Below are 57,671 nucleotides of genomic sequence, written 5' to 3'. Positions count from 1 at the left end.
AGTTTAAGCCAAGCAGAAAGTACGGAAATTCAAGAGTACATAGGTATCTTTAAGGCAAATGGGTTCTCAAAACACACACAAGCAAATGATTACATAACCAACAATAGTTTGTGGGGACACTTTCCGACAATTCGCTCACTTAACGATCATGGTGAGTACAAAGAAATCGAAGGAATAGAACCTAAATATTTTGAAGTTGTTTGCCATATTTTGAACATCTCAGGTGAAGGTGGTAGAAGCTTAGATAACTTCAAAAAGTACTAATGTAGACCACACCTAACAAAACGTTTAAGGCAGATTCCCACGCTTGGCATTTTCAGTGTTAATCGCTGGGTTTTGTGTTTAAGGTGGTAATGTTTTAGTTCAGTGGTGCGTTGCTAACTACTTAACGTGGCGTTAATAGTGGTATGCCCAGCTTAGGTTTACCCAAACCATCACAACTGAGATTGCTTTCCTAACACGTTTATGCCTAAAAACAGCGGGCTCAGCTGTTAACTCTAACGCTTGGCTATTCGCTGTATATCACTAATGACTCTTCCGGTAGGCACTCACTAGCCGCTTGATTGAAAGCATCGATAAAACCTGGGTTTTCACTTAAGTAGGTGTTGCCAAAATAAACTGCGATGGGCTTGCTTACTACCACTTGGCGGTCGATATAGGCGCTGCGATTAGTTTTCTCGGTAAGCTTTAGCATCGCCGCCTCGTTAGCCAAAATGATGTCGGCTCGATCGCGTATTAACCCTTCTAGCAACATTTCTGGTTCAACGGGTCGATAGGCTACTTTTACGCCTTTTGCTTTTAGCCATTGCGCCATGTTTGACCCTAGGTAAGCCCCGACGCGTGCGTTCTTTAAGTATTCGTCATCAATCGGTTGGTTAATAACATCTGCTAAATAAAAATACGCCCAGTTTTGTTTGCCAATAAAGCGGCTGGCTGTAGCGTAACTGTCACGCTCAGCATTTTGGGAACCCGCATAAAAACCATCTAATTGGCCTCGCTGGGTCATTGATTGGGCTCTCGCCCAAGGCAAAAAGTCGATGCTATATTCAACGCCCATGCTCTCTAATGCGCAGACCACCACTTTATCGAAGGGGCCTGCGGGCTTTCCATCTTGTGGCCAGGTATAAGGGGGACGATCTTGAGTGCCCAAGTGAATGGCTTGAAAAGCTAAACTGGGCAGGGATATAAAAAGTAGGCCAAAGAGAATGTTGCGTATCATGAGGAACCATTTGTATTAACTATTACCTCAAAAGCATAGTGCAGCTCGGTGAGCTTTTCATAAATTTTAAGCGGGTAGGTAAGCGATTTAAATGTAAGTTATCCAGACTGCTTGGCTATGTATTTTGACCACCAAGTTTCCCCAGGGGTTAAAAAGTAAAACGCCACTGTGTTAGTGGCATTTTAAAGGCGCTTAAGTTGCTTTAATTCTTAGATGAGTGTTTCAATTAACTCAACAATTTGGCCAGATTTTTGGGCGTTTAGCGCATCGGGGTGGGGTGAGGCAAATTGGCCGATGTCGTTGTCAAAATATAGGCCGGCAGCATCATTAAATTCTTCCGACAAGCTGGCTCTTACTAGTATATCTGCACCAATGCTTAAATCGCCGCCAGCAATACCATAAGCGTCTTTCACCATTTTGCTGCCAAGTAGCGATTTAGGGTTAACCGATACGACGATTGGGCCACTGTCTTTTAGCGCTAAGCCCAATTCGCGAGACCACATGGTAAGTGCGAGCTTGCTTTGCGCATAAGCAGAGTTGTCACTAAGTTGGCGATTGCCTTTTAGCGCGTCTAAATCTACTGTGGCTTGGGCAGCAGATGATAGGTTCACAACACGACCACTTTTACCCATTAAAGGAAGTAATGCTTTGGTGAGCTTGTATGGGGCGAGGGTGTTTACTATAAAGCGTAAATCTTGCCCTTGAGCATTGCGTGGCTCGGGGATGTTAAATACCCCGGCATTGTTAATCACTACATCTAAACTGTTGTATTTGCTCGCTACTTGTTTGGCTAGCTCATCAACTTGCTCAAGCTTGGATAGGTCGGCTACAAAGGTATCTACTTGTGCACCATTCACGCTTAATTGATTTTTAACAGACTCGAGTTTGGCTGGGTTACGGCCATGAAGCAGCACCTTATGACCCTGCTCTAGCAATTGCTTGGCGGTAACTAAACCAATGCCGTCGGTTGCACCAGTAATTAAAATGGTTTTGCTCATGTGCTTGATACCTATCTTAAAATTGAAAGCCTAAAAGCGAATGCCTTAAGTTGATTTAAATAGTAGATGTTGAACCTAGCAACTACAACGGCTGTTAATGAGAAACAGTTTTTAGATTTTGTTAATAATTACTGAGTTAAATAAACCACTAACAAGCGCTGGTGGTGGTTATCTAGCAAACTATATTCAAGTGCATGTAAATGAATTTAGCTTACTTGCATAACCGAGAGCGTTACACTTACTTGCTGAATAAATAGTGGTGTTGGTTCAGTTTAAAGTTTGGGGAGAGTAATGGCTAAATTTGAGTTTTCGACAGGGGCATTGGCACCAAATCTTAACTCCGCCTTGGCTGCGGGGTTTGAAGAGCATAGTCAATCACAAGACGCGCCGGCGTATCACAAGCAGCGTTTAAATTGGACGCTGCAAAATGCAGAGGGAAAGCTTATTGCTGCGCTTACCGCTGATTTACTTTGGGATTGGTTATACATAGACGAGCTGTGGGTCGACGATAGCTGCCGCGGCCAAGGCATGGGCCAGCAGCTAATGCAGCAAGCCGAAGACTATGCCAGAGACAAAGGCCTTAGTGGTTTATGGTTGTGGACCCAAAGCTGGCAAGCCCCCGCGTTTTATGAGCGCTTAGGGTTTAGCGAATTTACCCTTTTCGACAACTTTCCTACTGGGCACAGCAGAATAGGTTTAAGAAAGGCAATTGCTAAAGATTAAGTGGCTATAAAGCCCTGCAGCACTTAAGCAAGCAGATTGTGGGGGCCTCAATCCAGATTTAATCACTTAATTGTTTGTGCATGATTAAGCTGTCTACATAACCTAACTTAGGGTGTAAGTAGGCCTTTGGAATGGTGCCAATAGTAGCAAAACCAAGCTTGTGCCAAAGCGCAATAGCAACGGTATTAGTGGCAACTACAGAGTTAAACTGCATAGCTTTGAAACCCAGTTCTAAAGCTATCTCTTGCGAGTGTTCACACAGCTTACGCGCAATGCCTTTTCCACGAGCTGCTTCGCTTACCATGTAGCCACAGTTGCAAATATGTTTGCTGGGGCCCATGGCGTTGGGTTTGATGTAATAAGTCCCGAGAATTTGCTGGTTGTGTTCAAGCACAAAGCTTTTCAGCGGCAACTCGCACCAAAGCTGAAAGGCTTGTTGTTCGCTCATGTCTGGATCAAAAGCGTAGCTTTGCTGTGCCTGAATTACCGCCTTAAAGCTTGGCCAAAATGCACTAAAGTCGGCTTGGGTCATGGCTCTAATCACTGGCGTTTTCCTTTTCACTTCGTCAATTTAGTACGATTGGTATTAAACCAAATATTGTTTGCTACTGGCAAAGGCAACAAAGCTGTCGCTCATGCTGAGCTCTAAATCGTGATGATCCCAGCTATTTAATAATGCGTCGTAGCCTTCTTTTCCTGCCAAGGTGTAGGCGGAAGAAACGCCGCGATAAACCCGCTGTGGCTGCAACGCTTGCCAGCCTTGCTCTTCTTCAAGTTGTATTTGGCTAACGCGCTGCCCAAGAGGTTTGTGGGCTTGGTAGCTATAACGCAGTTTGTAAAAGTAGGGAAAGCTGCCATCTCCAGTACCCATTAAACCATTGTTAGTGGCATTATTAATGGCCCCTTCAATGGCCATAGCTAAATCTTCGCCCTTAATTAAATAACTCATTAAGGTTATTTCGAAGGGCAACAAACGACCACAAATGTCGGCCTTACTCAACGGGCCTGCTTTTAGCGATACGCGAACTCCGCCAGCATTGTGCAAGGCAAAATCGGTAGGGTGCTTGGCAGCTGAGGCTTGGTAAAATCCTTGGCAAATCAGCGGCGCAATTTCACTGCCATTGGGTAGATCTTTATTAGGCATTCTACTATGGCGTAAAGGCTGGCTGAGTTTGGTCACTATTTGGCTTTTCATTTGTTCAACCGCTGGACGATATTGTTGATTGATGATCTCGCTGATTTGCTGATCATCAGAGCACTTTAATAGCCCCGGTGCAGTAGCCAAGTAGTCGCTAATGAGACGGCGAGTTTCATTGCAAACTATCTGCCCGTTTTGTTTGGCTTGCCAGTTATCATCGATAAGAAACTCGGTCCCGCCTTCAAGCTTAATAACCTTGCCATTCTTATCAAAGTGTAAGCAGCTTAAACCTATGGATTCTGCATGTTTGCCAGCTTGTAGTACCAAGCAGCCATTCTGCCATTGTCCGTTATTGCCGGTACTTGCTAGCCCCAAATGACCAAATTCACCGGTTAATGTGTGTGAGTGGCCACCAACAATCACACTTATGCCAGTTACGGCTTTGGCTAAGGCAATGTCGCCGTCATAGCCCAAATGGCTAAGTATGACGATGTGATTTATACCCTGTTGCTTTAAGTGCTTAACCGTGGCTTGGGTGGTTTTTATGGCGTTCAAAAAATGGCAGTCGGCATCGGGGCAACCAATGTTGTGCATCTGGTCGTGAGTGATGCCTACAATGGCTAATTGCTGGTCGCCTAAGGGCTTAAGCAAGTAGTTAGCAATGGCCAGCTCGTTGTTGTAGTAATACAGATTGTTATGGGGAGCTAAAGGTAAATGCTTTTGCTGATCTTCTTGGCTTAAATCCATGTTGCCGGCAAGGCAGGGGAAGTTCACCTGATCAACAAATTTAGACACCGGAGCATTGCCAAGATCAAACTCATGATTGCCGATGGTCATGGCATCTACCGACATCAAATTGAGTAAATGAGCGTTAGCTTCACCTTTAAACTGGCTAAAATACAAACTGCCTTGAAAGCTATCGCCAGCGTGTAAAAACAGGCTTGAGCTATTATTTTGTGTTGCCAAGGCGTGGTGTTGTTTTACCGCTGTAGCTAACCTTGCATACCCGCCGCAGTATGCGTCTAGTTGGTAAACCTCCTGGTTTATTGTCACTTCAAAATGAACCAAAGTAGGCTCAAAATGAGAGTGGGTATCGTTGATGTGAGCAAGGTACAGCGAATAAGTCATGACTACTCCAAACTAGTGGGCAAGCATAATACGTTAGTTTGCTGGCTAGCTTGAAGTATTTGCTTCAATAATTTGGCCTGCTTGTTAATGGCGGCGAGCGTCAAAAGGTTTAGCTAGGCTCATTGGGGCCGCCAATTTCTGGCGAATAGGGTTGGCACTAATCATAACCATTACCACAATAGTTGCCACGTAAGGCATCATCGCTAGTAAGTTAGGCGATATGGTAAAGCCTATGCCTTGCATCACTAAGTGCAAAATTGAGGCCGCGCCAAATAGGTATGCCCCGACCATTAAATAACCTACACGCCAAGATGCAAACACCACTAACGATAGCGCAATCCAGCCGCGGCCAGCGGTCATGTTTTCCATCCACATTGGGGTATAAGAAAGCGACATATAAGCGCCCGCTAAGCCTGCCATTGCGCCGCCAAAAAGCACCGCAATATAACGAACTTTTATTACCTTAATGCCAAGAGCATTAGCCGAATAGGGGTTTTCGCCAACAGCGCGCAAGGTTAAACCTGCGCGTGTTTTATTCACAACCCACCAAGTTATTGCCACTAAAGCAAAACTGCCATATACCAAAATGTCATGCTGAAATAGCAAGGCCCCAAGCATTGGAATATCACTTAATAAAGGAATTGAAATCGCCTTAAAACCGTTAATGGTAGAGCCAACCAAGCTTGCACCCAAGAAAGCACTTAAACCGGTGCCAAAAATAGTAAGCGCTAGGCCAGTTGCCACTTGGTTGGTATTAAGGTTTAACGAGAGTAGCCCAAATATGCCCGCCATTAACATGCCTGCAATCACCGCTAGCAATAAACCCAAGGCTAAGTTGCCAGTAAAGTAGGCGCCGGCAAAGCCTGCCATAGCACCCATTAACATCATGCCTTCTTGGCCTAAGTTAAGTACGCCTGATTTTTCACAAATTAGCTCGCCTAGCGCTACTAATAACAAGGGGGTTCCGGTTTTAATTGCTGCTACCAATATTTGTTGCAGTAGTTCCATGTCCATTATGCAGCTCCTTGTTTAGCACTAGATGAAGAGGGTTGCGCTACGCCCGCGCTGGGCTGCCAGACTATTTTGTAATGAATGAGAAAGTCACAAGCGAGTAAGAAAAACAGCAGTACACCCTGGAATAAACCAGTGATAGCGGTGGGCATACCTAGTTCTATTTGGGCTAAATCGCTGCCCATATATAAAGTACCCATGAAGAATGCCGCGAAAATAATGCCAAAGGGATTGAGCCTGCCAAGGTAGGCCACAATAATGGCGGCGTAACCATAGCCTGGAGAGACTTGTGGGATGAGCTGACCAATTGGGCCAGTTACTTCTGCCACACCAGCAAAACCTGCCAGTGCGCCGGCGCTTAGCATTACGCTCCACACAATAAACTTGCTGCTGTAACCTGCGTAACGTGCAGCAGGTTGGTCGGAGCCAAATACTCGCAGCTGAAAACCAGGTAAGGTGCGATACAAAATGATCCCAGAGCCAACAGCAAATACCACTGCCATGAGAATACTAATGGAAGCGCGTCCATCTTCCATTATGGTAGGCAGCAATACACTGTCGGCGAAAATGGCTGACTCTGGGAAACCAAATCCGTCTGGGTCAATTAAGGGACCATGCACGCCCCACAGCAGCAAATACAAGCCAATGTAGTTGAGCATGATGGTGGTAAGAATAAGGTTGGTATGAAATAGCTGATGCAGCAAAGTGGGGATGGCGGCCCAAAGCATGCCAGCTAATGCCCCAGCAGCGAGGGTAACCAATAACCAACCATAGCCACTTTGCTCATTGGCTTGCAGTGCAAAATAGCTGCCGACTAACGCGCCAACCAGCAACTGGCCCTCAGCGCCAATGTTCCAAATATTGGCTTTGTAACACAAGGCTAAACCCGTAGCACAAAGCAGTAAGGGAGTGGTTTTTACCATTAACTCGCCTAGGTTGTAGCTATCACTAAGCGGGTCGATGATAAACACTTTAAAGGCGGTGGCTGGGTTTATGTCTAGTGCCCAAAACATCACACTAGACACCAACATGGTGAGAACAATAGCGATGAGTGGCGAGAGCCAAGACATTAACTTTGATGACTCTAAGCGGGCTTGAGTTTTAAGCATACGCTTGGCCTCCTTGCTCGCTATCGTTATGGACAAACCCACCGGCAATCCATTTGCCAATTTCTTCGATATTGGTTTGCTCGGTATGCACCGCCGCAGAAAGTTGCCCCTCGTATAAGGCGGCAATGCGATCGGAGATCATAAACAGCTCATCGATATCCTCAGACACCACCAAAATAGCAGCACCTTTATCGCGAAGTTCAATCAGTTGGCGATGAATTGCGCTGGCTGCGCCAATGTCTACGCCCCAGGTCGGGTGAGCACAAATCAAAATTTCTGGATTTTGGTCTACTTCTCTACCAATAATAAACTTTTGTAGGTTACCGCCCGATAAGCTCTTAGCTTGGGCGTGGGCGTTATGACATTTAACGTCATTTCGATGAATAATGGTTTTGGCGAGCTCCACCACTTTGTGCGGTAAAATTAGCCCTTTGCTTACCAAACCTTTGCGCGCGCTGGTAAGCAAGGTATTATCGGCCAAACTCATCTCTGGCACCGCCCCTTGGCCTAGGCGGTCGGTGGGTACATAGCTCATACCTAGCAAGCGGCGCTCGCCAGCATGTAGTTTACCCACTTTGCGTTTACCAATTAAAATGCTGTCGGCTGCCGCGCGAGTATCTTCGCCACTAAGTGCTTCGAGTAAATCTTCTTGGCCATTACCAGCAACCCCTGCAATACCCAGAATTTCACCGCGATGCAGACTTAAGTTCACCTTATTTAGGCCTGTGCCGAAGGGATTGGTGGGTGGCACGCTTAAATTACTCACAACCATTAACTCGTCTGAGCCAATGCGTTTTTGGTAGCGTTCCGATAGTTGGGTATCGCTACCAACCATCATGCCAGCAATTGATTCTGGCGTTTCTTGTGAAGGAATACATTCTCCACTCACTTTACCGCCACGTAATATAACTGCGCGATCACACAGCTCGGTGACTTCTTTTAGCTTGTGGCTAATAAACAAAATACTGCAGCCCTGGCTTGCCAAGGTGCGTAATACCTTAAATAAACCGGCTACTTCTTGGGGAGTGAGTACCGAGGTGGGCTCATCTAAAATCAGCAGTTTTACGTCTTGTATTAAGCAGCGTAAAATTTCAAGCCGCTGGCGTTCGCCAATGCTTAGATTATGCACGTAGCGGTCGGGTTCAACCTTTAACTCGTAGGCATTGCTTAGCTCAACGATCTTTGCTCGCAGCGCTGCGGCATCTTTAACTACACCAGCATCTAAGCTTAACGCTATGTTCTCTTGCACGGTGAGAGTTTCAAATACCGAGAAGTGCTGAAATACCATGCCAATGCCCATGGCTCTGGCCATGTTAGGCGAGCGTATTAATTGCTCTTTCCCTTTCCATAGTAGGCCGCCTTCGTCGGGCTGAATCACTCCGTAGATCATTTTGACCAGGGTGGATTTCCCTGCGCCATTTTCACCTAGTAGCGCCAAGATTTCTCCTTCGGCTAAGTCTAGGCTTACTTTGTCGTTGGCTATTACGCCGGGGTAACGTTTTGTCACTCGCCATAACGACAACAAGCTTTGCTCTGGTTTCATTTTGCGTCCATTCGTTTATGCATTCTATCCGCTTGGCTGGTCTTACTGCATAAATCTGACCAACTGTTCAAGTTAAGCGCTGTAGCTAATAAGTTGCAATTGTTGGTTTTTTGTTGTGCTTTGATGGTGCGAAGTATGGCAAGTTTTGGCGCGTTATGGTGCGTTTATCGCTATTTTTAGTAAAGCAAACTTAGTGCTAGTGATTTATAAATTAATCATTAATAATACTTTGGTATAAAGTTTCAGCATTAAAGTTCAACAGGGAGAGTGGGTTAGCATGGCTAAAGCTACGGCAGGTCAAAGTGGCGCAATTAGAAAAAAGAATGAACGGCTTATTCTTAAAGCGGCAACCAATGAATTTGTAAAACACGGTTACCAAGGCACCTCCTTACAAGCCATTGCCGACAGAGCCGAGTTGCCCAAGGCTAACATCCTGTATTACTTCAAATCTAAACAAGGCTTATACAAAACCTTGCTCGAAGATATTGTAGATATGTGGAACGATGCCTTTGAAAACACCACCGCTAACGACGACCCTGAGCAAGCAATTAGTGCTTATATTCGCTCTAAAATGCGTTACAGCCGTAGCCACCCTAAAAGCTCTCGGATCTTTGCTATGGAAATTATCCAAGGCGCTCCTAACTTAAAGGGCAACTTACAATTTCCTGTTGTAGATTGGACTAAAAACAAGTGTAGCTTGATTCAAGCTTGGGTCGACCAAGGCAAAATTGCAGCAATAGAGCCTTTATATCTGTTGTTTTTGATTTGGGGAGCTACCCAATTTTACGCCGATTTTGATACCGAAATTAGAATGATTAACGGTAAAACCTTAAGCGCAGAAGAGTTTGCCAAAGCCGAACAAAACCTGATTGATATAGTTATTCGCGGGATTGGCTTAAAAAGCTAAAGCAAAAAGCTGAGTGCTTGGTCAGATTTTTGCTTATGCTTTAGCTACTATGCTAACAGGACAAGCACTAAGTAATGTCGCCACTCTCTAATCAAGCTCAAACTAGTTTAGCTCTACCAGTAAACCAAACACTTTGGATTAAAAATCCTTTAGCCGTATTTAGCGGAGCTATCAGCGGCCCTGATGCTGAGCGCGATTTGGGTGGTGGCATTGTGATTCAAGGAAGCCAAATAATTGAATGTATTGCAGCAGGGCAGCAGCCGGTTGCGGCAGTAGACCAACAGCTCGACGCCAGTGATATGGTGTTGCTGCCCGGCTTAATTAATACTCATCACCACTTTTATCAAACTCTTACGCGCTGCTTACCGGCTGCAATTAATCAGCCGCTATTTCCTTGGTTACAAACGCTTTACCCAGTATGGGCTGGCCTTACTGCTAAGCACATCGAGGTTGCTACAGAGATTGCTTGTTGGGAGCTAATGTTGAGCGGTGCGACAACGGTGGCCGATCATCACTATGTATTTAATCATGCCTTAAGCGAGGCGATAGATATTCAAGCCGAGGTAGTAGGGCGCTTGGGGGTGCGGGCAACCTTAACCCGCGGCAGTATGAGTTTGTCACAAAAAGACGGCGGCTTGCCGCCAGACTCTGTGGTGCAAACCGAGCAGCAAATTCTTGATGATAGCCTGCGTTTAATTAAGCGCTATCACAGTGTTGAACAAGGCAGCATGCTTAACTTGGCGCTTGCGCCATGCTCACCTTTTTCGGTGACCGAATCGCTAATGTGCGACACCGCCACGTTAGCCAAAGAGCAAGGTGTACGACTGCATACTCACCTTGGTGAAACCATTGATGAAAACGACTTTTGCCTGAGAACCTTAGGCATGCGACCGGTAGACTATTTGGAGCATTGCGGGTGGCTAGGGCCACAAACGTGGTTAGCGCATGGCATTCACTTTGACCAAGCTGAAATTCAACGTTTAGGTGCTGCACAAGTTGGAGTAGCACATTGCCCAACCTCTAACATGGTGCTGGCATCGGGCATTTGCCCCACCTTAGACTTAGCCAAAGCCGGTTGTAAGCTAGGCATGGCGGTAGATGGTTCAGCTTCTAACGACAGCTCTAATATGATTCAAGAGTTACGCCATTCATTAATGCAGCAGCGCTTGCGTTATCGCGCCGATCAAATCACTCACCACCATGTGCTTAATTGGGCAACACAAGGCAGCGCAGCGGTATTGGGGCGCGATGATATTGGCGTTTTGGCGCCAGGTAAGCAGGCAGACATTGGTTTGTATAAGTTAGATGGCCTTAATTTTTCGGGTGCTCACGACCCATTAGCCGCTTTGATTTTGTGTGGTGCAAGCCAAGTGAGCAAACTGATGGTAGCGGGTAAGTGGATTATTGAAGACGCTGATGAAACCCGCGCCCAGCTAGAACAACTAAAATTACAGCATCACCAATTAGCCATTCAATTGGTGAACTAAGGAAAACTATGAGCAACAAAAACTACCCTCGAGATTTAGTCGGTTACGGCCAAAACCCGCCCAAAGCAAACTGGCCAAACAAAGCCAAAGTTGCCCTGCAATTTGTGGTTAATTATGAAGAGGGGGGCGAAAATTGCGTATTACATGGTGATAGTCATTCCGAGAAGTTTTTATCGGAAATTGTTGGGGCAGAGGCGTACCCCGATCGTCATATGAGTATGGAATCCATATACGAGTATGGTAGCCGAGCGGGTTTTTGGCGCTTGCATCGTTTGTTTGTGAGCCAAGGGATCCCAGTAACCGTGTTTGCCGTTGCTATGGCCCTGCAGCGCAATCCAGAAGCGGTAAAAGCTATGTTAGATGCCAACTGGGAAATTGCCAGCCATGGTTTAAGGTGGATTCATTATCAAGACTTTAGCGAGCAGCAAGAGCGAGAACATATAGAGCAAGCCATCGAGATTCATCAACAAACCACTGGCAGCAAACCTAAAGGCTGGTATACCGGCCGCACCAGCCCGCATACCCTAAAGTTAATTGCCGAACGTGACGATATTCTCTATTGCGCTGATAGCTACGCCGACGACTTACCTTATTGGGACAACAACTACAGCAAACCCTTGTTAATGGTGCCCTATACCCTAGACACCAACGACATGCGCTTTGCTACCCCACAGGGTTTTAACAGCGGCGAGCAGTTTTACCAATATTTAAAAGATGCCTTTGATGTGTTGTATTTTGAAGGAGAAACCACGCCTAAAATGCTTAGCATTGGCTTGCACTGCCGCATAATAGGCCGCCCAGCAAGGTTTGCTGCGTTACAACGTTTTATTCAATATACCCAGCAGTTTGAAGGTGTTTGGTATGCCACCAGAGAGCAAATTGCAGAGCATTGGGTGAAAGAACAGGGGTGATAGTAGAGTGAAGGTAATAGCTGATAACTACTAGGAAGAGCTATTAGATTAGGCTAGTTGCTTGTGTGAGATATTGGTTAGCTTTATGCTAAATTTTTGCTGCTGAAGCCGCTTTGACGCATGTTTGAACCGTCCCGTTTTTATTCTTCATTTCTATAGTTGTGTCATTCAAGAAGATAACCTCTTGTTCTGAGTGTTTCATTGATGAGTTATTGAGTGATTTTTTGACATTGTTAAGGTGTTTATCAGACGCGGCATTTTTGGGTAAAACATCAACATAGCCAATATCAGTCAACAAACTATGGCCATCTAATATCCAAGAACCGCTGACATATAGGTCGAACTCAAGGCTGCTTGCATCCACAGCTGAAATGGTAACCGAGTTAGCAAACCCAGTGAAACTGCCGTCTGGTCCATATATCGTTACTGAATCTAACTTCGACACTGGTAACACTGACTCACATTGCCAAGCCCCTTGAAACTGTTCTTTAGTTAGTTTCAGATCTTCGGTGGCAAAACCTTTACTACAGGCTGCTAGAACGATAACAATACCAAACTTTCTAATGTTCATTTTTCTTCCTTGATGAAACGATAATGACCAAAAAATCTTACGTCTTAGCCTAATTTGTAGCGCGATCTTTAGTTTTGGTAAGTAAGTGCTTGGTCAACGATGTCCTCGTTCTCTTGCCACCATTGGACTAAAAAATTCGAAGCTTATGATGCAAGTACAATACGAAAATACCACCAAAACGCCAGCCCAGTAATTTAAATGTTCGAAGAAGCTAAAGACTCCAATTACATATAACGGAGTAATGATTAGGTAGAACAGAAAACTTAAGAATTGGTTAATTGCTAGTTTAGTTCCACATGACTTACAGCGAGTAGCCCAAAGCATCAGCGGTAAAACAGAGACTGACTTTTCATTGCAGCTAGGACACTTTCTTTTCATAAGACTTCTTAGGTACTTAACCTTATATATCTAAATCGATGATTATAAGATAAAAATGTAATAGCGATGGGGCGCTAAATGTGGATGTTTTAAGCAAGGGATAGTTAACAGTGGATAATTAAAAAGCAGCACTAAGTGCTGCTTTTTGTAAATAATCTTATAGCTAACCGTCTAGTAGTTCGTGGTCTTTAGGCAATTGGTTGGCTAACCACAGTACCAGTTTGTGGCGCATTTCCGGGCCAGTAGTTTTGTCTTTAGGCAGTGGTGTTAGTCGTTTGTCTTCGGCTAACAACATGTATAAGGCTTCTACTTTGTCTTTCTCTGATATGCCGGGTGGAAACTTGGCAAAACCGCGTTGCAGTGCGTATACCTCACCAATTTGTAAGGCTTTTTTTAGTAACTGAGCTTCATGTTTATATTTTTTCACTAATCATCTCGCTGCGTAGCCGTTTTTCTTCAACATACGGTAAAGCGCTGGCTATTAACAGTGTTTAGCTCACTAATTGTTAGTCATACCAAAAACAATAGTCCAGTAGCTTTAAAAATGGTCATTTAAGCGAGAAAGAAAGTAATTGTTGCGACCATTAATCAGCGCTTCTTCATTAATTCTTCTTCATCAGCTCAGCAAATCGAGTTGACGCAAAGTTGAGTCCGGCGCTACCACCTCCCAAAAGACCTCCGGTAATGAGTACGTCGGCAATTCGTATTAGGTGGCCGTGTATGCCGGATATTTCAGTTAGGTTCATCATTACATCACTAAGAATGCTAAGCCCTAGTGAAGCCAGCACAATACCCGAGATAAACACAAAAAAGGTCACGTCTCGGTTGCATGTTGATTGATGCCTAGCCAGCGAAAACTCATAGCTGTGTTTAATGCAAAGTAGCGCGGCTCGGTATTCATCGGCGGTATCTTCTGGTGGGATAAGCAAATCAACCATTTGCTTATCTAACACTTTTTGCGCGACCTGGATCTCTCGTTCAAACACCATTTTTAGCACGTTTAAGTGTTGGCTTTCATCGGATAGGGTTTCTTTAATTCTGGATATTCTTAAGGTCCAATCGGCTACTTTTCGATTTCGGTAGTTACTTACAAATACTGCAGCGGCTCGCTCTACCGCAACCACAATAAATAGGTACTTTAAGAAAATGTCACTGCCTTTATCTGACAACTCGGGATTCACTACCAAAAAGTGAATGTCTTTGTAGCCCCAGTAGAACACAGCTATCAGGCTGGTAACAAAGATGATAACCGCCACCACTACTTGCCAGGTGCCCGTGGATTTTTTGCTAAGGTGTGAGTTGGTATTAGCCATAAGCTGTAGTCCTGATTGTTCGAGCAATCGGTCATTTGCTATTTTGCGCCCACAGCTATGCTGTGGGGTCTATTTATAGTTTAGGTTGTTATTACAAATTTGTCGGGTGAAACAGCAAAGTGGCAGTTGCTGTTTCTAGCAGTTGTTTAGCTGCCACTTGCCAAGTTGGCTAAATTGAGCGAGTACTGCTAGATGAGGTTAGTTAACTGTAGCAATAGTGTTCTGTTGCCGTTAAAATCCCGCGCAATTCAAGATTAGGCTGTTAGCCCAAGTAAAGTGAGTTTGAAACATGAGTAGAAAGATTGAATTACTTGCCCCCGGTGGTGATGTAGAAGCCATAAAGGCGGCGGTAATTGCTGGTGCCAATGCGGTGTATTGTGGTTTAGATACCTTTAATGCCCGTAACCGTGCCTCAAACCTTTCTTTTGATGATTTGAATGGTATTTTACGCTTGGCGCATAAGTATGATTGTGAGGTGTTTCTAACCCTAAACGTGGTCATTCTTGAACAAGAAATTCCTGCCATGGTTAAGTTGCTTAACAAACTGGTAAATACCAGCCTTAATGGGATTATTGTGCAAGACTTGGGCATGTTTAACTTAGTTAAGAAGCATTTCCCAAGCTTAGATATTCATGCTTCTACCCAGCTCACTACCCACAACGAAGGGCAGGTAGAGTTTTTGGCAAAGCTTGGCGCTTCTAGGCTTAACCTGTCACGCGAGCTAAATTTAGCTGAGATAAAAACACTAACGGCTTTAGCGCATAAACATGATGTATTAACCGAGGTGTTTGTACATGGCTCGTTGTGTATCGCCTTTTCTGGTCAGTGTTACTCGAGTTCGGTAAGTGTGGGTAACTCAGGTAACCGCGGCCGTTGTAGCCAAGCGTGCAGAGACGAATACGAAATCACCAATGCTGGTAATCGTTTCCCACTTAACCTTAAAGACAATTCTGCTTATTTTGATTTGCCAGAGCTGGTGGATGCACAAGTAGACTCACTTAAAATTGAGGGCCGTATTAAAGGTGCTCACTATGTTTACACCGTGGTGGATAGCTGGCGTAAACATATCGATAAGTTTGTTGAGACCGGAAAAATTCTAGCCGACGATTCAAACCTATACCGAGTATTTAACCGAGATTTCACCAACTCCTTCTTAAAGGGTAACCTTACCAAGGATATGTTTATCGATAACCCGCGTGATAACAGCGTGCAGCATGCGGTGCAAAAATATAACGCTATATCAGTGGTAGAAATTAAAGAAGCAAGAAAAGGGCTGCACGCAGAGCGCAACGAAATTGGTGATGAGCTAGCCGAAAAAGTTAAGTACTTGAGCATTGCCAAGCAGCCTTTAAAGGTTCAGTTTTCTGGTGAGTTAAATCAACCCTTGCGTTTAATTCTCACTGTTGCTGATAACGATAAAGTGTATCAATTGGCGACTGAAGAGTTGCTTAGCCAAGCCGGTAAACAATCTTTAGACCAAGCCCTGCTTGAGAAGCGTTTTAAAAACTTCGCTAACCGAGATTACGATTACGCTGAGTTTGATTGCTCAGATTTAGCAGCCAACTTAAGTTTGCCGCTTAAGCAAATTAGTGAGCTGAAAAACCAAGCCATATTGGCCTTAAACAATTCTGTGCCTCATGTGCCAGCGGTAGAGGTGCCAGCCTTGCCTAAGCACCCTCGTACAGAAGGTAAACCGAGCATGTCGCTGCTTATTGCAGATGAAAAAGACTTACACCTATGTGATTTAACCGAATCAGATGTTTATTTTAAGCTGCCAGAGAGCTTTAAAACTGGCAATAATAAGTACATTGATATTTTCTTGCGTAATCCGCGATTAATCCCGTGGTTCCCAGCAGTGTTAATTGGTAAAGATTACCTAGAAGCGGTGCGTTTACTGGAAGAAGTTCGCCCAACACGCATTGTAAGTAACAATACCGGTGTGGCTTTTAAGGCTTACCAAATGGGCATTGAGTGGATAGCCGGACCATTCTTAAATACCACCAATTCGCATGCTTTGGTGACTTTAAAAGAAGAGCTTAATTGTGCTGGTGCGTTTATTTCTAACGAAATTAATCGCATGCAAATTAGAAATATTACCAAGCCCGATAACTTCAAATTGCTCTACAGCATTTATCACCCTATTTTGATGATGACTAGCCGCCAGTGTTTCTTCCAACAAACTGTAGGCTGTAATAAGCCTGCGATTGAAGATGGCTGCATGCTTAAGTGTACTAAGGCTACCACTATTACTAATGTGAAAGGTGTGTCATTTGCGGTCGACAAACAAAAGGGCGGTTACCCAAGCATTTACAACCACGAGCAATTCTTGAACTTCGATATTGTGAATGATCTAGCAGGCCAGTTTGACGAGTTTTTTATCGACCTAACCAACATAGGCGCAGGCTCGAAAGCTGAGTTAGATAAAACGGTATTGGTCACTCAGTTTGAGGCATTTCTGCAAGGTGATGAACAAGCGCAACAACAACTTAGCAATATGGTTACAGTGGCAACGAACGCCCAATACAGCCAAGGCTTGTAATCCTCTAACAAGCACTGCTGGTATTTTTCTAGCAGTGTTTTGACGACTATTTGATCTGCGTTGCTTGGTAGAGGGGTACCTTGTTAAAAAGCACTTCTCCCGTGGTTTTTAAGCATTTGGTTCGCTTAGCGTCACGATCATATACGTGCGTTGTTTGATGATTAATTACGCGCTAAGTATGCTGTACGCCCTCTCAATATTGACTCATCCCTCATTAGCCTGATAGCATCGCCACTTTATTGATTTTAAAGTTAATACCTAGCAACTAAAACAGGCAAGGAACCGCATGTTTAAGGCAGCAAATCAAGGTGGCGTAGAGCGAGGCAAGTATGCAAGCAAACGCTAATCCTATCGAGCAATCTAAGTTCAACCAAACACTGCTAGTAGACCCATTTGGCCAGTCTTACTTCTTCTTGCCTGCTCAAGCTAATACTCATGACGTACCTGCAGAGCAAGTTCAAAATAGTATTGAGAAGTACAACATTGATGCCTTGTTACAAAACCATAGCGTCTCATGGGGCCAGCAATTTGATATTGATAGGCTCTATCAGCAAGTTTCTAATGACTACTTAGCACACAATAAATCTCGCCAAGATAAACTCAGCTGGTTAAGCCGCAGCATTATGAGCGGAGAGGTAAGTGTATTTAAGGGTGAAAATTTTGCGCCGTTGCCACCAACCGATGCAGAAGGTGGTATTCCAGTAGCAAGTGTGCCGGAAAAAGTCATTTCGCGTGTTGTCGCTGCAAAAGAATCTTTAGGGCATGGCGGCAGGGTTTCAGCTAGTGCTCAACCAGAGACATTAGAAGAAACTAGAAGTGCAAAACCTAAGACCTCACGCGATGGAAAGATAAAATCTTTTGCGCAAGCGGAAAAACGTTTGGCGAAGTCTCGAGAAGAGATCAAAGAACGTAAGGATGCGGGTGAGCCAGCTTACAAACCAAAATACAGTGATGATGAGCTAGTAAAAATGGCGAATTCTGGAGCAACGGCCAATGATAGGTTCTTAGTTAGCATTCAACCGAAGAATAGCGCTGATGACGCGAAACTTGCCTTTCAAAGAGATAGCGGGCTAGCTCCTACTTGGACGACTTCGTTTGATCAAATTGAAGCTGCCGATTCAGATCCCGAGTTAATCTATAAAGTACTTGGCAACGGTTCATGGTATGACCCCAAAAAAGATTATGTTATGCACATCATCGATCGAGGTGAGAACTTAGATCGGTTTGGTGGAAATACTGTTGTACCTACATGGGAGAATATGGGCGATGTTGTCACCAAGAATGTGGAAGGGCATGATAAAGATGTACTTATAAGTACTATGAATTCGGGCTATCAAGCTGAATATGCAGATAAAATGACAAGTTTTTGGGGTGTCGGAGGCAAAGAGTTCAATCCTAAACAAATAAATGAGTATGCTTCTAGTATGCCTCCTAACGAAGCAGATAAATTTTTAGCTAGGCATGAAGTTAGAACGGAAATAGGAGCTAACGCCGAGTTCACAGGAAATGGTTTAACTGCTAACACCGCTGATGGAGGGGGGCAATACGGTGTTGTAGAAACCTTAAGTATAGAAAAAGACTTACCTCCTCTGACTGAGCTACAGACTTCCAAATCAGGTGGTTCTCCTATAGTGAGAACAGTCAATCTAATTCCAATTAAGTAAGTTTATGATGAAAAAAATACCAATATTAGACCCTCTGGATCTGCCTCTAAGCTCTAGGGTGTTATTTGAACTAGATTACCCTATGTTTGAAAATGAAAAGCACAAACTTATACAGTTTGAGGATTACATAGTTTACTGGTCAAAATATAAAAGTCTTTTCACCAAAGAAGATAAAATATCTCAATCAGAGTTTCCTTTAGAGTCAATAGCCTGGTTCACGAGAACAATAGAGAGTAATTATTGGGGAAATAAAGGAGATCAAAGCACCAATTCGGAAAGTAGAATGTTTAGTGGTGAAAGTATAGGAATTAGCTCAATGATGCACTGCTGTTCAGAAAATCTATCTGGTTATAACTTTTGGAACAAGTCAAGGGTTGATCATGTATCAAATAGACCACCACAAAGTTGGTTAATACCTCGATATATGCTTAAAGAAGGGCTTTTAGAGAAACTCAAGAGTATTACTTAAACATTTTGCTAAACGCTTTAAAATATAGGGACTTTATAAGTCTCATGCCGTCAGGGAATCAATGAGTAATTATTAATGAAAGTATTTCCTATTCTAAAGACTGATGAACTACCTAAACAAGCAAAAATATTATTTAGCGTTGATTACCCGATGTTTGAAGGTGATATTAATAATATTATTCTTCTTGATGAATACGTCATAATCTGGACAGAATACACAAGTAAACTTACAGGCAAAAGAAAGGTATCACAGTTAGAGTTCCCTAAAGACGCCATACAATGGTTTGTAAATACGATTGAAAACAATTATTGGGGTAATGGCGGAGACAAATCAAGCACCTCAGAAGAAGTAGTCATTAATAATGAGTCTATTGGTGTTAGTTCAATGGCACACTGTTGCGCTGAAAACCTCCCAGGATATAATTTTTGGAACCGGTCACGGAAAGATCATGTTTCAAATCTCCCGCCTCAAGAATGGGATATACCTCGATATATGCTTGAGGAAGGGCTTTTAGAAAAGTTAAAGCGCATTACTTAAACATTTCGCTAAACGCCATAAAACGGGGACCTTATAAGTTTCATTCAGTCAGGGAGTTAATCCGCTAGCGTGTCTACATTACCTATATTGTACTCTCTGCAAAACTGTCCTTATGCGATGAGGGCTCGAATGGCTATTTTGCTGGCTGGGCAAGCTGTGCGTTTGCGGCCAATAGTGATGAAAAACAAGCCTGAAGAAATGTTAGCCTTGTCGCCAAAAGGAACAGTACCGGTATTGGTTTTAGCTGATACCCCCAACGCTGAAGCAACTCAATATCAGGTTATTGATGAGAGCCTAGATATTATGCTGTGGGCGCTAAGGCGTAACGACCCTAATGATTTATTGTATTCAGCGCGAGGCGATGCGCTAGATGAAATGCTGCAAATTATTGAGCATAACGATCAGCAATTTAAGCCGGATTTAGAGCGCTATAAAGACGCAAAACGCTACCATCATCAAGACCTAGAAGCATGCAGGCTAAAGTGTGAGCCTTTTGTGCAAGACTTGGAGCAACGTTTAACTAAACACAGGTTTCTAATGGGCGATAAAGCCAGCCTGCTCGATTACGCTTTACTGCCGTTTATTCGACAGTTTTCTAAGGTTAACCGACAGCTTTACTTAAACGGCCCGTATACTCACTTACAAGCTTGGTTAAATCTGCATTTGCAAAGTCGCCTTTTTTCTAAAGCGATGTTTAAACATCCTCTATGGTTGGACACTCAGCAAGACATTGTATTTGGTGAAAATAATTAGCTGCCATTTTTTGGCGATAGCTTTGGTTTTAGCCAATTAGAAACGGTGCTTAGCACTAAGCTGATTAACCAAGCTTAAGGTTGTTTTAAGTAAGTGTGCCAGCTTTGGTTAGTTTGCTGGTACTGGTGAATGCAAAACTCTTGGCGCTCTGCCAAGTAGCTGGTGTCAATCTCGTTTAGCAACTTTGGGTAGCGTTTAGGGTTAGATCCATACACTAAACACAGGGTTGAAAAATAGCGTTGTAAATCAAAACTGTGTTCATTTATATATTCACTTAACTCGTAATAATTGGGTTTATCTTCAGATTCAAACGCAAACATGTCGGCTGCACTAATTGCTACTTCGTCACCCAGTTCAACGTAGTTGAGTAATACAATGGTGGCTAAATTGTCTGCTGCATCTTCCTCTTTACCAAGGATTGGTATTTGCTGGTCGGTAATGTAAGCGTGTCCTAACTCATGTAAAAGAGTGTGCAATAGGGTGTCTATGGCTGCATCTTCTGCGCTTATGCCATAACGTTTTTGGTAATTGTTATTGGCGAAAAACTCTAAGGTCTCTGCAACAAAGGCATAAGGAATGTAAATACCGTGAGCGTCTGGGTAGTACAGTGGGCCATCATTAATGCCATATTCTAAGGTAACAGCTCGTCTAAAGTTGAACAGCTGTGCAACTAACTGGCTAAAGTGTTGGTTTACATTACTGCGTTTTATAAGCGCACGGCTTTCTTTATCGGCTTGGCTTACCGCTGGTTGCATTATTATTTGAATGTTTGTTGCGGGTTGGTTTGCTAATGTCGGATTAGCAATAAGCCCCAATAAAATGGCAAGTATCTTAATAAGCTTCAATGGCAGGCCTCTAGGTATTTAGCGACTGGTGCTTTTAGCTTAGCTGTTATTTGGCTTGCTAGCCTTAGCTTGCAATGCCTTAAGTGAAGTTAAGTAAACCCAGAAATGAGCCAGCAAATCTGGGTTTAAAATTAAAGCTTGGGCAAGGCTGAAGCTTACTCTGGTACTGCGTAAGTACTAATGTTCATAAACACCGCTTGTTCCCTAAGTGGCAAAAGCGCTTGGTAATTAGGGCTGTCGTACCAGCTTTGCAAATTGCTCATACTGGGAAACTTAATTACTCCCACGGCATCATGCTCATTTGCACCACTAAGGTTGCCAGAAAATTTCCCTTTTATTACCAGCTCACCGCCAAACTCGCCCAGTGTAGCGGCTGCTTGTTGGCCATATTGAGCAAATTTTTCTGGGTCTTTTACTTGGCTTGTTGCAACAAAAAATGCAGTCATGTCTCGGTCTTCCTTTTAGTTAGCTTGCATAAAATCAAGATGTAACAGGGCATATTAACTGCGCCCAACAAGGTACAATATTCATTGTACACATGTGTACAATTTAGTTTCACAAACTGTTTTTGTCCATAGGTGTACAGAATAAATCACAATTAATCATTTTTATCTGAAGATCAAAGCTTAGATGGCCAACATATGTGGAGCAGGGAATTAGGCAGCTAAGTACAATTATGCTAATTTGTACACATGTGAACATATTGAGCGGTATCAGAAGAACATGGGCAGAGCAGCGAAGTTTGATCGTTCAGCAGCAATAGAAGATTGCATGAATGAGTTTTGGTTACATGGCTACGAGCCCTGTTCGGTTAAAGCCTTATCCGAAAAACTTGGTATAACACGTTCTAGTTTTTATAACGCATTTGGTAGCCGCCAAGCGCTGTTTTTAGAAACCCTAGATCTATACGCCACCATTACCCCGGATCAAGTTTTAAACCAGCCAGAACAACATACCAGCGTACTAGGGCTAATTAACGCATTTTTCGCAGATGTATGCCGTTTTAGAGCAAGCGATCCCGAAGCGCGTGGATGTTTGGTGATTAACTCGATCTCTGAGTTAGTGGCTGTAGACGAAGAGTTGGGCGAAAACCTAAGCAACATGGTGCACGCCAACATTGCCCGCTTCGAGCAGCTACTGCAACTTGCAGTAGCTAAAGGGGAGCTAGAAGATCAGCAAACCAGAGATAAAGCTCTAGCACTACAAAGTTTGCTAATGGGGATTAGCGTGTTGTCAAAAGTTGTTACCAGTGAGGCGGAATTATTGGTGATAGTTAAGCAAACGTTAACTGGGCTTGGATTAGCTAAATAATCAAATTGGCTTAATTAAGAGGCGTAAAGTTATGAACAACTTGTTTGCTAAGTTGCCTAGGGATAAGAGCCAAGAGCATTTTAGTGACTTATTGCAAGCCGATGGATTGAGGGTTGAGCGGATTGTTTCTTATGGACAAGCCTCACCTGAACAGGGTTGGTATGACCAAGAAGAAAATGAATGAGTAAGTGTTTTAGAAGGCTCGGCAGTTATAGAGTTTGATAATGGCCAGCGTGTTGTTTTGGGGAAGGGCGGTTACTTAAACATCCCCGCTCATCAAAAGCATCGAGTGGCAGAAACCGCAGAAAATGTAGCGACTATTTGGTTGGTGATTTTCTACAAATAAACAACGAGCCTATGCGCAATTTAGGCGTTTTAAAACACGATCTAGCGCAATATCAGTTTATTGGGTTTGGCATACAGTGAGGTAAATTATCTGAAGTTACCTTATGGAGCACCAACATGTTTAACGTAACAAAAGTGGCTGACAACCGTTTAGATATTGAATTTGGCGGGAAACTTGATGCGGACGAAATGAAACTAGCCTTAGATGAACTTAGCAGCAAAGCACAAGGTATAGAGCAGGGGTTAATGCTTTACCGAATCGAAGACTTTGCATTACCCACCTTAAGTGCCTTAGCAGTAGAGTTTGCGCGTATTCCCGAGATGTTTAAAGTGATCCGTCAGTTTAAACGCGCCGCAGTGTTGTGCGACAAGCAATGGGTGCAAACCATTAGCGAGCTTGAAGGCAAGCTTATTCCAGGCTTAAGCATTAAAGCATTTGATATGGCTCAGGCTGACCAAGCCGAGCAGTGGCTAAACAGCTAATAGAACTCTTACAAAACAAAGCTACGCAATAGTTGGCTTTGCTGCTAGGGTGTAAATACATTCCTAGCAGCCAATAGGGTACTGGTATGCCACTTTCCTTACCTAACATTTCGCGAAGTTTTCTAGCCAGTTGCTTAGCTCTTAGCTTTTACTCCATTTCGGCCTTAGCTAACGATGTCACAATAGTGGCCGCAGAGTTTACTCAAGATGGCCAACGAACCTGGAAGGTAGATGTGTCACTTATGCATAGTGATACAGGTTGGGATCACTATGCCAATATGTGGCGAGTAGTGGATGTAAATGGCACGGTTTTGGGAGAGCGCGAATTATTACACCCCCATGTTAATGAGCAGCCCTTTACTCGCAGCTTAGGCAAGGTGCCACATCCAGCTGTTGGTTCCATTGTTTATATCGAAGCGCGCGATAAAGCACATGGTTGGTCACCACAGCGTTTTGAAGTTGATTTAAGCCAAGCGCAACAAGGGCATTTGTTGGTGGAAATGCCCAAATAAGTGCGTTAATTCGCAAACTCAAACGCTTTGCGTTAACTCGGTAATTAGTGCTTCAAGTTGGCCAAAGCTTTTTAAAGATTGCAAAGATATTTGTTTGTTTCCATTTACTACAATGGTGGGCGTTGCTCTAATATTGTAGTCCTGAGCTAATTGGTCAAAGCTTTCGGGTATTTGATGATTTGCGCGGCAACTTTTTGAATATTCATCTAGGTTTATCCCACATGACTCAAGCAATGTGTTCAACTCTTGAATTGAGTTTGGTGCACCTTGGGCAGTAAAGTGAATTTGCTTAATTAATGCGTGATTAAAACGTTCTAACTCGCCCATGTCTTTAGTAGCTGCAACTGCTAATTGAAACTCCTTAGCCATAGGGCCGCCTACTGATAAAGGCACTTCAATCATCTTAATCTTAAGCTTGTTGGCCATTTGAGTGATGGGGTCATGCACCATTGCGCAAGGTGCACAGTAGTGGCTGTAGAATAACGTGATACTGGGCGATGGGCTCGCTGGTTGGTCTAGGGTTATGTAATGTTGGTTTTTACTAAACTCCCCGGCTATGGCTTTACCCATAACCGCTAGACCCAGCAATATGCATAGTGCACCAATGATGATTGAGCCAAATTGTTTGTACATAAATTTTCTCCTAAGTTACCTGCCAGCTTGAGCGAATAAGCCAAGCGGAAGATTGAACCGTATTTGAATGGAACTGCGGGTTTACCTGTTTTTACTGTCAATTTTTTCGCCATTTACTCACAGTGGTTGCTTAATGCTCATGCCCTATTTCCTACAACGTAAGCAGTAAAAAACAGCAAGGTGAAATAACCTTACTGATTTGGATTACAGTTCAAGTAATTGGCTAGCGGTTGGAAATAGAAACCACTGGGTGATTGTTATCTGTTTTAATGTGCATAACTGTTTCGCTTGGACTAATCGTAAAGTAAGTGCTGGTCACTGTTCCCATTAGCTTTCCGCGCCCCTTCCACAAAGGTTTACTTTCAAGTTGTTGACGTACAGCAGCTTGGCTGGTGCTGGCATTTGCGCTCTTAATAAAGCGTTCCGCTGAATCTTGGCGAGCTAGTGAATGGGCCGCAAAATCGGAGTTTACAAAAGGTTTTTCAATAAATACTGAATGGTTTGCGTGAGCTAACTTAGAGGCGTAACGGTAGTTAATAGCTCCGCCAAAGTTGTTTTCAATGTTCATCACCTTGGCTTTAGAGTCCACCACGGTGTATGAGAAGAAAGCTGTGTATTTATCGTGTGCTTGAAAACTAGATATTAAATCAGCTGCGTTGCTCGCATTGTAGGCTTCCCAAGATAGGTAAAAGCTAGGAACTGCATCTACTTGGATAATGTCTTGACCTGCTTGTTCTCTGGCGGTGCCTTCATCAGCCATAGTGTTCATTAATATGGCTTGGCCGCCTTTTGATATTCCACCGTAGGGAATTAAGCCAGCCCAGGTTTGAATGACTCGAGTATCGCCATTTAAATCAGTGTGATTGAGAACAATTAGGCCCTCATAGTTTATGCCCATGTAATCAAAGTTTGCACCTGCCCAAGCGTGACCTGCTTCGTTGGAATAGCCAAAAGTGGTGCATTTACTTGGAGCTGCTGGGTTGTGCCCAGTGGCTTCGGTTTGCAAAAATCCCAAGCCACCATTTCTTTGGCTTTCAAGAATAGCCTCATCACTCATTGCTACAGCTAGTAAAAGGTTGGGGCTTTGGTTTAACGCATCGGCCATGCCAGAGATATAAGCGGCTGCATCTGGAGAGGTTTTACTTAAATGAAGAAACACCTGATTGCCATCAAAACTCTTTGCAAGCGAAATAACATTTAAGCCAGGTAGCATAATACCTAGGGTGTCGTTAAAGCGGTCTATGGCATCAAGGATTTGCTCTTTCCCTTCCGTACCTACGTGATATCCAAGCTCGTAACTAGAACCAGTAAATCTTACTTCGGCAATTTGGTCAGTGTGTTGAATTAGCTCTGCATTAGCCACTAGTGGCAGTGCAACAGCCAAGCTTAAAAGAAACTTTTTCATGGTTTTCCCCTTTAACAAATTAGCTTAAACTCTAGGCTTAAAGCCCCATCCTTGGGGAAGTGTCCTGAATTAGTTATTTAGAATTGGTAAGAGGCCCCCAGCTTGAACTGATTATCACGAGAGTCGTGCAACTCAACGTTGGTTACTCGGGCGTAAGGAGCGAATGAACCTAAGCCTTTGTAAGTTAGCTGTAGTTCGTAGTCCATGGTGTTACGATCACCGTGGTCTTTATTAAGTTGACGCTTATTGATGGCTTTGGTTCGTAACTCAACCAATTCATGGGCCCAACCTAGCGTTAAGTCAGTGCGGCCAATAGCGCCCTTGCTGGCAGAAAATAGTTCGTTAAACTGAACATCAGGTTGAATATCCATTGTTGGGCCATCATTGTTGTAGTGGCCTTTTACTCCTAAGTTGTAAGCACTTACGTCACCTTCGTAGCGATAACGCAATGCTGTGAAAACACCATTGTTAAACTTTGCGCCAAGCTCTAAACCTAGTTTGTAAACATCTGAGTTTAAGCCATCTTCATAAACGTTAAATATACCTGGGTTTTCTTTAGAGAAGTGTCTTGAGTCTATATTGCCCGTTATAGAGTGTTCACTATCACCATTAGTAAAAACATAGGCTGCAGAAGGCTTAACATAAAATGTGTCGTTTATTTCGAACTTGTGAGCCGCTGTTAGCTCTAGATCTTTATCACTGTCGTATTCGGCTTCGATAGAAGTGCCAAAATTAAAGCTGTAGCCAACAATGCCTCCGTAAACTACGTCGCCTGTTTTAGCATCAATTTTATCTGCGTACGCTTCAACATAAGGGCCTGCTAGTGCCGCAGTTGAAAGAAGACTCGTGATACTTGCAATAAGAATAGTTTTTTTCACTGGTAATAACTCCAATTGTTTTAGTGTTAATAACCCTCCTTGGATTGAGTTCCTTTGATTAACTTCTGTTGTTAAATATCTCGCAGAGCTGTTTTTGCGCTGCTGGGCTTAAAGGGCGCCAAATCTTTTGTTTATTGACCTGGTAATGCCCCCACCCATCAATAAAGGCAATTTTTCTCATCGTTTACCTTATCTGAGGTTTGCTTAATGCTTAATAACCGAAATCGAGGTTAATTATACATACAATAATCAAAGATGAAACAAAATTAATATATTTTTTCGTTTGTGGTTTTTTGTTAAGGGTTGGGTTTGTCATTAATTGTTATCGAAACCAGTGTTGGTGCGGGCTCTTGCCTTATTGTTTTTTCGTAAAATTTTTTGCAATTAGTCAGAATTATCAATATTGTTTATCCAGTTTCATATTTGATAACGATATATCGGAAATAACCTATGAATGATTACAAGGTTCGCATTGCAGGCTTAATGAAGGAGCAAGGGTTAAATTTGACCGATTTAGCCGAAGCGATTGGCCGTGGCAAAGCCACTCTCAGCCGCTATTTGAGCAGCGGAGCCAATCAAACTGCACCGGGTTTAGATGAGTTTGAACGAATGGCCAAGGTATTTGGCGTTCAAGCGCATTGGTTGGCTTATGGGGTGGGTGATCGTAATACTCCAGCCGACACATTGGCAAAGTTGGTAGAGGGCGGAGCGTGTTTAGTGAACGTGTATACCCGCAGTAACGTGTTGGATTATTTGGCGGGTGAATTCGTTGAAACTTCTTTGCAAATGCCTGTACCTGTAGAGTTATCAAATTGCTTTGGCGTTGTTTATCCGGTGGTGGGTAACCTCTCTAAAGTGTGGGATTGTGTGGCATTAATCGACACTGCGAGAACTTGGGTGAACAACGACCTTGTGCTTGCTCAGCTAGGGCAAGATAGTGTTCCTGAGTTCTTCACCTTAGTCCGAATTCTAGATGAAGTGCACGTATGGTATGGCGATGATACGTCGAAAGAGCCTGCGATAAAAACCAAGGAAGGCAATATAAAGACTATTGGGGTAGTTAGCTGGGGAACCTGGCAGCAGCGTTAGCCGTTAGCATTTTTGTCACTTAACGCTGCAAATGTATTCGCCTTTGCTTTAACTTGCTGTTAATTAAAAAATAATGAATTTTACTGACTTTTAGCTCTATTATTGCCGACGTTTGCAACTAAAGCTTAATGTTAGAAAATGCGAATTTGAAACAATTTGTTACTAGTTTGTATGTTAGTCTGTACTTGGAAAGGGAAGTCTCAGATAACAATATGCAAATTAAAAAACTAATAAACTTAGGGGCTGAAGGGCACTCTTTTGCTGCCGTTAGCCGCATAAAGCTAACCAATATCATCGCCTTAATAACCACCGTTATATCTGGCTTATACTCACTCAACTATTGGCTACTGCTTGATAATAGCGGTGTTGCTTCAATTAATCTTGGCTTTACAGTGGCTTACTTTGCCACCTTAGCATTTATGCACCGGGGTCATGTATCTGGAGCTAAAACCTGGTTTTTCTCGGTGTTAATGGTGCATTTACTGGTTTGTACCAATGTGTATGTGACCAATCAAAGTGGTTTTCACTTGTACTATTTCTTGGTGCCTACTGGCGCATTTTTGCTGTTTGAGCTTCATCAGCGACGAGAGATGCTGGCATTAAGCGCAGCCTCGGTAGGTTTGTTCCTTTACTGCGAAAACACCCTTAATTTAAATCCGCTTATAGAGCTAGATGCTGCCACCAATCACTTGCTTTATCAGTCGGTGGTATTGGTGAATATGATTGAAGTGGTTTTTGTGCTGACCATTTTTGCGCGACAAATTGAAGCCAATGAAAAACAACTTACCTTACAAGCGTCGACCGATTCGCTAACCGGTTTGGCTAATCGCCATTGTTTCTTTGCTGAGGGTAACGAAATGCTCGAGCATGCCAACAAGTTGCACCAAACAATGAGCTTGGTCTTGCTCGATTTTGATTATTTTAAAAGCATTAATGATCGTTATGGTCATGTGGTTGGTGACTTGTGCTTAGTTGAAATAAGCAAAGAAATTAATTCGATTTGTCGCGAGCAAGACTTATTCGCTCGTATTGGTGGCGAGGAATTTGTTATCGCGATGCCTAAAACCAACTTAGAGCAAGCGCAGCAGGTAGCCGAGCGAATGCGCGAGCGAGTGTCTAAACACATTATTCCTATCGTGGGTGAAGCTAATTTTACCTGCACCGCTAGCTTTGGAGTGGCAAGTAGTAACGATGTGAAGTCATTAAAAACCCTGCTGCAACAAGCAGACAAAGCCTTGTATATGGCTAAAGAACAGGGGCGAAATTGCGTTCAGTTGTATAGTGCTTAAGCATATCCTTATTGTTTGACTCGTCGTTTTAGACAAGCTAAATCCGCTTGTTTATAACGATGATTTAGCTTGCTTAGTCTCTGGGCATGTTTACCTGCTGCTCTTTGTCTTATACCTCAATCATAAGCTGTTAGTTGACCTTAAAGGTGCTGATTAATTAGTTTAGTTTCTTCATGTTTTAATTGTCATCACTCGAACCGGAAAGCACTTTTATTTGTGCTTTTTTGTTCACTATTCGCCAAGGAGTGGGCAATTAATAACGAGAGAATGACTATGAAAAAATCGATGATTGCTTTAACCATTGCTGCGGTAACGTTTGGCGCTGTACAAACTGCTAATGCATGTTCTCGCATTACCTTAGATACTCCACACGGCGTTTCGCAAGTACGCACGTTAGATTGGGGTGTACAGCTTGGAACGGTTGCTATTCTTCATCCAGTAGGTACAGAAGTAACAACTAAAGATGTACCTTCTTATAAAACTGCGGCAACTTGGACAGTAAAGTACCCAACGCTCGCTTTAGAAGAGCGTGAAGTATTTGTTGATACAGTAGGAGAGGCTATTAATGCCGCAGGCTTATCAGCGTCAACCTTGTATTTATATGACTCAGCAGAGTTTATTAAAGACTATAAAGATAACGGCGCACCGGCGGTAAACTGGGGAGATGCTGCAAGCTTTATGGCTGAAAATTTCGCTACCGTAGAAGAAGCTGTGAAAGCGTTTGAAGCCAAGCAATTCCAGTTTGCTTGGGTAGATGGCATTCATGGCGACCAGCACGGTTTACATATTTCGGTTCAAGACAAAAGCGGCGATATTGCGTTATTTGAGCTAAATGAAGGCGGAGAAATGCGCGTACACCGCGGTAGTGTGAATGATCAAATGCGGGTAATGGCCAATGCGCCACTACAGCAATATCATGAAGCAAACGCTCAAGCCGCAGGCGATATGAGCCTTACAGAAACTGGCCACAAAATTGGTTCTAGCATTTCATCGGCAGATCGTATGCTGCGTGGTTTGTACCATTCAGCAAACGTTGAATTTAAGCAAGATGCAAACTGGGCACAAACCGAAGGTAAGCTGCAGTCTACCTTTGACGCTGGCAACCTAGTACCACAAGACATTATTGATCCCGCTAACGGTGAAACTTATGCTACTTGGATTCAATATACGTACAACTTTGACAATGGCTCATTCAAAATGCGTAATTTAGATACCTACGCAGAAATTCGCATCGATTTAGCAGAAGCCTTTAGCGCAACAGAGGTTTCGTGTGCAAACTTGGTTGAGCAAGCAGAAACGCAATCTACAGCTGTATTTGGTAGCTGTGGTTAGTGATTAACCCAATCAATGAAGGCGGCTTTTAGTCGCCTTTTTTGTGGGCCGTGTCCAGAGTCCAGTATCCAGTGGAGAAACTTAAAGCATATGCGGTTTTTAGTGAAACGAATGTTGGAATGAAAGTAGATAGTTAATACAACACCGCTTAGGACAATGATGACTTAGGATAAGCGTGATAGTCTACTAGGGTCTGTTGATCTTTGCTGATGGTTTTTGCAGCAATTTCGACACCAAAGATCAACAGACCCTAATCATTAGCTTGAAAATAAGAGTTCGCAGATGCAAGCCAAACATGAATGGAGAAAAAAGGAGAAGAGTTTCTATCTCCCGAAAAACAAACCAGAAACCCTTACTGTTCCTGAGTTTTCCTTTATAAGTATTCAAGGCGAGGGGAGCCCTGCAAGCAGTGCTTTTACCAAAAAGGTAGAGGCCTTATATGCGCTCGCTTACACCATTAAAATGATACCTAAAAAAATGGATAAGCCACCGCAAGGCTATTTTGATTTTACCGTTTATCCTTTAGAAGGTGTTTGGGATATTAACGAAAAAGCAAAAGCCAATTTTGATGGCACCATTAATAAAGATGAGCTGGTATATCGTTTAATGATCCGCCAGCCAGACTTTGTAGACCAAGCGTTTTACCGTGATATGCTTGAGCTAGCAAAACAGAAAAAAGCTAATCCCCTTTTCGAACAACTTAGTTTTGAGCAAATAGAAGAAGGGAAAGCGGTACAAATGCTTCATGTAGGCCCGTTCGATGATGAGCCGCAAAGCTTTGAAAAAATGGAAGCTTTTGCCGTCGCCGAAGGCCTTGAGCGACTATCTAAAGTTCATCGAGAAATTTACCTGTCAGACCCTCGAAAAGTAACACCAGACAAGCTTAAAACCGTACTCAGGTTCCAAGTAAAATAATCCGCAACAAACAATAGATTTACCGGTGTTTGAAGCGGCTTAAATTTGAGCATAGTTTGCCAAATTTTGTTTTACTTTTATTGGTGTAAATAGTCTTTTCTGCTTAGGGCTTTGTACAAACTCCATGCTAATCTGAGATCTTTCGCGCACAAAGCAAAACACTAATGGAGTAGTAGCAATGTTAGGTATTAATGAGTTCTGGCTATTTGTTGTTTCGGGTATTTTGCTAAATTTAATCCCAGGACCAGACTCTTTATATATAATGGCGCGCAGTGCTAGCCAAGGTTTTAAAGCTGGCTCGGTGGCCGCGTTAGGCATTGGTGCGGGTACCTTTGTACATATAGCTGCGGCGGCGTTTGGTCTTTCTGCTATTTTGGCAAGTTCGGCTGCGGCTTTTACCGTGATCAAGGTTATTGGCTGTATTTATTTGTTGTATATGGGTTTTTCGATGGCCCTTTCAAAAAACACCCCCGATGCTACTTTGCATTTAAGCAACAATAAGGGCGCTGGAGCTAGCTATTCCAAAATATTTAGCCAGGGCTTTCTTACCAATAGCTTAAACCCTAAAGTGGCGTTGTTTTTCTTAGCATTTGTTCCCCAGTTTATCGACGCAGCCGAGCCAAACAAAGCCTTAGCATTTGTGGTGTTAGGTTTGGTGTTTAATCTTAACGCTATGATTTGGGGCCATATTTTAGCTTGGTTAAGTGCTTCTATTTCTCATCGCGTACAAGCAAGTGACAAAATTAAGTGTTGGTTAAATCGTGGTTTAGGCGGCTTATTTGCTGCCTTTGGTATTCGCCTAGCTTTTTCTGAACTGAGCTAAAGCTCGGTTACTTTCATCAAGGATTATGATGCAGCGTTCTAAGAAACAACTTCTGTTAATGATGGCATTTCTAATGCCCTTTAGTTTTTCCATATGGATGGTTTTACTCAACAATTTTGCCATTGAAGTCGCGCAATTTACCGGTCGCGAAATTGGTATTTTGCAAAGCTTGCGTGAGATCCCTGGCTTTTTAGCCTTTACTGCAATTTTTGTACTGTTAGTGCTCAAAGAGCAAACTTTCGCTCTGCTAAGCCTATTAGTGCTGGCGATTGGTATTACCCTTACTGGATTCTTTCCCAGTATTTACGGTTTGTACTTTACTACGGTACTTATGTCGGTGGGGTTTCATTACTTTGAAACAGTTAACCAATCACTCACCTTACAATGGATCCCAAAAGACGAAACGCCGGCATTTATGGGTAAAGCCTTAGCGGTGAAAGGCGCTGCAGCGGTGTTAGCCTATAGCTCTTTATGGGCTCTACTCGAGTACACCGAGTTTGAATATGTATCGCTTTACGCCATGTTTGGTGGAGCAACCATAATAGCGGTGTTGTTTATTGCCTTAAGGTTTCCGCATTACACCGCAGAACACGAACAACACAAACGACTAATATTGCGTCAGCGTTATTGGCTGTTTTATACCTTGGTATTTTTAAGTGGTGCGCGTAGGCAAATCTTCGTGGTGTTTGCCGGCTTTTTAATGGTAGAGAAGTTCGGCTATTCAGTATCAGACATCGCCTTACTCTATCTAGCCAACCAAGTACTAAACATTTTGTTCGCCGGAAAAATTGGCCAGTTGATCGGGCGTATTGGTGAACGTAGAGCGTTAATTATTGAGTACACAGGGCTAATTTTTGTATTTGCTGGATATGCTTTGGTGGACACAGCAGAGTGGGCAGCGGGCTTATATATTATCGATCATCTGTTTTTTGCTATGGCGATAGCGATAAAAAGTTACTTCCAAAAAATTGCCGATCCATCCGACATTGCCAGCTCGGCGGGGGTGAGCTTTACCATTAACCATATTGCCGCGGTGGTATTGCCTGCGTTGTTGGGATTTGTTTGGCTGTATTCTTCATCCTTAGTATTTTGGATAGGGGCGGGCATTGCAGTGGCTTCATTGGCCTTTTCATTTTTGGTGCCACGTCATCCCGATCAACATCAAGAAACCACTTGGGCGGTTAACGCTCGTTAGTTCACACCATTATGGCGATGATGCTGCCAACCGTGCCAATGGCTTTTAATACTTGCCCTGCGGTGTAGGCGCCATCATCGTTGTCCTTTACCTCGTTGGGTTTGTCCATGCCTAAGGCACCGTAAGCAAAAGATTTAACTGCGCTGTCTTCTGGCTGGTTTGGTTTTTGGGTGGCGGTTTGCTCTGTAGTATTTGTTAGCGGCTGTGGGGCTTTAACAGCTTGAGCTTGTTGCGCAGCTGCTTGCGCCATGTAGGCGTTACTTGCCGAGCCATTAATCGATGATAAAGACATTGCGTCATTCCCAATAAATTCCCTTTACAGTAATTTTATCGGCAGAGCTTGCGAGGAGTTAAGCAATAGTTTTAGCTTTTATAATATCCGTAGTTGTTTATTTTTAACCAGTAATATCAAAAGCTTAAAACCAACAAGTAAAGCCTATATCAACTGAGAAACAATTGTTGATCCTATCCATAAAATAGCCGAATTGTTATTGCTGAAAATGTTTACCCTCGTTAACGTCAATAACCACTACGGAAAGTATTGTTGGTTATGGGGTACAACATGGTAGAACGATTTAACTATTTCAATCGCTTGAGAAAAATGTCGATTTCGCGGCAAGTGGTTACGGTGGTAGCGGTCATCGCTAGTACCTTTGTTACAGCAATTCTTATTGCCATTGTGGGCTTAAATAATATTCAAAGCCGTAACCAAACCTTAGCAACACAATCTCTGGTGGCCTTACAAAATGCTTCTGAGGTCGAAGCCGCATACTTACAAATGAACCATTTGGTTCTGGCTATTCTCACCTCGAATAATCAACAACAATTGGATGACCTGTACCAAGGTTGGCAACAACAGCGCGATGCTACAGAATCTTTATTAGAGCGAGCTATTGCTGGTTCAACTGCTCAACAACAAACCTCTATTATCGCTGGTTTCTCTGCTTCTAAGTCTATGGTGCATCAGTTAGATAAGGAGTTAGTGGCGGTATACCAAGCGTTATCACAAAGCTATAGCGAAGCCGACGAACTGACTAAATTGTTTAATCAGTTTATTTTGCAATCTACCGAGCTGTATAACGACATGGGGTATCAGGTTGAACCTTACGCCTTGGAAGATCAGTATATTCGCGATATCTACCGAACGTATATGGCCGCCTCGCAACGCGTTCAGCTTAAGGCATTTGAGTTGGTGTCGGTAAACGATCCAAATGCGGTGAACAAAATACTCGCAACTATTCGCTCCAGCACTACTCGTTTAAGCACTAGCTTTGAAGATTTAAGCTTTGAAGTGGAATCGATTAACAGCCACGCCGATATTCAAAGTAACTGGGCATTCTTTATTAAGCATGTGCAGCAGCCTCAAGGCTTGTTATCACGGATACTGGAAAACAAACGAAACATTCAGCAAGTAGGCTTAAAACGTACCGAGTTAGAAAGCGAAATCGAAAAACAAATTACCGCACTTAGGAAGTTAGTAAGCACTATTGATAGCCAAACCGATACGATGGTTAACGAGGCAGAAAGCCTAGTAACAAAGGTAAGCATTAGTGCTAGCGTTGCAGGTTTTATAGCCTTATTGGTTGCAGTTGCTGCGTGTATTTCGATTAGCCGTTTAATCAAACGGCCGATAGATGATTTGGCTAAGGTTACCCAGGCAATGGCCAAAGGGGATTTTACCTTACATATGCAACATCACTGGAATGGTGAATTTGCCAAAGTAGCAGGCTGGGTGAATGAAGTTGCCGAGAATACCAACCGCTCTTTAAGCGAAATTGCTCAAGTAACGAACGAACTAGAAACCATGGCTAATAGCAATGCCAATATAACTGGTGAAATTAAGGGCAAAAACGATCATCAAAATACCAGTTTAGCTAGCGTTGGCAGCGCCATTACGCAAATGGCTAATGCCAGCCAAGAGATTGCCACCATCGCTAGTGATTCCTTCCATCAAACCGAAAGTGCAGACAATCGTTTAAAAAGCGGTACCAGTGTTATGCAGCAAAACCAGCAAACTATTCAAGCCTTGCAGCAGCATATTTACAGTACTCATGGGGCAATGGAGAGTTTGTTGAGTGATGTGCAAGACGTTAAATCGGTATTAGAAGTTATCCAATCCATTGCCGATGCCACCAACTTGCTGGCGTTAAACGCAGCGATTGAAGCGGCAAGGGCTGGCGAGTATGGCCGCGGTTTTTCGGTAGTAGCCGACGAAGTAAGGCTGTTGTCTATGCGCACTGGTGAGCAAACGAAGCAAATTGCCAAAGTAATGGCCCGCCTAGAAGAGCAAGCAAGCACGTCTATGGAGTTAATGGACGAAAGCCGTAGCAAAATGGGTGACACCGTGAGCTTAAACAATCAGTTATCTGAGGCGATTTCAGAGGTTGGTGAAGATATTCAGCAACTTAGGGATATGTCTCACAGCATTAGTACTGCTACCGAGCAGCAGCGCGAAGGTGCTAGCAGTATCACCAAGGAAATGGCTTTATTAGCTCAGCAAGCAAAAGAAAACAGCCAAACATTAGATACCCTAGCTGCTGAAGGCCAGCGCTTAAATGCGCTGTCAAATCAGCAAGAAAGTAACGTTGGTCGCTTTAAGCTAGCAAGCTAGAAATGCTCGCTTAGCTCTTCATCACTTAAGTTAGATACATCCCATTGGCATAAGCTCAGCATCGATTGCAGTGCAGCTTGAGCCAGTGGGCTATGGCTATGCAGCGCCTGTTGTTTCGTGTGTTTGGCCATGGTGGCTGGAGAGGCTGCAGCCACTAGCTTATCACTAGCTTTGTCTTTAACTTGCGCGCTGTTCAAATGGTTTATGTTTTTGCGATAGTGTATAAGCTGCTGATTGGCTTTAAGTTCTAAGCTAGTCATCGTTTTCCTCTAAGAGCTGTTGTTAAACACAAGGCTATTTTGCGCCCATTAGGCGGAATTAAAAACAGATGGTCTTTGGGTATGTCCTTCCTTATATTGTTTTTATATGTAGCTTTATTACCATTTCTCTGAGATTTTTTCTAAATAAAGCTAAAATGAGGAAGTTTTTACGATAAAAGAGGTAGGGTTTTGCAGGCGATTAAACTACTAAGGTACTACTTAAAGCTTACCAAGTTTGGCACTAAAGAACCGGTTAAGCTGGCTTTGGCCGATATTGCAGAAGCGGTAAGCACTAGCCCACGACATGCCCGAACTTTGTTAAAACACATGGCCGAGCTTGGGTGGCTTAATTGGCAGCCAAGTGTTGGTCGCAACCAGCGCTCACATTTGAGTTTGTTGTTTAGCGAAGCCGATCTAAAGCAACATTTGGCTAAGGCACAAATTGATTCTGGAGATTATAGCGCTGCGTTAGCCCTGCTAGACGATGACCAGCAATGGTTCGGTCGGCTGCTTATTGCTACCTCTGGTGCTAGCCATCGAGATGGTTCTCTTAATCTGCAACTAACCTATTCGCGGCCTTTTTCGGCTGTGTTACCACACTTGTTGCTACGTAATAGTGAACGTTTTTTGCTGCGCCAGCTGTATGCTAATTTGGTTAGGTGCGACGCCGAGGGGAACATTCATGCAGACTTAGCCCATTATTGGCAGTGTGATGAGTCCTTTAAAGTTTATCGCTTTTACTTGCGGCCACAGCTGCAATTTCACGATGGCAGTGTAATCGATGCCCATGCTGTTGCCGACTTGTTTAATGCATTGCAAAGTAATGCCCAATATCAACATGAACTAAGCCATGTCACTAGTATTAAAGCGGCTAACGCCTTAACGGTAGAATTTACCTTAGCCAGCAGTGACCAGGGTTTTGCTGGCCTATTAGCTGACCCAAAGTATGCCATTCAACCTGCGTTGCAACTTAGCCAAACAGGGGAGAGTAGCAAGCAAGTGGTTGGTTCTGGCCCCTTCACCTTAATTGCCCACAATAGTCAGCGGATCCATTTACAGGCAAATTCTAGCTACCACGGTTATCGCGCCTTGCCCGACGAAGTGAGCATTTGGTTTGTCGCCAAAAGCTCGGTAGCAAAAGAAGGGCAATACGCTTTTACCAGCAATGATCAAAGCCAGCCTCAACATCTACAACAGCGTTTAGAATTTGGCTGCCAATATCTGCTGTTTAATCAACAGCGGCAAACACTTAACTACAGCCAAAGACGCTGGCTATCAAGCTATTTGCAGCCCGAAGCACTTTTGCTTGCGGCAGAAAAAAGTTTAAAAAGCATGGCCGTAGAGCCTGCTTTTAGTTTGTTAGATATTTGGCCAGATTGTTTTAGTTTGGCTGCAGAGAGCGTCCCACTTCCCAAAGCGCTTAGCATTGGCTTTTATCAACATGATGATTTGCAGCTGTACGCCGAAACCATTGCCAAGTTGCTTAATCAAGTAGGCGTAAGCACTCAACTAACAGCGTATTCCTATGCCGAATTAAACCATGCTGCTAGCCAAAATGCGTTAAGCCAAGACCTGATAGTGACAAGTTACAACTTAGACGATAACCGACCAGCATCGGCGTTTCGGTGGTTGTTTAACGACCCGATTATTAAGCATTGTGTCGGCAGTGATAATTGGCAATGGATGCAAGCCCAGCTTAGTGACGTTCGTGAAAATGCAGCGCTGCAAGATTACTTCAGCAAGATGACGCCGTTGGCCAATACCTTAGTAAGTGAATATTGGTGTTTGCCTTTGTTTCATCATTGGCAATCTTTGCGTTTTCAAAACGTGTTGCAAGGGGTTGCGATGACAGATTGGGGCTGGCCCCAAATTAAAGATGTATGGACCTCACAACAGTTTTCTAAGGCTGAGTCGCTCAAATTTAGCTGTTAATTCAGCCATTCCAAGGTGGTTGTTGCAAAATGCAAGTTCACCACCTTGCCTAAAGTGAAAGTGAGCTTAAGTTACTGATTATTAATAAATAAAAATCTTGGTATGAAATTCGCTTTTCAACACTTGAATCAAGTGGAGAATGTAATGGGCGAATTATTACCAAGAGTTTATTTAATCGTTGATGCGCTATGGCGCAGACGTTATCTAATTGTCTTGCCAATACTTCTGATGCCAGTGGCGGGAGCACTCGTATCAATGTTTACCGACAAACAGTATGCCTCGCATACCAGTATGTTGGTGCAAGAAACCGCCAGCTTAAACCCATTTCTCGAAGACTTAGCCGTGTCGGCCAACGTGGAAGGGCGCATGGAAGCTTTAACCACCCTGCTGCACAGCCGCCACGTTTTAAGCGAAGTGGCGATTGAACAAGGTTTGATGTTTGAAACCGACAGCGCCAGCAAAAAAGAGCAGGTGATTAATCGACTGTCGGCTTCGTTAAGCGTTCGTCAGGTTGGTAAAGATCTCATTCGCATCGACTATAAATCGCCTAATCCTCAGGGAATGAGCCAGTTATTAGAAACCGTTTCTAAGCACTTTGTAGAGCAATTACTAGCGCCAGAGCGTTCGTCAATTAAAGAGTCTGAGCGCTTTTTGCGAGAGCACTTAAGCCTAAGCAGCATGGAGCTAGAAGAAGCCGAAGAGGCGCTAGCAAATTACCGCACCCAACATGCCGATGCATTACCAGAGCAGCATTCGGCAAACATTGAGCGTTTATCGCAAGTTCGCCAACGCCTTATCGAACGAGAAGCAGAGCTAGCGGGTGCTAAGCAAAGCTTAGGTAGCATCGATCAACAACTGTCGCGCACCAACCCAGTATTAACCCGTTTAGAAGAACAAATAGTGCTTAACCGCGCCGAGTTAGCCACCTTGATGTCACGCTACACCGAAGGTCACTCAAAAGTTCTCGCGGTTAAACGGGTATTGCGCCATTTAGAAGAAGAACGAGCTCAAGTATTAGCGCAGCCCGAATCGGCAGTAAGTAACCACGATAGTTCGGCTTTATTGCAGCAGCAAATTTCTATTACCGAATCTAATGGCGAAATGCTGATTGTGCAGGTTGAAGCCTTAATGATTGCCCGCCAACGCGTTGATGCATTGGCCGAAGAAGTCTCGCAATTACGCAGTTTGGCGTCTTCTTTACAGCGCCAAGTGGGTTCGGTGGGTGAGCAAGAGAAGCAGTTGCGCATTCTAAATCGTAACCTGCGGGTTAAGCGTAGCCTTTATGAAAATTTACTCACTCGCTATGAGATGGCGCAAGTAACCGGAGCGCTTGGCGTATTCGAACAGTCTGATCGGATCAAAATTATTGACCGCCCTTACACACCCAGTGGCCCATCAACCTTGCCTTTATGGATGTTTGTTGTTGCTGGTTTAGTGGGAGGCATAGCCTTGGGAGTTAGCTTAGCGGTGATTGCCGAGCTTACAGACTCAAGCTTACGCACCATTAAAGAAATTGAAGACATCGCAGGCGTATCGGTATTAAGCCGCATTCCGCCGCTTAAAGAATCGCATTAAAGAGGATGACCCAATGAGTATTTGGATCCAAGTAGTACAACACTTACAACCTGGCGGCATCGAAACTATGGCGCTTGACCTACAGCGCATGGAAGAAGCGCATGAGCAAGGCATTATCATTTCTTTAGAAGGCACCAAAGAAGAAGCCTTAGCTGCATGGCCTCGTTTGATTCCTTTTGCCGATCGCCTCATGTTTTTAAACAAGCCAGCTGGCTTTAGCTGGAAAACCCTGTGGAAACTTACCAACTTGTTTCGCCGTTGGGCGGTGCCAGTGGTGCACACTCATCACATTGGGCCGCTCATCTATGGTGGCATTGCTGCCCGATTAGCCAGAGTAAAAGTAGTTATTCATACCGAGCATGACGCTTGGCATTTGCGGCAGCAGCGCCGTCGCATTTTGCAAGGTGCAATTCTTAAATGGGTTAAACCTATGCTAGTGGCCGATGCCAATTTGGTAGCCGGTGAACTAAAAACTGCCTTAGGTGTAACCGACGAAAATGTACAAGTGATTAAAAACGGCATCGACACTCACAGTTTTACCCCCGGCAATAAACTCACCGCTCGCGAGGCCTTAGGTTTACCTAATAACAGCCAATTAATTGGATGTGCAGGGCGTTTAGAAGTAGAGAAAGGCCAAGCCGTATTAATTGAGGCGCTGCCATTTTTACCTGCCGATGTGCATTTGGCCTTTGCTGGAGATGGCAGCCAACGCCAAGGTTTAGAGCAATTGGTAGAGAGTTTGCACCTTAGCCATCGGGTACACTTTTTAGGCGCACTAGATTGCATGCCACGCTTTTACCAAAGTTTGGATTTGTTTTGTTTACCGTCTTATTTCGAAGGTTTGTCGCTGGTTATTTTAGAAGCGCAAGCCTGTGAGGTGCCAGCAGTGGTGACTAATGTTGGAGCATCTACCGAAGCCTTGTGCCCGCGCACTGGCACAGTGGTAGAGCCAGGTTCTGCGTTTGCTATGGCGCAAGCTCTAGAGCTTAAGCTCGAAAAACCGAGTAGCGGAAATCCACGCCAGTTTGTTAAGCAGTCGGGCGATTTACGCACTACTGCACGCAATTACGCGGCCTTACGCCACCGTTTCTTATAAGGGGATAATCATGAACGCATTAATTTATGTAACCTTAATCGCAATGTTCTTGGTGGTTTATCATCACGCTTTATACCCCTTGTTGTTAAAGCTTTTGAGCAAAGACAAAACGCAAAATACCGAGGATGAAATTCAAAGCGTTGCGCGCAAATATCACCAACGCGAGCAAGACCAGCAATTGCCCAGCATAGAGTTACTTATACCTGCTTATAACGAGCAAGATTACATTGCGGCAAAGCTGATTAACCTCGCTACTTTAGATTACCCTGAAGACCGCTTAAGCATTAAAGTGATATGCGATGGCTGCAGTGATGATACTGCCAGCGTGGCAAGAGCGTGTTTAGAAGACTTAGCGTTTTGCAGCTTTTCCATAGAGATATGTGAACAGCTGCAAAACCAAGGCAAAGTGGCAGTGCTTAACCAGCACATTTCGCAAAGCAAAGCGGATATTGTGGCACTGTCTGACGTATCAGCGCTTATTTCGGTAGACGCAATGTTAATTGCAGCGCAGCATTTTGGCCAACCACAAGTTGGCGTAGTGTGTGGTTACTATCATCTACTAAGCCCTGGTTCGGTAGGTGAGCAGGCTTACTGGAATTACCAACGCGAAGTGAAACGTTGTGAGGCAAACATGGGCGCACCCTTAGGCGCGCATGGCGCATTTTATTTGATTAAAAAGTCTCTATTTAGAGTAATGCCAGACGACACCATTAACGATGATTTTGTGATTCCAATGGACATCGTCGCCCAAGGCTACAAGGCTGTTTACGAACCAAACATTCGCGCATTAGAGCTCGAACACGCCGCCGACAGCCAAGACCGCAGCCGCAGAAAGCGCATTGGAGCGGGCAATTTACAGCAACTTATTCGCCTTCGCCATATGTTGCTACCACGTTTTAAAGGGGTGGCCTTTACCTTCTTCTCTGGCAAAGCCTTACGAGTAACCATCCCTGTATTTATGCTCACCAGCTTTTTTGGGGCCATGGTGTTAGCTGCGCAATCTGCAGTATTTGCAGTGTTATTTGCTTTGCAGGTTGTGGCTTACAGCTTAGCGATGTTGCCGCGCTTTATGCCTAATGCAAAACTACCAAACGCAATAGGCAGCCTAAATTATTTAGTAGAAGGGCACTTCTCCAGCATGATGGGCTGTGTAGATTACCTTCTTAAAAAGCTACAGCGTCGCTACTTAAGTGGCTTTGTAAGCCCCTTAGTTGCAGTGGGCAAGAGACTATTTGATGTGCTGGGGGCAACGATATTGCTGCTGGTATTTAGTCCCTTATTTCCTTTGGTGGCACTAGCCATAAAGCTGGATAGTAAAGGGCCGGTTTTCTACCAGCAAACCCGAGTAGGCTTAATGTCTGACAATGTAGTGCAGCTGTTCGACATTTTTAAGTTTAGAAGTATGCGAGCCGATGCCGAATCTGGTATTGGTGCTGTTTGGGCGGCAAAGCAAGATAAACGCATTACTCGAGTAGGGCGGTTTTTACGTAAAACTCGAATTGATGAACTACCCCAACTCATCAATGTACTTAAAGGCGAAATGTCTTTGGTTGGGCCACGACCAGAGCGCCCGGTTTTCTATCAAACGTTAGAAAGCTCCATCCCTTTTTATAGTGAACGCACAGTGGGTGTAAAACCCGGCATTACCGGTTTGGCGCAGGTAAACTTGGCCTACGATTGTTCAATCGAAGATGTAAAACAAAAGCTCGCTTATGATCATTGCTACGCATTAAGCCTTAGCCAATGCAGCTCTTGGTTATACCAAGACATAAGCGTACTGCTTAAAACGGTGTGGGTAGTATTAGCAGGAAAGGGACAATAAAGGCTGACACTTATTACTAAGCAGCAAGTTTGGTTGGCTGTTGCTTTTTGGCGCCGATAAGCAACTTCCTATTTTTGCCAAATAAATAGTTTAACCTTTGAGCGTTTAGCCTTGAGGTGGAAAAATTTCAGGTGTAGTATCAGTTACTTAGCTTAGTGTTGAATTAGATAATAGGTTTATTAACGGTGCATGCGCGTTTTCACTGGTTTCAATGAGGTATACGCGCATGCGCACTATACAAATGTTATATAGCAAACAAGAATAACGAACAATGAAGTTATCAATTGACTGTGAATCTACCGAGGAACAGCAAGAAATTCTTGTTGGCGAGATTATCGCGAACATCGCAGAACAGCTCGAAGAAGTCGGTTTACAAGGTGATGTGCTTAAAGAAACCACCGGCAAAATTGCTTTTAAGGTTGCCTGCATGCTTGATGGCGTATCGGAAGTAAGCTTTGATGGAAGTGAAGCGTTACCATATGTTTGCTTTCAAGGCGGCGACGATACATTGGTGCATCTAGGAGGCAACACATACATGCATGAGTTGGTATACGGCATCCTCGGTGCCATGTTCAAAGATGCCTCTTAGCTGAACTGCAGCGCTTTGACCGTAGCTGCCGCATAGCTGCATTGGTGAGGCTTGTCCCACTTTTTCATTTTTCTATTTTGCTACAATGGACAACCGGTAATAGCTATTGGAAGTGCAATGAGCGAGTTTGAGAATATGTGCTTAGGGAAGGAGTATGATGCTGATAGTCCTGAACTTACTCAAATTAGAAATAAAGCATTTGAGTTACTCCAACAGATCAATCAACGACAGTTTGAAGCTGCCAAACCTTATGTTGCTGAGCTATTAGCGCATCTAGGTAAGGGCAGTATTATTTGCCCGCCTTTTTTATGTGAATACGGCAAGACCATTTCTGTGGGTGATAATACCTACATTAATATGGGGGTTACGATGCTAGACAACGCTCCTGTTAAAATTGGTAACAATGTACTTATTGGCCCAAATTCGCAGTTTTATACTCCAACTCACCCCTTAGACTATCAGCGTCGTAGGACATGGGAGGTTAAGTCTTTGCCAATTACGGTGGAAGATGATGTGTGGATTGGTGGAAATGTTGTTGTTTGCCAAGGCGTAACTATTGGGGCTCGTTCTGTTGTGGCAGCAGGCTCGGTTGTTACAAAAAACGTTGAACCAGATTCACTTGTTGGGGGCATGCCTGCAAAATGCATTAGAGCTCTAGTTTAGTCACGAACAAGTAATTAACTGTTTAAGAGTACTAAGGGCTCGTCGAGTTTTTTATAATGTGTTTGTTGCTTATTGCGCTCGTTTAAAGGTTAAAATATACCCTTTAAACACTTCATCAATGTAGTCGGTATGCACGGGTTTGGCATGGCTTGATGTGTAGCCAAATTCGACCATTTTTGCGCTTAGCTTACTTTTTCTGCCACGTCCTGGATCTACAATAATTACTTCGCTGGAAGGCTTTGAGTGGTCGTTAATGAAGTTAGCCAATTGGTCTATATGTTCATTCTCGTAGAGTAAATCGCTACCAATTATCACATCGAACAGCCCTAGGGTGTCGTGTTCATCTGCCCAGCCAACTCTTTCATAGTTAATGCTTTTGTCGCCATTTAGTTTGGTATTTCTGTTGAGAAAGGTTTCAACCTCGGGGTGATAATCGGTGGCGGTAATATCGGCAAGTTGTTTGTTTAACAATAAACTGCTGAGCCCTATACCGCAGCCTACTTCTAATATTCTTTTGGTACCTGTGTCATAGTCGGCCATGTAGTGGGCGAGCACAAAGCTTGATGGCCAAACTACACCAAATATTGGCCAAGAGGCAGAGCTTATACCGAGCTTTTCGGCAATGCCTGCTGGGTCGTGAAACTCTTGTCTATTGCGTAAGGTGCAAAGGTGTATATCGGTTTTTCCAAACTCAACCGTTTGGTAGGATAGGCGTAATTTTGTCATTAGGCTGTCTCAACAAATAAATGAGCGCTAAGCCAGGTATCGGTGATAAATGACAAAACGAAATGTTTTCTCTAGGGTATAGCAGTTTGGTTAAATGGCAATGTATTTAACAAAGTAATCAATATTTTAGTGTTGTTGCGCAATGAAGTTCCGATAAAGTTGGTAGTACTTACTCGCTCTTGGCGCGCACGATCAGTATCATGTTTGCTAAGTAAAATTTAAGAAGTTTAAAGAGATGTCATTTCCCGCTTGCCCCAATTGCCAATCTGAATATGTTTATCAAGACCAAAGCCAGCTTATCTGCCCAGAATGTGCTTATGAATGGAACCCCGATGAAGTTGCAGAAGCAGAGAAGGTGGTTGTTAAGGATGCCAATGGCACGTTGTTGGCCGAAGGGGATAAAGTTACTTTGGCTAAAGATCTTAAAGTAAAAGGCAGTTCTTTGGTGCTAAAGATTGGCACTAAAGCGGTGATTAAACGCATGGCCAATGGCAAAGATCACCAGTTAGATTGCAAAGTAGATGGCGCTGGCGACATGATGGTAACAGCGCAATTTGTTAAAAAATCTTCATAGCTTTAGCTGGGGTCTGTTGATCTTTGCTGATGGTTTTTGCAGCAATTTATTAACCATTTAGGCAAGGCCGTGAGTGTGCAGTTAAGTGGGCTTAATAATCACTCGCTAACGCTGAATAGATGGCTAAGACATGCTCCCCGAAGGGTTCGGATAAGCGAACTTTACTCTTTGTTAAGCACTTCTTGTTTAGCCCACTAGGCTTCTAAGTGCTCGCCGCGATTAAAGCCTGCTTATCTCGAACAAAATTTCAACATCAAAGATCAACAGACCCTAATACTTCGCTTAGATAAAGGCGCTGTAGGATACTGAAACAACTTTTACGCTCAATCTATCGGCTGGGCGTTCCTTTCCTAGTTTTTCGTGTTTTTGTGCCTTAAGGCTCTTAAGTTGGTAGTGCTATTAAAGCAGTACTTTGTGCTTATTTCGTTCAGTTAACCTAGTGCAATTTAGTGACATACACGTGGTTTTTTGAAGCCTTTTGTGAGTGACTAAGCGAAGTTTAATTTTGTTGAAGTACCTAACATTAATCTTTACTTATTTGTAATACATTAAGTTATAAAATATTACAAAAGGTGAAAAGGATGAATCGCTTTGGCTTTAAATCAAGCTTGTTGTCGGCAATGACATCTATGCTTGTTTTATCTCTACTTGTAACAAGTTACCTCTCATACACACTGATCAAAGATCAAATAACCGATAGTTTACTTCGTGATATTCATCATACGATTGATCAAAAAACTCAAGAGATTGAAACCTCTTTTCAGCGTACAACCGACGCAGTAACTCAGTTAGCAAAGCTCTATCAGGAAAAGGATATTGGCGATAACCACGTAGCCATGACCGAATATACCGCCCGTTTAGGTGGAGTGTATAAAGTAATTATTGGTTTTGATGATGGATCGTCGTTTGTTTCTAGGGCTTCTGAGTCGTTTCCTAATGGTGTTGGTCGCTTAGACAAATACGACCCACGTAAACGTCCTTGGTACCAAGCTGCTAAACGTAATAGCGGCTTGTCGTTAAGCGATGTGTTTTTTACTCGTAGTGATGGTGTGCCAATGATGGGGGTAATGCATCCGATTAAAGATGGCATCATTATGGCCGATTTACGTTTTGACCACTTACAAGAACAGTTGAGCTCGTTAGGTGAAATAGCAGGCGCTACCGGCTTGGTAATAGACAAAAGTGGCTTAGTGTTGGCCTCTACCAATGAGCAAGTAAAACAGAAAGACAACATTGCCGATGTTGAAGTGTTTGCCGGCGTTTACCAAAGCCTTATAGGCAAAGAGCAAGCAATACAAACCGCCGAGGTGGGTGGACAAACTACCTTGTTTGTTAGCCAGCAAGTGAAGCTACTGGGTGATGATGAGTGGTACGTAATGATTACGGTCGACGAGGCAACGGCTTTTGCGCCGCTTAAAGCCACAAGCTACAAAATGGCCAGCATTATTGCAGCCGCAACATTGGTGTCGGTGATTATTTTGCTGTTTGTGTTAAATCAGCTTTATCAACCGATTATTAAGTTACGCAACTTAGTAACCGAGCTCGGCCAAGGTAGTGGCGATTTAACTCAGCGTTTAGAAGTTAAAACTGATGATGACATTGGCATTATTGCCAAGGGTATCAACGGCTTTATTGCTCAATTGCAAACCATGTTGTTAGAAATAAACGCTGCCCGCTCTAAGCTATCTTCAGGCATAGATACCTTAGATCAGCACAGCAAAAGTAGCAGTGACATTTTGCAACAACATACCAACGAGACTACGCAGATTGTTGCAGCCATTGAAGAGTTGTCGAATACCGCAGAATTAGTGGCCGGCAATACCTCAGCCGCAGCTAAATACACCACCGAGGCAAACCAAAGTGGCGAAGACTCGGTCCAAACTATTAAATCTACCCAACAAAAAATTGAAGCTTTAGCCAGTGAAATTCATGAAACCTCTAGCAATGTAGAGAACATGAATAACGAAACTTCGAGTATTCAAAACATTGTTGAGGTGATTGGTAGTATTGCTGAGCAAACCAACTTGCTTGCACTAAATGCTTCTATTGAAGCGGCAAGGGCAGGGGATCAAGGGCGCGGCTTTGCGGTAGTGGCTGATGAGGTGAGAGCCTTAGCAAGCCGTACTCAAAGTAGCACCAGCGAAATAGAGCAGGCCTTAGCCAAGCTTAAGCAAGAAGCCAGCTTGGTGGTATCGTCGATAGGCAGCACCGAACATACTTGTTCAGATACCGTAGAAGAGGCGGATAAAACCTCAACCAGCTTGCAAAAGTTGGGTGATTTTATTCATCAAATTAACGAGCTTAATAGCCAGGTTTCTACCTCTGCCAGCGAGCAGAACATTGTGATTCAAGAAATTAACCGGAGCATGCATCAAATTCACGATATGGTTGAAAAGCTAAACAGTGAAGGGCAAAGCCAGCGCAGTGAAACTCAGAACATTGCAGCAATTAACCATGAGTTAGGCACTATGATTAGCCAATTTAAACTCTAGCTTGTTTATGTCATTAAACGCCCAAGCCAAGTGCTTGGGCGTTTAACTATTAGGCTGGCTGTCACCTGCAAATTGCAATTTGCGAAATCAGAATACTTCTTAGCTTTCAAACCCTCCATACCACTATTTTTCATCTCTATCTTTTTGTATTTATTGGGTATTTTTAGTTTGGCATCAAACTCGCTTTATCAGTCTTGAAATCAAGAATTGTGGAGCGAATTATGAAAATGCAACTAACTACTTCAAACCAAGGAAACCTTACCGCTTCAATTGTTGGCGCATTTGATGCTGAGTCTTGCGCCGAGCATAAAGCAGCCTTCGAAGGTATTTGCGCCGATGCAGCCAGCAAATTGGTGATTGTGAATATGAGCCAAGTAGAGTTTTTAGATGCATCTGGCATTGGCGCCTTGGTATTTATGTTTAAACGCATTAATGCGGCAGGCGGTCAACTAGTGTTACTTGGCGCTCAACAACAGCCTCGAGATTTGCTGGTTATGCTTCGTGTAGACCACATCATTACCATGATTGATACGCTACCTAGCCAAAATCATACCACTGATACTTTACCTTCAATCGCCGCTTAAGCTGAACTTCAGGAGCCTATTATGCGTAGCATTATCATCCCCGTATTGTTAACCATGACCACAGCTTGTACCGCCTGGCCAGAACAAGGACGCGGTGGTTTTGCCGAGCATCAACACGCTATCTTGGCTTGGATGGATGGTGACACAGGCACTACCGATCTTCGCGAGCTAGGCCCTGAACATGGCCTGCAATTTGAGGCGGTATTAGTAAAACACCAGTTAGATTTATTGGTGCTTGAAGGTGCAGAGTTATGTTTCCCTGCATCGGTTACACAAGCACGTATGCAACAACAGCGCATTTTGCGCGAACTAGAGGGTGGGCTAACTTTTGATGCCGCCAACGATATTGAAATTCAGCAGCATTTTTTAAATATGTTGGAAAAACGTTTGGACCGCGTAACCGAGAGTGGTGCTTGCCAAACCGACCGCTTAGGACATATTCAGTCTTCACAATTAATGGTAAGCATTAGCGATGCATTAAACAGCAATAATCAATTTGCTTTTGACTCTAGCGAGCTTACGCCTGCTTACCAAGATCAGCTTCGTAATCTAACGCCAATTATCGCAGCCAGTAAGGTGTCGCTAATTATCACTGGGCATAGCGATAGCAAGGGCGATGACAATTACAAACAGCGTTTATCTTTAGCTCGCGCACAGGCCGTAGCCGAGTTTATGACCGAACTAGGCATGAACAAACAGCTAATCGAAGTGGCTGCCGTAGCCGACTCACAACCCTATTTAGAAGGTAACAGCGATGCTGTTCGCCATTCTAACCGCCGCGTTACCATCAGTGTTATTGATGCTGACAGCAACATCCTCGCTCAGCACGCTTTGCGTGTTAAATAAGGAGCTTGTCATGAAATTCTTTAAATTGTGTAAGTACATAGTGGCAGCATGGATGTTGTTTGGTTTTGTATTAAGTATTGTATTTAGCGCTCAAGCGCATGCAGCTAAACCACAAGTGCAAGCGGGTGATGTAGTAAGAATTATTCTCCCTGGAGAAGCCTCGCTTGATAAGAACTTTGAAGTAGGGCGCAACGGCCGTTTAATTTTGCCAGAAGTTGGCCCAATCATGGTGTCGGGCTTCACCGAAGCGCAAATGCAAGAAAAGATTAAGCGCGAATTGTCGAAAGCTTACCGTGACCTTGCTGGCCTAAAAGTATTGTTAGAAGAGCGCCGTATTCGTATTAGTGTGCTGGGCTTTGTGGGCCAACCTGGCGAAGTAGTACTGGCACAAGGTGCTGGTGTGCAAATGGCGATTCAAGCGGCAGGTGGCTTACGTTCTGGTGCGCAATTAGACCGCATGCAACTGCGCCGCGAGAGCTTAGATGAAACACAAGTATTTAACTATAAACGCTACTTAGATTCTGGCGATTTAAGTGTACTGCCAGAGCTTGAGTCTTTAGATGTATTGTTTGTTCCTGCCTCACCTAAAATTGGTAATGTAGCAGTAGATTTTGACCCAAAAGCCTTAAACGATAAAGGCGATGCCGCTGAAGATCGCACTGCAGTAAAAGTTTTTGGAGAAGTATATAACCCAGGTAGCTTTTCCTTCAAAGAGTCTGCCTCGTTAGTTGATATGCTAATGCGAGCAGGTGGTGTGACTCGCTACGCCAGTGTTGAACAGATCCGCGTTATCATCAATGGTGACCCACAACTATTTAATTTAAAACGCTATTTAGATACTGGCGATAGCCAGATGATGCCCCGTTTAAGCGCTGGCACCACTATTTTTGTACCTAAGCAAGAAGAAGAGATTAAAGCGGGTGCCAACACCGTGTATGTAATGGGCGAAGTATTTAAGCCCGGTGCTTACGAAGGTAATAAATCTGCTGGCTTTTTAGATGTGCTAGCTAACTCTGGTGGCCCAACCCGTTTTGCCGAAACTCGCCAAATTCGTGTGATTCGCAGTAATGGTTCGGTAGAGCGTTTTGACTTGCAATCATTTACCGAAGGCCGAATTTCTCAGTTACCAGAAATAGCCGCTGGTGATGCGATTTTTATCCCAGAGAAAACCGATTTAAATGAAAAGTCGTGGACTAAAGTATCGCCTAATCGCGCAGTGAAGGTTATGGGGGAAGTTAATCGTCCTGGTCGTTTTGAATGGGCGAACGAGATGAACCTTATGGATTTGTTAGCTCATGCAGGTGGCCCTAAACCGAATGCCGATATGGCTAAAATTACCGTGTTGTTTAGCGATTCAAACGGTAATACTCGTTCGGTTAACTTTGACTTAAACGCTTACCTAAATGGCGAAATTAGCAATAACAGCATGCCACGCATAGTAGCGGGTACCACTATTATGGTGCCGCAATTGCCAGATGACCCAAGCGACAACAAATCACAATGGGTGCGTCAGCGCTCTGAAGATTCTATCTACGTATTTGGTCAAGTAGTTGCACCTGGTCGCTACCGTTTTGACCCTAGCATGCACTTCCTAGACATTTTGGCTGCGGCCGATGGCCCAGCGGAGCAAGCAGACATTAGCAATGTGCGAATTAGTCATCGCAATGGCAAACACTCTCGTGTGTCTAAGTTAGATCTAGCGATGTACTTTGAAACCGGTGATGAGTCCTTACTGCCAAACGTAGTACCTGGTGATTCTATCTACATTCCAGAAAAAGACCGTAACTGGTTGTCGGAGAAAAAAGAGCGCACCGTGCGCGTACTTGGCTCGGTAAACAAGCCTGGTCGCTACCGCTTTAATGACGACATGACGCTATTAGACTTGTTAGCCGAAGCGGGTGGTGTTGATAACGATGGCTTCCCAGAAAAGATTACCGTAGTTAACTTGTCTTGCTGTAAAGACCAAGCCCGCACCTTCAACTTACTTGAGTTCTCTAAAACCGGTGACTTTGGCATGTTGCCAGTGATTCGCGCTGGCGACACTGTGTATATTCCTTCACGTGAAGAGAGCGGCTGGCATAAGGCCCGCCAAGGCATGGAAGATGTGTTCCGCATTGTCACTATTAGCGCGCTGTTAGGTTTTCTATAAGCCTTTGCACCACTAAATTAGCCGATTACTGGAGTTTTATATGATTAGCTTACCGTCAACTTATCAAGAACTAGAGCGAGTGTATCAACGCTTACCGGTGAAACAGCATTCTTGCATTGGTGTGAGTGCTAGCCAGCCAGAAGAGGGCGTTTCTACTTTAGTTGATGCCATTGCAAGGCGTGCAGCCGGAGCTGGCCGAAGCGTACTGGTGGTGGATTTTAACCTGCATCATCCCCGCCATTTTGATGTGCCAGTGTTCGATTTAGGCTGGGATCGCGGCAAAGTGCTTGGGGTGATTAAAGACCAACAGTCTGGCGTAGATTATCTGCCAGTGCCAATGGACAAAGTGAGTTTAGTGCAGCTAAGAGAACCAGGTGCTATCGAGCAGTGGGTAGAGCAGTGGAAGGAGAGTTATCAGCTGGTGTTGTTTGATACCTCGGCGATCAATCAAACCAATAGTGGCAACCTTCATGCAGCTCGAGCTTTATCGGCGTGTGACGCCAGCATTATCACCATGATGGCAGGTGTTACTTCTCGGCCTGCTTTTGAATCGGCCATTAACGATCTTAGCCTTGAAGATATTCGCCTACTCGGGGTTGTGATGAACGATCGCTTTAATCCAAGTTTAAAAAATGAGTTATTGAGAGAAACTTCACGAATTACCGACATGTTTCCTCGTTTCAAGGGGTATCTGCAAAGAATTCTCGTTAACTCTCAACTACTTTCAATAAGGATATGATATGTTTTTCATAATACAAACGGCGAAAGGAAGTCGCGTTCCATTGAGTAAACAGCAACAAGAATTGTTTGAGCTAAAAAACAAGCAATATAAGGCCAAACGCCGTATGCAAATAAAAGTTACGGTGTTGTTAGTATGTTTATTGCTGGTGATTTTTGCCGCTCTTATGTCAAAGGCTGAGGCAAAAACCTATACCTTTGGCATTGTGCCGCAGCAATCAGCTACCCGTTTGGCGCTGCAATGGAGTCCACTTTTGGAGGCCGTTAGCCAGCGTAGTGGTCATCTCTTAGAATTTAAAACTGCACCAAGTATTGCTGAGTTTGAAAAGCGCCTAGCTCAAGGGCAATACGACTTTGCCTATATGAACCCTTATCATTATCAGGTTTATTCAGAGCAACCTGGTTATCAAGCTTTCGCAAAATCAAAAGATAAAAAACTTAGTGGTATTATTGTGGTAAGTAAAGAATCTGATACTACTATCAATAATGTGCGTGACTTGGATTCTCAATCAATGGCTTTTCCTGCACCCAATGCGTTTGCCGCTAGTGTGGTGCTTAGAGGTTACTTAGCTCAACAAGAAATTGATTTTAATCCGTTTTATGTTGGGTCGCATGACTCGGTTTATCGAGCTGTGGCTGCCGGTTTATACCCTGCTGGCGGTGGTATTCCGCGCACTTTTCAAAGCAGCACGGTTAAAGATCAATTACGCATATTATGGGAGTCGCCGGGATTTACTCCTCATGCCATCGCAGCTCACCCCAATGTGGAAGCGCCTGTGTTAGCCGCTGTGCAGCAAGCTTTTCTTAGTATGGGGCAAGATGAAGCGCAACAAGGCTTACTTAAAGCCTTAAATATGAAAGGTTTTGTTGCTGCCGAAGACGCCGAGTGGGATGATGTGAGAGAGCTTGGGATAGGCGATACCCACCACTAATAGACCTTAGCAACAAGGATGAAACGACGCGATGACATTTAGCTTTAAGGCAAAAACAGTTCTGGGCGTCGCTTTAATTGAAGCCGTGCTGTTAGGCGTGTTGGTGTATAGCAGTATTGGCTGGCTGTATGATTCTAACGAACTGCAAGTTGAGCAGCACAGTAGGATGATGTCCTCTCTGTTTGCCTCTACCACTAAAAACGCCATTATCACTACCGATTTAGCCACCCTCGATAGCCTTACCAGCGAATTCTCCGCACAAAAAGACATTGCCTACGTCATTATCAAAGACCAAAACGATCGTTTGTTATCAAAGGCAGGCGTAGATCCCTTATCTAACCCTAGAGATAACCCCGACTTAGGAGACCATGAACACAGCGTATTTGTTACCGAAAATGTCGTAGAGATTGGTGGGCGAATATACGGAAACATAGAAATTGGCGTTTATGACCATGGCCTGCATGGCCTAATTTCTGAAGCGAGCTCTTTTGGGGTGAGTATTGCTTTATTGGAAATAGCTTTAGTGGCGCTGTTTTCGTTTTTGTTGGGCTCTTACCTTACTCGCCAGTTGGGCGATTTAAGAGATGCCGCCAAAACTATTACTCAAGTTGGACCGGGTATTCAACTTAAAGTGAAAGGCAAGGATGAGATATCCGAGGTATCAAACGCGTTTAACACCATGTCGGCTGCGCTGGAAAAGTCCCATATCGAGTTTAAGCAAGCCATTGAAACGCAAGAGAAGCTAGCCTTAGAGCTTAAGCAAAACCAATCAATTTTAAAGGCAACCATCGCTTCTGCAATGGATGCCGTTATTACCACCGATAGACACGGCCATGTATTAGAATTTAGCCAAAGTGCTGAGCGAATCTTTGGTTATAGCCGAGATGAAATCGTGGGTGAAGAACTTGCGAGCTTTCTGGTACCAGAAGCGTTTCGTGAAGCGCACCGCCAAGGGCTTAAGCACTTTAGAAAAACCGGAGAAGCGCCAGTATTAGGTCAGCGCTTAGAGTTACCCGCTATGCATAAAGAAGGACATGAGTTTCTTTCGGAGTTAACGATTAGTTCTGTTGAAGTGGGTGACGATACTGTGTTTACCGCGTTTATGCGTGATATCTCAGATAAAAAACGCACTGAACAAGAGCTGCAATTAGCCGCCGAAGCCTTTGATGCTAACGAAGCCATTTTTATTACTAATCAACACGCCGAGATTGTGCGGGTTAACCAAGCTTTTACCCGTATTACGGGTTATAGCGCTGAGGAAGCCTTAGGCCAAACCCCTTCAATATTGAGTTCTGGCGAGCACGATAAAGCGTTTTTCGACAATATGTGGCAACACTTAAAACAAGATGGAGTGTGGTCGGGTGAAATTGTTAACCTTCGAAAAAATGGCGAGCGTTTACCAGAGTGGTTAAGTATCTCGTCAGTTAAAAATCCAGAAGGCGAAATTACTCATTATGTGGCTCACTTTACTGATTTAAGTGAACAAAAAGCTGTGGAGCAATCACTAGAGCGAGCCAAGCATGATGCAGAAGCCGCAAGCTTAGCTAAAAGTCGTTTTTTAGCCAGCATGAGCCACGAGATCCGCACCCCGCTAAATGCCATTATCAACATGTATCAAATACTTAAAGAAACCGATTTGAGCTTGGAGCAACAAGGTTTTGTGGATACTGGAAATGAGGCCGGACATACACTAATGGCCTTGGTGAACAACGTATTAGATTTCTCTAAAATTGAGGCTGGTCAGTTAGAGTTTAACAACGAGTGGTTCTCGGCCACCGATACCTTAGAAAGCATTGTTAAGTTATTTAATACCACGGCTCAGCAAAAGGCTCTGAAGTTTGAGTTAGATGTGGCGGATGAAATACTGCCTGAGTATTTTGGTGAGCCACTGCGCTTTAGGCAAATTGTATTCAACCTAATGGGGAACGCGGTTAAATTTACCTCCAAGGGCGGAGTGAGCCTAGGGTTAAAAGCAACTCAACCTTATGGTGTCGAGCTTACTGTTAGTGACACTGGTATTGGTATTAGTAAAGAAGATAAAGAGCGCTTATTTGAAGAGTTTTATCAAGTGGATAGCGGTGCTACCAAGCGCTATTCCGGTACCGGATTAGGCTTAGCAATTACCCGCCAATTAGTTGAGAAGATGGGCGGTGAGGTGAGTGTAGAAAGTGAGGTAGGGCGCGGCACTACTTTTACAGTGAATCTGCCTTTTAGAGGTCGCCATGCTCCTGTTATTCAATTAGATGATATGGCGGAACAAACAGAGCCTGAGCAATCTGTAATAGAAGATGCCAGGGTACTGTTGGTTGAAGACAGCGCAATGAACCGTGCGGTAGTGACCCAAGTACTCAAAGATTTTGTAAAAGAGTTAAGTTGTGCTGAAAATGGTCAAATTGCTGTTGAGCTTTGCGAGCACAATGAATACGACGTGATTCTTATGGATATGGCAATGCCCGTAATGGACGGCTTAGCTGCAACTCGTGCCATTCGAGCAGCCAGCGGGCCCAATCAAGAAACCCCGATTTTGGCGATGACCGCTAATGCCTTTGCCGAAGATAAACAAGCCTGTTTTTCTGCAGGTATGAATGATTTTATCACTAAGCCTATCGACATCCCCTTGTTAAGGGCTAAACTGGTTCAGTGGTATAGCGAAGCACCAATTCGCTCGCAGCTCAGTGAGCCACTTATATCAACGATACCAGAGCAAGGAACAGTTAGTGCTCATGCTGATAAACCTAAGGCGAACTTGCATGTTGTTTCAGAGACAAAAACAGCAGCGGTGCCAGAACAAGACTTAAGTGTGTTGGTTGATAAAAAAGTGCTCGAGCAGTTGGTAAAAGATGCCGGAACAGAGGCACTACCGTTGATGCTTTCTTTGTTGTATCAAGAAACTGAGCAGCAGAGGATAACCATAAAACAAGCTTTTGAAGAGCAGCTTTTTGACGACGTAGCATTAGCCGCTCATACCCTAAAAGGCAATGTAGCCACTTTTGGTGGCGAGCGTTTGAGGCAACTAGCACTAGAGATTGAAATAGCCGGTAAAGCATCGGACGCAGAAGCATTAGCCAATACTGTGCCGCAGTTAGACAATGCCGTAGAGCAAACAATTAACGCCATTAAACAGTTTGAAAAAACAGTGTGCGCTTAAGGAGAAGCCATGGGAAGTGAGTTAACAGCCTCCGTATTGTTGGTCGAAGACAGCGAAACGCTTGCCGCCACCTATCAGGCTTATTTAAGCAAAGAGAATTTAAAATTAGCGCGCGTTGCCACCGGTGGTGCCGCGATTGAGTTCTTGTCTAAGCAATCTCCGCAAGTGATGTTATTAGATTTAAATCTGCCAGATATGGGCGGGATGCAAGTATTAGAGTGGATGGTAGAACGTAGCTTGCCCACCTCGGTAATTATTATTACAGCCTATGGCTCGGTAGATATTGCTGTTGACTCGATGCGTTTGGGGGTGGTGGATTTTATCGAAAAACCTTTTGATGCCAGCCGTTTAAAGGTGACCGTGAATAATGCACTTAACCTTCATAAGCTAAAATCTTTAGTCGAGAACTACCAAGCGGATGCAGGGCGCGATAGCTTCCACGGCTTTATTGGCAGCAGCCTAGCCATGCAAAATGTATATCGCATGATCGAAGCGGTGGCACCAAGTAAAGCCACAGTGTTTATCACCGGTGAAAGTGGTACCGGCAAGGAAGTATGTGCCGAAGCCATTCATAAGCAAGGTACCCGTGCCGACAAACCGTTTGTGGCGATAAACTGTGGCGCTATTCCTAAAGATCTCATGGAGAGCGAGATTTTTGGTCATGTTAAAGGCGCATTTACCGGTGCCTCGTCGATGCGTGCAGGTGCAGCTTCACAAGCTCATGGTGGAACCTTATTTCTTGATGAAATAGGCGAAATGGATATGGAGCTACAAACGAAGCTACTACGCTTTGTGCAAACAGGCCGTTTTCAAAAAGTGGGTGGCAGCCAAGAAGAACAAGTGGATGTTAGGTTTTTGTGTGCCACCAACCGCGATCCATGGGAAGAGGTGCAAGCAGGCAGATTTAGAGAAGATCTTTATTATCGCTTGTATGTAGTGCCAATTCATTTACCACCATTGCGTGAAAGGGGGTTAGATGTTCCCGGTATTGCACAAAAGTTTCTGCGTCGTTACGCCAAGGAAGAGGGTAAGCAGTTTCGCCGCTTCTCAAGTTTAACCGCTACGGTAATGAGTAATTATGATTGGCCGGGGAATGTACGTCAGTTGCAAAACGTTATTCGCAATATTTGTGTATTACACGACGGCAAGGAAGTGCTCGCTAGCCAGTTGCCGCCTCCGATAAACCAATTGGTACCAGAAGGTGCGATTGGCAAAGATGGTCGACACCCAGAAGAAGTAGTTACTGAGGAACAAAGTGATACTGGCTTAAACGGCGCTAGCCAATATCAAATTCAACCGCTGTGGATTACTGAGAAGGAAGCTATCGAACATGCGATAGACCATTGCGATGGTAATATTCCTAAAGCTGCAGAATTGCTGGATGTAAGTCCTTCTACTATTTATCGCAAAAAGCAATCATGGGAAGAAGCTGAAGCAAGTTAGGTTTGCTTTCACCAAGATACAATAAGGCCCTGTTTAGC

At 43.9% G+C, this 57,671-nt stretch carries 54 protein-coding genes and 1 pseudogene (1 of these 55 cut by a window edge); 37 read left to right on the top strand and 18 right to left on the bottom strand.

Features of this window, described 5'->3' with window-relative positions:
• On the top strand, positions 1 to 264 hold the end of the coding sequence (locus tag OV592_RS13280; RefSeq protein WP_406608912.1) for a hypothetical protein. It extends 510 nt beyond the left edge of the window; the window shows 264 of its 774 coding nt (coding positions 511-774); the start codon falls outside the window, past its left edge; it ends in the stop codon at positions 262 to 264.
• A 244-nt stretch (positions 265 to 508) separates the two neighbouring features.
• On the opposite strand, the gene OV592_RS13275 is transcribed toward OV592_RS13280, so the two are convergent.
• Both OV592_RS13275 and OV592_RS13270 read right to left on the bottom strand, forming a co-directional pair.
• The gene (locus OV592_RS13275) at positions 509 to 1,219 is read right to left on the bottom strand and encodes a substrate-binding periplasmic protein (RefSeq protein ID WP_406608911.1); all 711 of its coding nucleotides are present in this window, start codon (positions 1,217 to 1,219) and stop codon (positions 509 to 511) included.
• Positions 1,220 to 1,428: 209 nt separating this feature from the next.
• Positions 1,429 to 2,217: an SDR family NAD(P)-dependent oxidoreductase gene (locus OV592_RS13270; RefSeq protein ID WP_406608910.1), complete on the bottom strand. Its 789-nt coding sequence runs from the start codon at positions 2,215 to 2,217 to the stop codon at positions 1,429 to 1,431.
• Between the two features lie 291 nt (positions 2,218 to 2,508).
• On the opposite strand from OV592_RS13270, the gene OV592_RS13265 reads away from it, so the two are divergent.
• Positions 2,509 to 2,940, top strand: coding sequence for a GNAT family N-acetyltransferase (locus tag OV592_RS13265; RefSeq protein ID WP_406608909.1), 432 nt, complete (start codon positions 2,509 to 2,511; stop codon positions 2,938 to 2,940).
• Between the two features lie 58 nt (positions 2,941 to 2,998).
• Here the strand turns inward: OV592_RS13265 and OV592_RS13260 are convergent, their stop codons facing one another.
• The 5 genes from OV592_RS13260 to OV592_RS13240 all read right to left on the bottom strand — a co-directional run bounded on the left by OV592_RS13260 (position 2,999) and on the right by OV592_RS13240 (position 8,869).
• The gene (locus OV592_RS13260; protein WP_406608908.1) at positions 2,999 to 3,484 is read right to left on the bottom strand and encodes an N-acetyltransferase family protein; all 486 of its coding nucleotides are present in this window, start codon (positions 3,482 to 3,484) and stop codon (positions 2,999 to 3,001) included.
• A gap of 42 nt (positions 3,485 to 3,526) precedes the next feature.
• Entirely contained in the window at positions 3,527 to 5,206 is a 1,680-nt protein-coding gene (locus tag OV592_RS13255) for a bifunctional metallophosphatase/5'-nucleotidase (protein ID WP_406608907.1), read from the bottom strand.
• Positions 5,207 to 5,290: 84 nt separating this feature from the next.
• Positions 5,291 to 6,220, bottom strand: coding sequence for an ABC transporter permease (locus OV592_RS13250; RefSeq protein WP_016400612.1), 930 nt, complete (start codon positions 6,218 to 6,220; stop codon positions 5,291 to 5,293).
• Entirely contained in the window at positions 6,220 to 7,326 is a 1,107-nt protein-coding gene (locus OV592_RS13245) for an ABC transporter permease (protein ID WP_406608906.1), read from the bottom strand. Before OV592_RS13245 ends, OV592_RS13250 begins: the two co-directional genes overlap by 1 nt.
• Entirely contained in the window at positions 7,319 to 8,869 is a 1,551-nt protein-coding gene (locus tag OV592_RS13240; protein WP_406608905.1) for an ABC transporter ATP-binding protein, read from the bottom strand. Before OV592_RS13240 ends, OV592_RS13245 begins: the two co-directional genes overlap by 8 nt.
• 277 nt (positions 8,870 to 9,146) lie before the next feature.
• Between OV592_RS13240 and OV592_RS13235 the strand changes: the two genes are divergently transcribed.
• The 3 genes from OV592_RS13235 (at position 9,147) to puuE (ending at position 12,174) form a co-directional block, all read left to right on the top strand.
• Positions 9,147 to 9,776 carry a TetR/AcrR family transcriptional regulator gene (locus OV592_RS13235; RefSeq protein ID WP_406608904.1) on the top strand — a complete coding sequence of 210 codons (630 nt, stop codon included), beginning with the start codon at positions 9,147 to 9,149 and terminating at the stop codon, positions 9,774 to 9,776.
• 74 nt (positions 9,777 to 9,850) lie between these two features.
• On the top strand, positions 9,851 to 11,263 hold the full coding sequence (locus tag OV592_RS13230; protein ID WP_406608903.1) for an 8-oxoguanine deaminase: 1,413 nt from the start codon (positions 9,851 to 9,853) through the stop codon (positions 11,261 to 11,263).
• A gap of 8 nt (positions 11,264 to 11,271) precedes the next feature.
• Complete coding sequence (puuE, locus tag OV592_RS13225) at positions 11,272 to 12,174, top strand: allantoinase PuuE (protein WP_406608902.1); 903 nt, start codon at positions 11,272 to 11,274, stop codon at positions 12,172 to 12,174.
• Positions 12,175 to 12,262: 88 nt separating this feature from the next.
• Here the strand turns inward: puuE and OV592_RS13220 are convergent, their stop codons facing one another.
• From OV592_RS13220 to OV592_RS13210, 3 genes are all read right to left on the bottom strand, one after another.
• Positions 12,263 to 12,745 (bottom strand): hypothetical protein, encoded by a 483-nt coding sequence (locus tag OV592_RS13220; protein ID WP_406608901.1) that lies wholly within the window; start codon positions 12,743 to 12,745, stop codon positions 12,263 to 12,265.
• Between the two features lie 541 nt (positions 12,746 to 13,286).
• A complete protein-coding gene (locus OV592_RS13215; protein WP_163132895.1) occupies positions 13,287 to 13,550 on the bottom strand; it encodes a DUF5062 family protein in 264 nt (87 codons plus the stop codon).
• Between the two features lie 175 nt (positions 13,551 to 13,725).
• Entirely contained in the window at positions 13,726 to 14,436 is a 711-nt protein-coding gene (locus OV592_RS13210; RefSeq protein ID WP_406608900.1) for a hypothetical protein, read from the bottom strand.
• Between the two features lie 289 nt (positions 14,437 to 14,725).
• On the opposite strand from OV592_RS13210, the gene OV592_RS13205 reads away from it, so the two are divergent.
• The 5 genes from OV592_RS13205 to OV592_RS13185 all read left to right on the top strand — a co-directional run bounded on the left by OV592_RS13205 (position 14,726) and on the right by OV592_RS13185 (position 20,398).
• Entirely contained in the window at positions 14,726 to 16,975 is a 2,250-nt protein-coding gene (locus OV592_RS13205) for a peptidase U32 family protein (protein ID WP_406608899.1), read from the top strand.
• Between the two features lie 329 nt (positions 16,976 to 17,304).
• On the top strand, positions 17,305 to 18,639 hold the full coding sequence (locus OV592_RS13200) for a hypothetical protein (protein WP_406608898.1): 1,335 nt from the start codon (positions 17,305 to 17,307) through the stop codon (positions 18,637 to 18,639).
• Positions 18,640 to 18,643: 4 nt separating this feature from the next.
• The gene (locus tag OV592_RS13195) at positions 18,644 to 19,108 is read left to right on the top strand and encodes a hypothetical protein (RefSeq protein WP_406608897.1); all 465 of its coding nucleotides are present in this window, start codon (positions 18,644 to 18,646) and stop codon (positions 19,106 to 19,108) included.
• 75 nt (positions 19,109 to 19,183) lie between these two features.
• Positions 19,184 to 19,645: a hypothetical protein gene (locus tag OV592_RS13190; RefSeq protein WP_406608896.1), complete on the top strand. Its 462-nt coding sequence runs from the start codon at positions 19,184 to 19,186 to the stop codon at positions 19,643 to 19,645.
• A gap of 69 nt (positions 19,646 to 19,714) precedes the next feature.
• Positions 19,715 to 20,398, top strand: coding sequence for a glutathione S-transferase (locus OV592_RS13185; protein ID WP_406608895.1), 684 nt, complete (start codon positions 19,715 to 19,717; stop codon positions 20,396 to 20,398).
• 74 nt (positions 20,399 to 20,472) lie between these two features.
• Here the strand turns inward: OV592_RS13185 and OV592_RS13180 are convergent, their stop codons facing one another.
• Both OV592_RS13180 and OV592_RS13175 read right to left on the bottom strand, forming a co-directional pair.
• Positions 20,473 to 21,243 carry a DUF4344 domain-containing metallopeptidase gene (locus tag OV592_RS13180; RefSeq protein WP_406608894.1) on the bottom strand — a complete coding sequence of 257 codons (771 nt, stop codon included), beginning with the start codon at positions 21,241 to 21,243 and terminating at the stop codon, positions 20,473 to 20,475.
• Between the two features lie 155 nt (positions 21,244 to 21,398).
• Positions 21,399 to 21,689, bottom strand: coding sequence for a DUF1330 domain-containing protein (locus OV592_RS13175; RefSeq protein ID WP_406608893.1), 291 nt, complete (start codon positions 21,687 to 21,689; stop codon positions 21,399 to 21,401).
• A gap of 277 nt (positions 21,690 to 21,966) precedes the next feature.
• Here OV592_RS13175 and OV592_RS13170 point away from each other — a divergent pair, with 277 nt between their 5' ends.
• The 5 genes and pseudogenes from OV592_RS13170 (at position 21,967) to OV592_RS13150 (ending at position 23,894) form a co-directional block, all read left to right on the top strand.
• Complete coding sequence (locus OV592_RS13170; protein ID WP_406608892.1) at positions 21,967 to 22,554, top strand: TetR/AcrR family transcriptional regulator; 588 nt, start codon at positions 21,967 to 21,969, stop codon at positions 22,552 to 22,554.
• A 31-nt stretch (positions 22,555 to 22,585) separates the two neighbouring features.
• On the top strand, positions 22,586 to 22,738 hold the full coding sequence (locus OV592_RS13165; protein WP_406608891.1) for a hypothetical protein: 153 nt from the start codon (positions 22,586 to 22,588) through the stop codon (positions 22,736 to 22,738).
• 18 nt (positions 22,739 to 22,756) lie between these two features.
• Positions 22,757 to 22,900, top strand: a pseudogene (locus tag OV592_RS13160) (cupin); the annotation flags it as partial.
• A gap of 116 nt (positions 22,901 to 23,016) precedes the next feature.
• On the top strand, positions 23,017 to 23,382 hold the full coding sequence (locus OV592_RS13155; protein WP_406608890.1) for an STAS/SEC14 domain-containing protein: 366 nt from the start codon (positions 23,017 to 23,019) through the stop codon (positions 23,380 to 23,382).
• A gap of 86 nt (positions 23,383 to 23,468) precedes the next feature.
• Positions 23,469 to 23,894 (top strand): hypothetical protein, encoded by a 426-nt coding sequence (locus OV592_RS13150; RefSeq protein WP_406608889.1) that lies wholly within the window; start codon positions 23,469 to 23,471, stop codon positions 23,892 to 23,894.
• Between the two features lie 18 nt (positions 23,895 to 23,912).
• Here OV592_RS13150 and OV592_RS13145 read toward each other — a convergent pair whose 3' ends face one another.
• From OV592_RS13145 to OV592_RS13135, 3 genes are all read right to left on the bottom strand, one after another.
• On the bottom strand, positions 23,913 to 24,527 hold the full coding sequence (locus OV592_RS13145; RefSeq protein ID WP_406608888.1) for a thioredoxin domain-containing protein: 615 nt from the start codon (positions 24,525 to 24,527) through the stop codon (positions 23,913 to 23,915).
• A 223-nt stretch (positions 24,528 to 24,750) separates the two neighbouring features.
• Positions 24,751 to 25,932: a C45 family autoproteolytic acyltransferase/hydolase gene (locus OV592_RS13140; RefSeq protein ID WP_406608887.1), complete on the bottom strand. Its 1,182-nt coding sequence runs from the start codon at positions 25,930 to 25,932 to the stop codon at positions 24,751 to 24,753.
• A 77-nt stretch (positions 25,933 to 26,009) separates the two neighbouring features.
• A complete protein-coding gene (locus OV592_RS13135) occupies positions 26,010 to 26,810 on the bottom strand; it encodes a hypothetical protein (protein WP_406608886.1) in 801 nt (266 codons plus the stop codon).
• Positions 26,811 to 27,260: 450 nt separating this feature from the next.
• On the opposite strand from OV592_RS13135, the gene OV592_RS13130 reads away from it, so the two are divergent.
• The 6 genes from OV592_RS13130 to OV592_RS13105 all read left to right on the top strand — a co-directional run bounded on the left by OV592_RS13130 (position 27,261) and on the right by OV592_RS13105 (position 33,453).
• Positions 27,261 to 27,899 (top strand): helix-turn-helix domain-containing protein, encoded by a 639-nt coding sequence (locus OV592_RS13130; protein ID WP_406608885.1) that lies wholly within the window; start codon positions 27,261 to 27,263, stop codon positions 27,897 to 27,899.
• 212 nt (positions 27,900 to 28,111) lie between these two features.
• Entirely contained in the window at positions 28,112 to 29,188 is a 1,077-nt protein-coding gene (locus OV592_RS13125) for a GGDEF domain-containing protein (RefSeq protein ID WP_406608884.1), read from the top strand.
• Between the two features lie 273 nt (positions 29,189 to 29,461).
• Positions 29,462 to 30,520 (top strand): linear amide C-N hydrolase, encoded by a 1,059-nt coding sequence (locus OV592_RS13120; RefSeq protein ID WP_406608883.1) that lies wholly within the window; start codon positions 29,462 to 29,464, stop codon positions 30,518 to 30,520.
• 282 nt (positions 30,521 to 30,802) lie between these two features.
• Positions 30,803 to 31,435, top strand: coding sequence for a GyrI-like domain-containing protein (locus tag OV592_RS13115; protein WP_338621584.1), 633 nt, complete (start codon positions 30,803 to 30,805; stop codon positions 31,433 to 31,435).
• Between the two features lie 178 nt (positions 31,436 to 31,613).
• Complete coding sequence (locus OV592_RS13110; protein WP_338621583.1) at positions 31,614 to 32,258, top strand: LysE family translocator; 645 nt, start codon at positions 31,614 to 31,616, stop codon at positions 32,256 to 32,258.
• 28 nt (positions 32,259 to 32,286) lie between these two features.
• Positions 32,287 to 33,453, top strand: a complete 1,167-nt coding sequence (locus tag OV592_RS13105; RefSeq protein WP_406611434.1) for an MFS transporter — start codon at positions 32,287 to 32,289, stop codon at positions 33,451 to 33,453.
• Between the two features lies 1 nt (position 33,454).
• On the opposite strand, the gene OV592_RS13100 is transcribed toward OV592_RS13105, so the two are convergent.
• Positions 33,455 to 33,745 carry a hypothetical protein gene (locus tag OV592_RS13100; RefSeq protein WP_406608882.1) on the bottom strand — a complete coding sequence of 97 codons (291 nt, stop codon included), beginning with the start codon at positions 33,743 to 33,745 and terminating at the stop codon, positions 33,455 to 33,457.
• Positions 33,746 to 34,015: 270 nt separating this feature from the next.
• Between OV592_RS13100 and OV592_RS13095 the strand changes: the two genes are divergently transcribed.
• Positions 34,016 to 36,064 carry a methyl-accepting chemotaxis protein gene (locus tag OV592_RS13095; RefSeq protein ID WP_406608881.1) on the top strand — a complete coding sequence of 683 codons (2,049 nt, stop codon included), beginning with the start codon at positions 34,016 to 34,018 and terminating at the stop codon, positions 36,062 to 36,064.
• Here the strand turns inward: OV592_RS13095 and OV592_RS13090 are convergent.
• Complete coding sequence (locus OV592_RS13090) at positions 36,061 to 36,324, bottom strand: hypothetical protein (protein WP_406608880.1); 264 nt, start codon at positions 36,322 to 36,324, stop codon at positions 36,061 to 36,063. The genes OV592_RS13095 and OV592_RS13090 overlap by 4 nt on opposite strands.
• 189 nt (positions 36,325 to 36,513) lie before the next feature.
• On the opposite strand from OV592_RS13090, the gene OV592_RS13085 reads away from it, so the two are divergent.
• From OV592_RS13085 to OV592_RS13060, 6 genes are all read left to right on the top strand, one after another.
• Complete coding sequence (locus tag OV592_RS13085) at positions 36,514 to 38,256, top strand: SgrR family transcriptional regulator (RefSeq protein WP_406608879.1); 1,743 nt, start codon at positions 36,514 to 36,516, stop codon at positions 38,254 to 38,256.
• 144 nt (positions 38,257 to 38,400) lie between these two features.
• Positions 38,401 to 39,831, top strand: a complete 1,431-nt coding sequence (locus tag OV592_RS13080) for a Wzz/FepE/Etk N-terminal domain-containing protein (protein ID WP_406608878.1) — start codon at positions 38,401 to 38,403, stop codon at positions 39,829 to 39,831.
• Positions 39,832 to 39,844: 13 nt separating this feature from the next.
• Complete coding sequence (locus OV592_RS13075) at positions 39,845 to 40,927, top strand: glycosyltransferase (protein WP_406608877.1); 1,083 nt, start codon at positions 39,845 to 39,847, stop codon at positions 40,925 to 40,927.
• A 10-nt stretch (positions 40,928 to 40,937) separates the two neighbouring features.
• Positions 40,938 to 42,749: a sugar transferase gene (locus tag OV592_RS13070; RefSeq protein ID WP_406608876.1), complete on the top strand. Its 1,812-nt coding sequence runs from the start codon at positions 40,938 to 40,940 to the stop codon at positions 42,747 to 42,749.
• Positions 42,750 to 43,020: 271 nt separating this feature from the next.
• On the top strand, positions 43,021 to 43,338 hold the full coding sequence (locus OV592_RS13065) for a hypothetical protein (protein ID WP_406608875.1): 318 nt from the start codon (positions 43,021 to 43,023) through the stop codon (positions 43,336 to 43,338).
• Positions 43,339 to 43,455: 117 nt separating this feature from the next.
• A complete protein-coding gene (locus OV592_RS13060; protein ID WP_406608874.1) occupies positions 43,456 to 44,001 on the top strand; it encodes a sugar O-acetyltransferase in 546 nt (181 codons plus the stop codon).
• Between the two features lie 69 nt (positions 44,002 to 44,070).
• Here OV592_RS13060 and OV592_RS13055 read toward each other — a convergent pair whose 3' ends face one another.
• Positions 44,071 to 44,727 carry a methyltransferase domain-containing protein gene (locus tag OV592_RS13055; protein WP_338621572.1) on the bottom strand — a complete coding sequence of 219 codons (657 nt, stop codon included), beginning with the start codon at positions 44,725 to 44,727 and terminating at the stop codon, positions 44,071 to 44,073.
• Between the two features lie 235 nt (positions 44,728 to 44,962).
• Between OV592_RS13055 and OV592_RS13050 the strand changes: the two genes are divergently transcribed.
• The 9 genes from OV592_RS13050 (at position 44,963) to OV592_RS13010 (ending at position 57,633) form a co-directional block, all read left to right on the top strand.
• The gene (locus OV592_RS13050; RefSeq protein WP_406608873.1) at positions 44,963 to 45,301 is read left to right on the top strand and encodes a zinc ribbon domain-containing protein YjdM; all 339 of its coding nucleotides are present in this window, start codon (positions 44,963 to 44,965) and stop codon (positions 45,299 to 45,301) included.
• Positions 45,302 to 45,882: 581 nt separating this feature from the next.
• Positions 45,883 to 47,793 carry a methyl-accepting chemotaxis protein gene (locus tag OV592_RS13045; RefSeq protein WP_406608872.1) on the top strand — a complete coding sequence of 637 codons (1,911 nt, stop codon included), beginning with the start codon at positions 45,883 to 45,885 and terminating at the stop codon, positions 47,791 to 47,793.
• A gap of 221 nt (positions 47,794 to 48,014) precedes the next feature.
• Complete coding sequence (locus tag OV592_RS13040; RefSeq protein ID WP_016400564.1) at positions 48,015 to 48,377, top strand: STAS domain-containing protein; 363 nt, start codon at positions 48,015 to 48,017, stop codon at positions 48,375 to 48,377.
• A 21-nt stretch (positions 48,378 to 48,398) separates the two neighbouring features.
• Positions 48,399 to 49,223, top strand: a complete 825-nt coding sequence (locus OV592_RS13035; RefSeq protein WP_406608871.1) for an OmpA family protein — start codon at positions 48,399 to 48,401, stop codon at positions 49,221 to 49,223.
• A gap of 10 nt (positions 49,224 to 49,233) precedes the next feature.
• Complete coding sequence (locus OV592_RS13030) at positions 49,234 to 51,372, top strand: SLBB domain-containing protein (RefSeq protein ID WP_016400562.1); 2,139 nt, start codon at positions 49,234 to 49,236, stop codon at positions 51,370 to 51,372.
• 40 nt (positions 51,373 to 51,412) lie between these two features.
• Positions 51,413 to 52,111 (top strand): protein SypD, encoded by a 699-nt coding sequence (locus OV592_RS13025; protein ID WP_016400561.1) that lies wholly within the window; start codon positions 51,413 to 51,415, stop codon positions 52,109 to 52,111.
• Position 52,112: 1 nt separating this feature from the next.
• Positions 52,113 to 53,042, top strand: a complete 930-nt coding sequence (locus OV592_RS13020) for a phosphate/phosphite/phosphonate ABC transporter substrate-binding protein (RefSeq protein WP_406608870.1) — start codon at positions 52,113 to 52,115, stop codon at positions 53,040 to 53,042.
• A 31-nt stretch (positions 53,043 to 53,073) separates the two neighbouring features.
• Positions 53,074 to 56,190 (top strand): PAS domain S-box protein, encoded by a 3,117-nt coding sequence (locus OV592_RS13015; protein ID WP_406608869.1) that lies wholly within the window; start codon positions 53,074 to 53,076, stop codon positions 56,188 to 56,190.
• A 9-nt stretch (positions 56,191 to 56,199) separates the two neighbouring features.
• Complete coding sequence (locus OV592_RS13010) at positions 56,200 to 57,633, top strand: sigma-54 dependent transcriptional regulator (protein ID WP_152782278.1); 1,434 nt, start codon at positions 56,200 to 56,202, stop codon at positions 57,631 to 57,633.
• Positions 57,634 to 57,671: the final 38 nt, after the last annotated feature.

The sequence above is a fragment of the Agarivorans sp. JK6 genome (assembly GCF_045277145.1).
In the GTDB taxonomy this organism is placed as follows: domain Bacteria; phylum Pseudomonadota; class Gammaproteobacteria; order Enterobacterales; family Celerinatantimonadaceae; genus Agarivorans; species Agarivorans albus.
This window is presented reverse-complemented; position numbering and strand designations above follow the sequence as displayed.

Coding starts and splice junctions, on each gene's coding strand:
- OV592_RS13080 (WP_406608878.1), top strand. CDS start 38,401: ATGGGCGAATTATTACCAAGAGTTTATTTAATCGTTGATGCGCTATGG.
- OV592_RS13170 (WP_406608892.1), top strand. CDS start 21,967: ATGGGCAGAGCAGCGAAGTTTGATCGTTCAGCAGCAATAGAAGATTGC.
- OV592_RS13175 (WP_406608893.1), bottom strand. CDS start 21,689: ATGACTGCATTTTTTGTTGCAACAAGCCAAGTAAAAGACCCAGAAAAA.
- OV592_RS13155 (WP_406608890.1), top strand. CDS start 23,017: ATGTTTAACGTAACAAAAGTGGCTGACAACCGTTTAGATATTGAATTT.
- OV592_RS13050 (WP_406608873.1), top strand. CDS start 44,963: ATGTCATTTCCCGCTTGCCCCAATTGCCAATCTGAATATGTTTATCAA.
- OV592_RS13230 (WP_406608903.1), top strand. CDS start 9,851: ATGTCGCCACTCTCTAATCAAGCTCAAACTAGTTTAGCTCTACCAGTA.
- OV592_RS13250 (WP_016400612.1), bottom strand. CDS start 6,220: ATGGACATGGAACTACTGCAACAAATATTGGTAGCAGCAATTAAAACC.
- OV592_RS13035 (WP_406608871.1), top strand. CDS start 48,399: ATGCGTAGCATTATCATCCCCGTATTGTTAACCATGACCACAGCTTGT.
- OV592_RS13265 (WP_406608909.1), top strand. CDS start 2,509: ATGGCTAAATTTGAGTTTTCGACAGGGGCATTGGCACCAAATCTTAAC.
- OV592_RS13125 (WP_406608884.1), top strand. CDS start 28,112: ATGCAAATTAAAAAACTAATAAACTTAGGGGCTGAAGGGCACTCTTTT.
- OV592_RS13190 (WP_406608896.1), top strand. CDS start 19,184: ATGAAAGTATTTCCTATTCTAAAGACTGATGAACTACCTAAACAAGCA.
- OV592_RS13210 (WP_406608900.1), bottom strand. CDS start 14,436: ATGGCTAATACCAACTCACACCTTAGCAAAAAATCCACGGGCACCTGG.
- OV592_RS13240 (WP_406608905.1), bottom strand. CDS start 8,869: ATGAAACCAGAGCAAAGCTTGTTGTCGTTATGGCGAGTGACAAAACGT.
- OV592_RS13205 (WP_406608899.1), top strand. CDS start 14,726: ATGAGTAGAAAGATTGAATTACTTGCCCCCGGTGGTGATGTAGAAGCC.
- OV592_RS13275 (WP_406608911.1), bottom strand. CDS start 1,219: ATGATACGCAACATTCTCTTTGGCCTACTTTTTATATCCCTGCCCAGT.
- OV592_RS13055 (WP_338621572.1), bottom strand. CDS start 44,727: ATGACAAAATTACGCCTATCCTACCAAACGGTTGAGTTTGGAAAAACC.
- OV592_RS13045 (WP_406608872.1), top strand. CDS start 45,883: ATGAATCGCTTTGGCTTTAAATCAAGCTTGTTGTCGGCAATGACATCT.
- OV592_RS13105 (WP_406611434.1), top strand. CDS start 32,287: ATGCAGCGTTCTAAGAAACAACTTCTGTTAATGATGGCATTTCTAATG.
- OV592_RS13165 (WP_406608891.1), top strand. CDS start 22,586: ATGAACAACTTGTTTGCTAAGTTGCCTAGGGATAAGAGCCAAGAGCAT.
- OV592_RS13130 (WP_406608885.1), top strand. CDS start 27,261: ATGAATGATTACAAGGTTCGCATTGCAGGCTTAATGAAGGAGCAAGGG.
- OV592_RS13195 (WP_406608897.1), top strand. CDS start 18,644: ATGATGAAAAAAATACCAATATTAGACCCTCTGGATCTGCCTCTAAGC.
- OV592_RS13010 (WP_152782278.1), top strand. CDS start 56,200: ATGGGAAGTGAGTTAACAGCCTCCGTATTGTTGGTCGAAGACAGCGAA.
- OV592_RS13220 (WP_406608901.1), bottom strand. CDS start 12,745: ATGAACATTAGAAAGTTTGGTATTGTTATCGTTCTAGCAGCCTGTAGT.
- OV592_RS13090 (WP_406608880.1), bottom strand. CDS start 36,324: ATGACTAGCTTAGAACTTAAAGCCAATCAGCAGCTTATACACTATCGC.
- OV592_RS13245 (WP_406608906.1), bottom strand. CDS start 7,326: ATGCTTAAAACTCAAGCCCGCTTAGAGTCATCAAAGTTAATGTCTTGG.
- puuE (WP_406608902.1), top strand. CDS start 11,272: ATGAGCAACAAAAACTACCCTCGAGATTTAGTCGGTTACGGCCAAAAC.
- OV592_RS13110 (WP_338621583.1), top strand. CDS start 31,614: ATGTTAGGTATTAATGAGTTCTGGCTATTTGTTGTTTCGGGTATTTTG.
- OV592_RS13150 (WP_406608889.1), top strand. CDS start 23,469: ATGCCACTTTCCTTACCTAACATTTCGCGAAGTTTTCTAGCCAGTTGC.
- OV592_RS13040 (WP_016400564.1), top strand. CDS start 48,015: ATGAAAATGCAACTAACTACTTCAAACCAAGGAAACCTTACCGCTTCA.
- OV592_RS13115 (WP_338621584.1), top strand. CDS start 30,803: ATGCAAGCCAAACATGAATGGAGAAAAAAGGAGAAGAGTTTCTATCTC.
- OV592_RS13120 (WP_406608883.1), top strand. CDS start 29,462: ATGAAAAAATCGATGATTGCTTTAACCATTGCTGCGGTAACGTTTGGC.
- OV592_RS13070 (WP_406608876.1), top strand. CDS start 40,938: ATGAACGCATTAATTTATGTAACCTTAATCGCAATGTTCTTGGTGGTT.
- OV592_RS13100 (WP_406608882.1), bottom strand. CDS start 33,745: ATGTCTTTATCATCGATTAATGGCTCGGCAAGTAACGCCTACATGGCG.
- OV592_RS13065 (WP_406608875.1), top strand. CDS start 43,021: ATGAAGTTATCAATTGACTGTGAATCTACCGAGGAACAGCAAGAAATT.
- OV592_RS13020 (WP_406608870.1), top strand. CDS start 52,113: ATGTTTTTCATAATACAAACGGCGAAAGGAAGTCGCGTTCCATTGAGT.
- OV592_RS13015 (WP_406608869.1), top strand. CDS start 53,074: ATGACATTTAGCTTTAAGGCAAAAACAGTTCTGGGCGTCGCTTTAATT.
- OV592_RS13030 (WP_016400562.1), top strand. CDS start 49,234: ATGAAATTCTTTAAATTGTGTAAGTACATAGTGGCAGCATGGATGTTG.
- OV592_RS13235 (WP_406608904.1), top strand. CDS start 9,147: ATGGCTAAAGCTACGGCAGGTCAAAGTGGCGCAATTAGAAAAAAGAAT.
- OV592_RS13270 (WP_406608910.1), bottom strand. CDS start 2,217: ATGAGCAAAACCATTTTAATTACTGGTGCAACCGACGGCATTGGTTTA.
- OV592_RS13140 (WP_406608887.1), bottom strand. CDS start 25,932: ATGAAAAAGTTTCTTTTAAGCTTGGCTGTTGCACTGCCACTAGTGGCT.
- OV592_RS13145 (WP_406608888.1), bottom strand. CDS start 24,527: ATGTACAAACAATTTGGCTCAATCATCATTGGTGCACTATGCATATTG.
- OV592_RS13060 (WP_406608874.1), top strand. CDS start 43,456: ATGAGCGAGTTTGAGAATATGTGCTTAGGGAAGGAGTATGATGCTGAT.
- OV592_RS13075 (WP_406608877.1), top strand. CDS start 39,845: ATGAGTATTTGGATCCAAGTAGTACAACACTTACAACCTGGCGGCATC.
- OV592_RS13025 (WP_016400561.1), top strand. CDS start 51,413: ATGATTAGCTTACCGTCAACTTATCAAGAACTAGAGCGAGTGTATCAA.
- OV592_RS13095 (WP_406608881.1), top strand. CDS start 34,016: ATGGTAGAACGATTTAACTATTTCAATCGCTTGAGAAAAATGTCGATT.
- OV592_RS13200 (WP_406608898.1), top strand. CDS start 17,305: ATGCAAGCAAACGCTAATCCTATCGAGCAATCTAAGTTCAACCAAACA.
- OV592_RS13255 (WP_406608907.1), bottom strand. CDS start 5,206: ATGACTTATTCGCTGTACCTTGCTCACATCAACGATACCCACTCTCAT.